Raw genomic sequence first — 47,785 nt, forward strand, 5'->3', positions numbered from 1 at the left:
CCATGAAGTACAGACAAAATAAAAATCCCCATAACTCATGGAGTTACAGGGATTTATTATCTTGATTAAGTATAGATTACTTATTCAAAGCAGTAGCAACGTCAACTGCACAAGCTACTGTACAACCTACCATCGGGTTGTTACCGATACCCAGGAATCCCATCATTTCTACGTGAGCAGGAACTGATGAAGAACCAGCAAACTGAGCATCTGAGTGCATACGGCCCATTGTATCTGTCATACCGTAAGAAGCAGGACCAGCAGCCATGTTATCCGGGTGAAGTGTACGACCTGTACCACCACCTGAAGCTACTGAGAAGTAAGGTTTACCTGCAAGAACACGTTCCTTCTTGTAAGTACCTGCAACCGGGTGCTGGAAACGAGTCGGGTTAGTAGAGTTACCTGTGATAGATACATCTACGCCTTCTTTCCACATGATAGCTACACCTTCGCGAACATCGTCAGCTCCGTAGCATTTTACTTTTGCACGAGGACCGTCTGAGTAAGCGATTTCCTGAACAACTTTCAATTCGCCAGTGTAGTAGTCGAACTGAGTCTGAACGTAAGTAAATCCGTTGATACGAGAGATAATCTGAGCAGCGTCTTTACCCAGACCGTTCAAGATACAACGCAGAGGTTCTTTACGTACTTTGTCTGCCTTAGCAGCGATTTTGATAGCACCTTCAGCAGCAGCGAATGATTCGTGACCTGCCAAGAATGCGAAACATTTAGTTTCTTCGCGCAGCAACATAGCAGCCAAGTTACCGTGACCGAGACCTACTTTACGATCGTCGGCTACAGAACCCGGAATACAGAATGACTGCAGACCGATACCGATAGCTTCAGCAGCTTCAGCAGCGTTCTTGCAACCTTTCTTCAGGGCGATGGCGCAACCTACTACGTATGCCCATTTAGCATTTTCGAAGCAGATAGGCTGAGTTTCTTCACAAGTCTTATAAGGATCAAGACCATATTGTTCGCAGATAGCGTTAGCTTCTTCGATGTCTTTGATACCGTTAGCGTTCAAAGCAGCAAGAATCTGTTTGATACGACGGTCCTGGCTTTCAAATTTCACTTCTCTAATCATATGTCTTTTCCTCCTTATATTATTCCTGACGTGGGTCAATATGTTTAACTGCGCCTTGTTCTGCTGTGAAGCGTCCGTAAGTACCTGTTACTTTCTTCAGTGCTTCGTTAGCATCTGTACCTTTCTTGATTTCATCCATGAACTTACCCAGGTGAACGAATTCGTAACCGCAGATCTGATCGTCTTTGTCAAGAGCGATAGTCTTGATGTAACCTTCAGCCATTTCCAGGTAACGAGGACCTTTAGCCAATGTACCGTACAAAGTACCTACCTGGCTGCGCAGACCTTTACCCAAGTCTTCCAGACCGGCACCGATCATCAGACCGCCTTCTGAGAAAGCTGACTGAGTACGTCCGTATACAATCTGCAAGAACAATTCACGCATTGCTGTGTTGATAGCGTCGCAAACCAAGTCAGTGTTCAATGCTTCCAAAACTGTCTTACCCGGCAGGATTTCAGATGCCATAGCAGCTGAGTGAGTCATACCAGAGCAACCGATTGTTTCAACCAATGCTTCCTGGATGATACCTTCCTTCACGTTCAGAGTCAGTTTACAAGCACCCTGCTGAGGAGCACACCAACCGATACCGTGAGTCAAACCTGAGATGTCTTTGATTTCTTTTGATTTAACCCATTTTCCTTCTTCAGGAATTGGAGCTGGACCATGATTAGGTCCTTTCTTTACAACACACATGTGTTCAACTTCGTGTGAATAAGTCATATTCTTTACGTTTTATAAGTAATAAAAAATAAGTATTTCGTAAACCACGAATTAATGAAGATTTTCCTTAATCCACTTGCAAAGTTAGGTGTTTTTATTCAGTTATCCAACGAACAAAGCCTAACTTTTTCGGCTGATTTTAATTTTTTTGCGGATTCAATTTATTTTATACCGGCTTATGATGAAATCTCTTTTCTCTCTCGCCGGAATCCGTTATCTTTGTCGGACTTTCTGACTTTCGGAAAGGATTACCTGTTCATCGCTAATAATAATTAGGTATATGGAAAAAACAAAGATTACGGTAAAGGATGCCGATTTGCGTAAGGGAGCGGAAGCTGGAATGGACGAATTCCTGCAGGTGTTTATCGACAAGTATCTGGAGCTGGCCGGAGAGGAATTGTCTGCGGAAATGATGTCGCTCTTCAATGGTTATCAGCATACGTTGCTGGGATATTATTATTTCCGCCGGGAAGTGCTGGAGGGTGGTTTCGTGCAGCTGATACAGAATGGATACGGACCATATATTTTCGACAATCCTTTTGCAAAGGCGATGCGTCTTTTCGGTGCGAAGGATTTCTCCAAATTGGTGTATGAGGCCAAGAAAATCTACGATGAGAACCGGGAGGATCTGGAGAAAGAGCGTGATGAAGAGGCTTTCATGGCTATGTATGAACAATATGAAGCCTTCGACGATTTGGAGGAACAGTTTATGGATATGGAAGAGCAGGTGACTGCCCAGGTTGCTTCGTATGTGGATGAACACATCGAACAGTTTGCAGCGGTGGAAAGTTAAAAAGTGTTTATTTCGAAAAAAATAGTGGATGAATGTGCAGTATTTGCCTTGATAGCACATTTTAGGAATAGTTTTATAAAATACTGGAAAAACAATTATTAAAAACGAAGAGATAGATATGAAGAAGACAAAGTTGGCAGTTCTTTTTGCTGCATTGGTGAGTGTGTTAGGGTTCACTTCTTGTTTGGATAGCGAAGGTACATCCAATTATCCGCAGTTTCAGGCTGCTGTGACGATTACCGGTGATGCTTTGACCGGGTATACCTTCTTGTGTGATGCCGGTGAAAACATTAAACTTCGTCCGACAACTGCCAGTGCTTCACAATTGAAGCTGGATGGCGTGAAGCGGGCTGTGATGGCTTTTGATTTGACGGAAGAACAGGCTAATGTTACTCAGTTGCAGCCGAACACGACTTATACAATCGTCGTAAATGCGGCTTATTCTTATGGTATTCCGACTTATACAATGGCTGTAGATACTTTGAGTAGCCAGTATCAATCAGCGGGAAATGACTCTATCGCTGTTAAGGGTAAGCAGATTGCATCGGCTGATGCCAATTCTTTCTATGTAAAGAACGGTTATATGACATTCTATCCGAGATTCAATTACGGTACTTCTCCCTTGTACTTCGGATTGTATTATGATGGAGAAAAGGATGTGGATGCAGCAAAAGGCAGTTTGAACATGAATCTGTATTTCAATAATTCTGTCGATGGCTCTTATGCAATGTCTTCTGCAGCTTCTGTCATCAGTATGAAAATGCCTGTGGAACTCTATAGTAAGTTTATGCAGTCAGGAAAAGATTCGATTGACGTAACATTGAATCTGAATGCGTCTACCAACCAGAGTCCGTTGAAATGCCGGATGGCTGTATCCGATTTCATGACTCCGATGGCTTATTGATGCGGATTGAGTTGTAAATAGAAGTCGACATAATTTTCGGGCGGAGGTACTTTGGGGAAGAGTATCTCCGCCTTTTTTGTTCGCCTTTCTTGCGTATGGAAACAGAATCCGGAAATTTGTATCATTATCTCATACTTTTTTTATACATTTGCAATTCTTTCGGAATATGATTAAAATTTTGGTACATTGAATTATAAGGATTTATATAGAAAGGCTATCGGGCTTGTTTCTTCTCCCGCCAAGACCTGGAAAGAAATCAGGGCAAGCGAGGACGGCAGACAAGTTTTGCCTGATTTTGTATACCCTATGATCGGACTGTGTGGATTGTCCGAATTCATCGGGACTTTTATTGGGAAGGATTTTACGGCGGAAGTCATACAGTTGGCGCTGACCCGATGTTGTGCGGTGGCGGTAGCCTTGTTCGGAGGTTTCTTTCTGGCTGCTTACCTGATTGGCAAGGTTGGTTCCCGTTGGTTCGGATGCCGGGCTTCCCGCGAGACGATTCAGCTGTTTGTCGGATATTCCATGGTGGTTACCTTTTTACTGAATATCATCAGCGGACTGTTTTCTGTTCTGATTCTGCATTGGATTCTGCAGGTGTATACGTTGTATGTGGCGTTCGAGGGAGTCCGTGCTTTGTTAGGAGTGGAGGAAAGAAGGCAGACGGGTTATGCAGTGATGGCAACGGTATTCTTGCTGTTCTGCCCTTTTGTGATTGAGTATCTTTTTAATGAATTATCTGTTATTTTGAACTGATGAAACCTGCTACTACAAATAATGCTATCAACATCAAGAACAAGCGTGCTTCGTTCGATTACGAGTTCATCGATACCTATACGGCAGGGATTGTACTGACAGGTACCGAAATCAAGTCCATCCGTCAGGGAAAAGCCAGTCTGGTGGATACGTATTGTTTCTTCTCGCGTGGCGAGTTGTGGGTGAAGAACATGCACATCGCCGAATATTTTTACGGGTCGTACAATAATCATGCAGCCCGTAGGGACCGCAAGTTGTTGCTGACCAAGAAGGAACTGCGGAAATTGGAACGGACTTCGGACGAACCGGGATTTACCATTGTGCCTGTCCGTCTGTATATCAATGAAAAGGGACTGGCAAAGGTGGTGATTGCTTTGGCCAAAGGTAAGAAACAGTTCGACAAGCGGCAGACGCTGAAGGAGAAGGAAGACAAACGGATGATGGACCGGATGTTCAAACATTGATGTCCTTCCATCCGATGAAGAAGTTCCGGGAAAACCGGAAATAACGATGAGTCCGCTCGGAAGAGGGGACTCTACTGGTTAATAGACAGTTAGTAAGCTTATATACATGCAATGAAAATACAAGAGCTGATAAACGAGCGTATTCTGGTGCTGGATGGTGCCATGGGTACGATGATTCAACGATATAATCTGACGGAAGCCGATTTCCGGGGCGAACGGTTCAAGGATGTACCGGGGCAGATGAAAGGGAATAACGACCTGCTATGCCTGACGCGTCCGGACGTTATCGAAGAGATTCACCGCAAATACCTGGAAGCGGGAGCTGATATCATCGAAACCAATTCGTTCAATGCCACTTCGGTTTCGATGGCCGATTATCATACACAGGCTTATTGCCGGGAGATAAATCTAGCTGCTGCCCGTCTGGCACGGAAGGTAGCCGATGAATATTCCGCACGTACCCCACAGAAGCCCCGTTTTGTTGCCGGTTCGGTAGGACCTACCAACAAGACTTGTTCGATGAGCCCTGATGTGAACGACCCGGCTTTCCGGGCGTTGACCTTCGATGCGCTTGAGGCGGCCTATGTGGAGCAGATGGAGGCTTTGTTGGAAGGTGGGGTGGATGCTATCCTGATAGAAACCATTTTCGATACTTTGAATGCGAAAGCTGCTATCCGGGCAGCCGAACTTTCCATGGAGAAGGTGGGCCGGAAAGTTCCTCTGATGCTTTCGGTCACCGTCTCGGATGTAGCGGGACGTACGTTATCGGGACAGACACTTGATGCGTTCCTGGCTTCGGTACAGCATGCCGATATTTTCTCTATCGGTCTGAATTGCTCGTTCGGAGCGAAACAATTGAAACCGTTCCTGGAACATCTGGCGCATCGTGCACCATATTATATCAGTGCTTATCCCAATGCCGGACTTCCTAACAGTTTGGGACAATACGACCAGACTCCCGATGAGATGGCTGCCGAAGTGAAGGAATATATTGATGAAGGGCTGGTGAATATCATCGGTGGATGTTGTGGTACGACGGAGGAATACATCGCCCGTTATCAGCAACTCATAGCCGGTAAGAAGCCGCATGTACCTGCACCGAAACCGGAATATATGTGGCTGTCTGGGCTGGAACTGCTGGAGGTAAGCCCTGCCATCAACTTCGTGAACGTAGGTGAACGCTGTAACGTGGCAGGTTCCCGCAAGTTTCTGCGGCTGATTAATGAAAAGAAATACGATGAGGCGCTGACCATTGCCCGCCAGCAGGTGGAGGACGGAGCGCAGATTATTGACGTAAATATGGATGACGGTCTGCTGGATGCGGCCGAAGAAATGACTACTTTCCTGAATCTGGTGGCTTCCGAGCCGGATATTGCCCGGGTCCCGCTAATGATTGACTCGTCAAAATGGGAGGTTATCCTCGCCGGACTGAAGTGTGTGCAGGGTAAATGTATTGTCAACTCCATCTCCTTGAAGGAAGGTGAAGAAAAGTTCATCGAACACGCCCGGCTCATTAAGCAATACGGTGCGGCGGTCATTGTGATGGCTTTCGATGAGAAAGGACAGGCCGAAACCTTTGCCCGGAAGATAGAGGTTTGCGAACGGGCGTACCGGATTCTGACTGAGGTGGTGAATTTCCGTCCGCAGGATATCATCTTCGACCCGAATGTACTGGCTGTAGCGACGGGTATCGAAGAGCATAACAATTATGCGGTGGATTTCATTGAAGCGGCCGGATGGATTCGCCGGAATCTGCCGGGAGCTCATGTGAGCGGGGGAGTCAGTAACCTGTCGTTCTCTTTCCGTGGGAACAACTATATCCGCGAGGCGATGCATGCAGTCTTTCTGTATCATGCCATCCGTCAGGGAATGGATATGGGAATTGTCAATCCGGCTTCTTCCGTACTGTATACCGATATTCCGACCGACATCCTGGAACGTATCGAAGATGTAGTACTCAACCGTCGTCCGGATGCGGCCGAACGGTTGATAGAAACGGCCGAACGGTTGAAGGCAGAAAAGGAAGGTACATCCGGACAGGCTGCGGTATCTCATCTGGCCTGGCGTGAAGGTACGACGGTGGAAGAACGTCTGCAACATGCGCTGGTGAAAGGTATCGGCGATTTTCTGGATGAAGATTTGCACGAGGCGCTGGAGCATTATCCCAATGCGGTAAGTATCATCGAAGGGCCGTTGATGGCCGGTATGAATCATGTGGGTGATTTGTTCGGTTCGGGAAAGATGTTCCTGCCGCAGGTAGTCAAGACAGCCCGTACCATGAAACGTGCGGTAGCGATTCTGCAGCCTTATATCGAAGCTGAAAAGCAGGAAGGGGCTCGCAGTGCCGGGAAAGTGCTGTTGGCTACAGTAAAAGGGGATGTGCACGACATCGGGAAGAACATTGTCGGGGTAGTGATGGCCTGCAACGGATATGAAATCATCGACCTGGGTGTGATGGTGCCTGCCGAGAAGATTATCGAAACGGCTGTCCGTGAAAAGGTGGACATCATCGGACTGAGTGGGCTGATTACGCCTTCGCTCGAAGAAATGGTACATGTGGTAAGTGAACTGGAACGTGCAGGGATTCATATTCCGGTGATGATTGGAGGAGCCACGACTTCCAAGCTGCATACGGCTCTGAAGATTGCTCCGGTCTATCATGCTCCGGTGGTCTATATGAAAGATGCTTCGCTCAATGCGCCGATAGCTGCCCGTCTGATGAATCCGGATTTGCGCAGCGCGTTTGCCGAAGAACTGGAGAATGAGTATCAGCAGCTCCGGGAGAAGAACGAGACCCGCCGGGTACAGACGGTATCGCTGGCAGAGGCTCAGAAGAATAAGCTGGACTTGTGGAGTTGATTCATTGAATTGAAATATAATTTGTGGGAGGAACCGTACAGACTGAGGAAGGGCTTGTACGGTTCCTTTTTTCTTTTGAGGCATCCATAAGTAAGGCTTTTCCGGTATTGGGAGTGATGAGATTATTGGGGTTGCTGTAGGGATGCCCGGTTCGTGCGTCCGAATTATATGGACTGTCTGGGAGTGCAAGGGGAATCTTTTTCACGCTCTAGAGTCCTGTTTACAAGGAATGTTCTGTCCGTTTGCTTATATTAACTATAAAAATTAGTTTATGAACTATATTTTCTAGTTATTTGCAGAAACAAAAGGAAACGCTATGAAAACATTGACAGCTAAAGAAGAGGAAATCATGGGATTCTTTTGGGAAAAGGGTCCAATGTTTGTCAAGCAGTTGTTGGAACTTTATCCGGAACCACGTCCGCATTTCAATACCCTATCTACCATTGTCCGTGGATTGGAAGAAAAGGGGTATCTGTCTCATACGGCTTTCGGTAACACCTATCAGTATTATGCTTTGGTATCGGAGGAGGATTTCAGCAGAAAGACGCTTCGTGGTGTCATCAGCAAGTATTTCAACAATTCTTTCCTGGGGGCTGTTTCTTCGCTGGTGAAGGAAGAGGATATTTCTGTGGAGGAACTGAAGGAACTTATCCGGCAGGTGGAAGAGGGAAAGAATGATACTCACCGGTAAATCATATCGCTTATGGGAACCTTTCTAGTCTATATCTTGAAATCATCGCTTTGTCTGGCTTTGTTCTACTTGTTCTATCGGTTGCTGCTCAGCAAGGAAACTTTTCATCGGTTCAACCGGATAGCGTTGTTGGGAGTCATGCTGATTTCCTGTCTGCTTCCTTTGGTGAGGGTAACGGTAGACCGGGCGACGGTGGTCAATACTTCTGTCATGCTGGTGGAAGAGGATATGTTGATGTACCCTTGGGAAATGCAGACCGTGGTACAGGAAGAAGCGGCATTCCCGTGGCGGGAATGGCTGGTAGCGGTTTATTTATTGGGAATATTCTTTTTTTTGTTGCGCAATCTTTGGTCGTTGGTGCGTATGCTTTACCTGATTCGCCACAGCCGTTGCCGGCAGATGGAGAACGGTATCTGCCTGGTTGTTCATCAGGCGGGATTCGCTCCTTTCAGTTGGATGAAATACATTGTCATTTCACAGACGGATTTGGATGAGAACGGTACCGATATTCTGACACACGAGGAAGCCCATATCCGGAACGGGCATTCATGGGATTTGTTGCTGGTGGAACTCTGTGTCTGGCTGCAATGGTTCAATCCGGCGGCCTGGCTGCTCAAGCAGGAACTGCAGAATGTACATGAATACGAGGCTGATGAGGCTGTTCTCCGACAGGGGATTGATGCTAAACGATATCAGATGCTATTAATAAAAAAAGCCGTTGGCGCAAGGCTCTACTCTATTGCCAACAGCTTTAATCACAGTTCACTTAAAAAACGTATCACTATGATGATTCGAAAAAAATCCAATCCGTGGGCACGTGCCAAGTACCTGTATGTACTTCCGCTGGCAGCTGTAACGGTTGCCGCTTTTGCCCGTCCCGAAATCTCTGAACCGCTGGATGAGATTTCAAGTGTCAAAGTTAATGATTTGTCGGCAATTACAGGCAAGAATTCGCCGGAAAATCTCTCTGTCGCTGCAACTTCTGCCGCTGATGTGACATTGAAGATGAAAGTGACCGACCAGTCCGGTAGTCCGATTGTCGGAGCAAGTGTCCTCATTGTCAATTCTACCTCGGGAACCCTTACTGATTCGGAAGGCAATTTTACGTTGAAGGTAGGCGATGACCAACGTATCAGCGTATCTTACATCGGTATGAAGTCCGTGGAACTCTCTGTCAAGGAATGTTTGGAAAAACAGATAAAGGAGGTGCGCCTGACTTCGGATGCCGATTCTGGGCCTCAATTGACGGTAGTTTCCCAATCTTCCGAGTCAGCCTCTCAGAAGGCGCCACAGCATAACACTACCTCTGAACCTCAGAATACGGAAGAAGTTTTCATGGTAGTGGAAAATATGCCGGAGTTTCCGGGAGGTATGAGTGCCTGTCTGAAGTTTCTGGCAGACCATGTGGCTTATCCGAAAGAAGCTGCCGAAAAGAAAATACAAGGACGTGTCATCGTACAGTTTGTGGTGATGAAGGACGGTTCTATCGCCAATGCGCGGGTTATACGTTCGGTAGACCCGTTGTTGGATGCTGAAGCTTTGCGTGTCATCGGTCTGATGCCGAAATGGAAACCGGGTACACAACGGGGACAGGCTGTGAATGTGAAGTTTACAATGCCGATTACCTTCCGGTTGGATAAGGACTCTACAGATATGCAACCTGCCTTGGTGGGTAAAGTTATTGAAATATCTGGAGCTACGAAAGAAAACAATCAGAAAGCATTTCATTTTCCGGACGGGAAAGAGACTCCTTTAGTTGTGGTGGATGGCGAGGAAATTTCAGTTTCATCGCTGGAGAAACTTTCTTCCGATACGTTTGAATCCATTAACGTATTCAAGGGAGAAACTGCTATAAACCGGTTTGGGGAGAAAGGTAAAAACGGTGTCCTGCTGATTACTACCAAGAAGAAGTAAGGGTTTGTTTTTCTGAAGCTATTAGCTTATTTTCAGAATGGATGTAACTTCATGAGGTTTAAAGTTTAATTTTACTATACATTATCTGACTATTCAAGAGTTCTACCGGTTTGCTTTGAAAGCAAAGGTACGGTAGAACTCTTTTTACTTTTTCTGTCTTGGCAACTCTTTTCATTCATTGATTGGTGACCGTTTTCCATTCTCCGATAGTGCCCGTTTCCGAGGAGAATACAGCGCCTATCCGGAACAGCTTCCGTGAATCGGTAGCATATTCTCGTGCATAACCTTTGTCCTCAATCTGTTGCAGGGCTTCATCGGCTGTACCGTCCAGCTTGAACTCGAAGATGTAGATATATTGGGGCGTTTCTACGATACAGTCCACCCGTCCCTGGCTCTGCACCTTTTCCACATATACCGTATAGACACTGATTAGCCGCATGATGAGGTAGAAGGTATACTGGAAATAACGTTCCTTCTCCGTCTCGTCCTCTTTGCGCCGCATGGTGTAGGGGATGCTGGCCAGAAAAGAGGTAAAGAGCGTGCATAAGGTGTCCGCTTCTCCAGCTTCCAACGCATCCACCACATCGTCAATCCAGTTGGAGAGCTGTTTTTGGGGTTGCAGGTATGCCGCAACCAGTGCGGTCAGGAATCCGTTCTTGACCTCGTTGTTCGGAAAATCCAGCAGGAACCTGTTCCGTCGCATGTCGTAGTCCTTGATGGTCAGGTAACCGCTCTGATAGATCATCGGCAATGGCCGTTCCACATCGGCCTTATAATCGATGAATTCTTCCGGTGGATAATATTTTCCTGTAAGTTCGTTCATGTTCTCCTTGAAGTGAGCAAGCAGGCGAATCAGATAGGTCGGTGTACCTGAACTGAACCAGTAATTTCTTATATCCATACTATCCAGCGCATTGAGTAGGCTGAACGGATTGTATACGTCGGTCATCTTTTTACTGAAATGGTAACCGTCGTATTGGAGTTTCAAGGTCTGTCGCATCTCTTCCGGCGTACATTGGTTGGTTGCGGCCATCTCGGCCATCTGTTCTGTAAAATACCGGTCCAGTTCTTCTTGTGTAATTCCGCAAAGTGTTTCGTAGCGGGCATCCATGCTGATGTCCTTGGGCTGGTTGAACCCGCTGAATACGCTCACCTGTGAAAATTTGGTGACTCCTGTCAGCAATACGAACTGCAGGTGCTTGTCGGCGGCTTTGAAGACAGAATAGAAAGCCTTGAGTACGTTGCGGTGACGGTCTTCGAGCGTTCCGTCTGTATCGAGTACATCCAGCATCGGTTTGTCGTATTCATCAATGAGTACTACGGCTCTGCGGCCTGTCTGTTCATGGGCGGCGCAAAGCACTTCCGTGAAACGGTCTCCCAACCCCAGTTCTTCCGCATGTCCGGTTAACCCATATTGTTTTTCCCATTCTGAGATGATAAAGTTGATTTTCTTTTCCAGTTCACCGGCGTTCTTGAAATTTCCTCCATTGAAATCCACGTGGAATACCGGATGTACATTCCATTCCTTCTCCAGCTTTTCCATGGCCAGTCCTTTGAACAGTTCCTTGCGTCCCAGGTAGTAATTTTCCAGCGTAGATACCAGCAGACTCTTTCCGAACCGGCGTGGGCGGCTCAAGAAATAGATACCTCCTGAATGGGTAAGGTCATAAACCAAGTGGGTCTTGTCGACGTAGACATATCCGTCTTCGATGATGCGTTCAAAACTCTGTATTCCGATGGGGTATTTCATGGCGCTTCAAATTGGATGATTCATAATCAGTATAGGGACTTTTCCTGTGAAATAAATCCCTGTATCTGCAAAGTTAAGAAATATGTCGGAAGATACATACCAAAATCTTGTGTATTCATTATTCGAAGAATTGAAAATGCATTTCCGGATTTTCAACCTGTTTATCTTTTCCTGTTTTGAATTTGTTTGATTCGGTTTTATATTTTCCGGTGATAATTCAATACCGGAGGCTAGGTAATAAGCAGTGTTTTGTGTATTTTTGTATTCAGGCAAGGTATCGTACTTGCATGTTGAACGCTAAAACTGCCGATTATGGATGCTGTGTTTCATGTGATAGATAAAACGACTTGGGAAAGGGCCATTTACTTCGATTACTATTATCATCAGATCAAGTGTAAGTATAACCTGACGGTAAATATCGATATCACCCGTCTGATGAAAAGAAAGAAGGAACGGAATCTGAAGTTCTTTCCGATGATGCTGTATGCCATCATGAAAGCGGTGAATCAGAATAAGGAATTCCGGATGAGTTTCAATGAACAGGGAGAGCTGGGGTATTGGGGCGAGGTAGTTCCCAGCTATACGCTTTTTCATGAGGAGAACAAGACCTTTACGGATGTGTGGAGCCCCTATCATGCCGATTTTGATACCTTTTATGAGACCGTCGTTCAGGATATGAAAATGTATGGAAGCATAACGGGGGTCATCAAGGCACGTCCCGACCAGCCTAAGAATTTCTGTCCGATATCCAGTCTGCCTTGGTTGAATTTTACAAGTTTCGCACAAGATACCTATACGGAAAGTTCCTTACTGTTTCCTCTCATCAAGTTCGGGAAATACGTTGAGAACGACGGTAAAGTCCTGATTCCGGTTGCAGTCTTTGTCAGCCATGCGGTGGCGGACGGTTATCATACCTGCAAGCTTTTCAACGATATTCAGGAGATTGTAGATACTATGTAGTGTCTTTTCGGAGATATCAAAAAGGTAGCCTTTGCTTTTCTTTGGAACATCGGAAAAGCAAAGGCTATTTTATCAGATTCGCTTCAGAAATTCTTCTGCCTGTATCAAGGTTTCGGGCTTGCCGATATCTATCAGCTGGAGGGTGTCGGTCAGGCAACCGCCGATACGGGCTTCCTGACAGTTCTGCAGGTAGAAGTCCATGATGGAGAATTTCCCGCTCCATCCCTGGAAATAAGGGAAGAGTGTAGGGGAGATGACATGGATGCCGCTGAAGGCATAGGCCCGGTAGCGTTCGGGATCGTAGACGAAGCCTTCCGGTTTGGTTTGTCGGGTATCTTTGTTGATCCATCCGCAGAGGCGATCGGTGTCGTCAAACAGCAGGTAGCGGGATGTTTTCCTTTGGCTTGCCAATAAAGTGGCGTCGTTTCCGCTCTGGACATGGTAATCGTAAAGGGTTTTCAGATCAGTATCCGAAAGAATATCTACGTTATGGACCAGAAATGGTTCATTCCCTTGGAAGAAAGTGGATGCTTTCTGGATGCCTCCTCCTGTATCGAGCAGTTGTTCCCGTTCGTCACTGATGTGGATGGTCAGCCCGAAATGCTGGTTGGCCTGCAGGAATCCGATTATCTGTTCTCCGAAGTGGTGGATGTTGATGACGATTTCGGTGAATCCCGCAGCTTTCAGTTTCAGGATGACGTGTTCCAGCATCGGCTTCCCAGCAACGGGAACCAGGGCTTTCGGCAGGTGGTCGGTGAGGGGTTTCAGCCGGGTACCGAGTCCGGCGGCGAAAATCATGGCTTTCATCTGGCTTCAAAGATTTGTTCGATATTCTGTTCCCGGTGGATGAGCTGTACTTTCACACCGAATTTCCGGCTGATGTGTTCCGCTACGTGTTGGGCGGAATAGACAGAACGGTGCTGTCCGCCGGTACAGCCGAAGCATACGGAAAGGTTGGTGAATCCCCGTTCGATGTAGCGTTGTACATGGGCATCTACCAGCGCATAGACGTGTTCCAGGAAGCGGGTGATTTCTCCGTCTTCTTCCAGGAAACGGATGACATTTTCATCCAGTCCCGTATATGGCTTGTATCGGTCATATTTGCCGGGATTATTTACGGCACGGCAATCGAATACATAACCACCTCCGTTTCCGGTTGGGTCTTCCGGTATTCCTTTCTTGTAGGCGAAACTCATGACCTTGACGGTGAGCTGGCGTTTCTTCCGTTCGTCGGTAAACTGTTTCAGTTCCGTTAGGTTATGAAGTACTTGGCACAGATACGGATATTCCGGGAAATCGTCCTTCAGCAGTTGGCGCAGGTTTTCTACTGCAAATGGAACGCTTTGGATAAAATGTGGCTTTTTCTCGAAATAGCCACGGAATCCGTAGGCTCCCAGTACCTGAAGGGTACGGAAAAGGACAAAATGGCGAAGCTGGCTCTTGAAATAGGTTTCGTCTACCGGCTTGTATTCACGCAGGGCGTCGATGTAATGCGATACCAGTTCCATCCGGAGAGAGTCTGGCAGGTTGGCTTTGGCCTGCCACAAGAAAGAAGCCACATCGTAATAGAACGGGCCTTTACGTCCGCCCTGGAAATCGATGAAATAAGGTTCCCCATCCTTTATCATCACGTTACGGCTCTGGAAGTCGCGGTACAGGAAGGTGGCCGAGGCACTGCGCATCAGAATTTCGGCCATGTGTTCGAATTCATCTTCCAGCTTGTCTTCCTGAAACTCCAGACCGGTAGCTTTCAGAAAACAGTATTTGAAATAATTCAGGTCCCACAAAATAGTACGTCGGTTGAATTCCGGCTGAGGGTAACAAACGCTGAAGTCAAGTCCGTCAGCTCCGGCAAACTGGATGCGTGGCAACATACGCAAGGTCTTGCGAAGCAGTTCTTTTTCTTCTTCACTGAAAACCCCGGTCAGCCGTCCCTTTTCGATAGCCTTGAAGAGCTGGAGATCTCCCAGGTCTTCCTGCAGGTAGCAGCTTTCGTCTTCGGTTGCGGCATAGACTTCCGGTACCGGGAGGTTCTTTTCCTTGAAATGGCGGTCTATGGTCAGGAAAGCATGATTTTCTTCGTTGGATGTACCGATGACACCAATCAGTGTCTGTGGACCTTTCATTCGGAAATAGCGCCGGTTGGAACCGGCTCCAGGCAGTTCTTCTACGTGTTCCGGCCGGCTTCCGGTAAACGATTCATATAAGGATATGAGTGTTTCTGTTTGCATGGTCAGGTTGATTTGTTTTGATGATTCAAAAGTACGATTCTTTTTTGGAACGAGCAAGCTGACAAGTCTCTACGGTTATTCTTTTTCTTTTCAAGCCTTTGTTTAATCGGTTGTTTTAGCTACTTTTGTTCGGGAATTAAAAGAAGAATCATTATGTTTTTACATGTAAAGAATCTGATGCTGGCTGGGGCTGTTGCGCTGGCAGCCGTAGCTTGTACTCAAGAGAAGAAAACCGGTTACACCATTCAGGGAGAAGTGAAGGACGTAACTACTGGAACTGTTTATTTGAAATGTTATCAGGACGGAGCATTTGTAGATGTCGATTCGGCTGCTGTCGAAAACGGTAAGTTTATGTTCGAAGGAACAGTGACAGAACCGATGGCTTACGGATTGACTACTGTAAAAGAAAACCGTCGTCCGTTGGTATTTTTCTTAGGCAATGAACAGATTCAGGCTAAGATGGATGAAATGAATAAGAAACTGGATTTGACAGGTGCCTCTGTCAATGAAGTTTATGCTCAGAACGAGAAACTGGTGGGTGAGGAAGGTTATGACATTGACAGTCTGGTTACCGCACATCCGGCTTCTCCGGTAAGCGCGTACCTGTTTATGCGTAACTTCGCTACCCGTATGGATTATGATGGAGTGAAGGCTATCCGCGATAAGTTCGATGCTTCATTGGATACAACAGTATATGTGAAACAGATTGATGACTTGTTAGGACGGTTGGTTAACCTGCGTGTAGGCGCTACGGCTCCGGACTTTACGCTGAATGATCCGGACGGAAAACCGGTCAGTTTATCTTCGTTGAGAGGAAAGTATGTACTGGTGGATTTCTGGGCTTCGTGGTGTCCGGACTGCCGTAAGGAGAATCCGAATATTGTAGCTGCCTACAAGAAATACAAGGATAAGAACTTTACTGTGTTGGGAGTTTCATTTGACCGGAAAAAGGAACCTTGGGTAGCTGCCATTGAGAAAGATGGACTGACATGGACACATGTCTCAGACCTGCAGGGTTGGAATACTCCTGTAGCCGACTTGTATGTCATTAAGTGGATTCCGAAGAATTATCTTATTAATCCGGAGGGTGTGATTCTGGCGTCTGGTCTGGAAGGTGAAGCCTTGGATGCCAAATTGGCGGAAGTATTGAAATAATGGGGAATATATTTCTCCTTTACATCTTATCACCCAAGTTCGAAAAGTTTTTCACTTGGGTGATAATCGTTTATTGTTGTATTGACGGAACGATTTGTACCGAATGGCAAAAATCAGAAAATGGATTGAATGATTATGAAGACTGTAATCGAACACATGAGGAGTTTGTGTCCTATATCCGATGAAACGGTAGAGGAGTTGATGAAGTGTGTCACTTTGTGTCATTTCCCGAAAAGGTATCAGTTGATTCAGGAAAACAGGTTCTGTAAATATGCTTATTTTATCGAGAAAGGAATGACACGTTCTTTTTGGTTGGTAGATGGAGAAGAAATTACCACTTCGTTCTCTTGCGAAGGAGGGATTGTTTTCAGTATGGATGAACTGTATTACCAGAAGAAAAGTGAAGAGTTTGTAGAGACCTTGGAAGAGGTGGAGGCCTACCGGATAGCGTTGACAGATTTGATCCGCTTGTTTGAAACCAATCTGGAATTCTGTAATTGGGGACGGATCATCCACCAGAACGAATACCGGCGTCTGCACCGTAGCCACAAGGAAAGGTTGACTCTTCCGGCCAAGGAGCGGTACGAAGAATTCCAGAAACAGTTCCCTTATGTTTGTCAACGGACCAATCTCGGATTTATTGCTTCGTACCTGGGAATAACGCTTTCTACCTTGAGTCGTATTCGTGCCGCTTCCGACAACAACAGTTGACGGATGCTATTCTCCCATTTTCTCTTTCAGGTACTGGCCGGTGTACGAGGCGGCACATTGTGCTACTTCTTCCGGTGTACCGGCTATGACCAGATTACCTCCTTTATCTCCTCCTTCCGGTCCTAAATCGATAACATAGTCTGCACATTTGATGACATCCAGATTGTGTTCGATGATGACAATGGTATGTCCGCGGCTGATAAGGGCATCGAAAGCTTCCAACAATTTCTTGATATCGTGGAAATGTAAACCGGTAGTAGGTTCGTCGAAGACAAAGATGGTGGGTTGCGACTTCTCGATGCTCAGGAAATAGGCCAGTTTTACACGCTGGTTCTCACCGCCGGACAGGGTGGAAGAGGATTGTCCCAATTTGATGTATCCCAAGCCGACATCCTGCAACGGTAACAGTTTCTTCACAATCTTCTTCTGTCCGTGTTCCGTAAAGAATTCGATGGCCTGGTTGACGGTCATCTCCAGAATGTCATAGATGTTCTTTCCTTCGAATTTTACTTCCAACGTATCGGTCTTGAAGCGTTTTCCGTGGCAGGATTCGCATTCCAGCACCAGGTCGGCCATGAACTGCATCTCTACCGTAACCGTTCCTTCTCCCTTACATTCTTCGCAGCGTCCGCCTTCGGTATTGAAGGAGAAATAACCGGCTGTGTAGCCCATCTGTTTGGCCAACGGTTGGTCGGCAAACAGTTTTCGGATTTCATCGTAAGCCTTGACATACGTTACCGGATTGCTTCGGGATGATTTGCCTATCGGATTCTGGTCGACAAATTCGATGTCCTTGACGGCCTTCAAATCGCCTTCCAGTGAAATGAATTCGCCGGGACGGTCGCTGGCTTCGCTGTATTCCCGTTTCAATGCCTTGTAGAAGACATCGCGTACAAGGGTACTCTTGCCCGAACCGCTTACACCGGTAACGACGGTCATTACGTTGAGCGGGAAGCGTACATCGATTCCTTTCAGGTTGTTTTCCCGAGCGCCTTTGATGCCGATGTAGTTGTTCCACGGGCGGTGGCTGACAGGCAGACTGATGGTTTCTTCGCCCAACAGGTATTTAACGGTGTAGCTGTTACTGCCCTTTTTCAAGTCCTTCAAATCGCCCTGGTAGACGATTTCGCCTCCCAGACGTCCGGCTTTCGGACCGATGTCGATGATGTAGTCGGCGGCACGGATGATTTCTTCATCGTGTTCCACTACGACTACCGTATTGCCCAACTGCTGGAGTTGACGCAATACCTTAATCAGCCGATGGGTATCTCGGCTATGCAGACCGATGCTCGGTTCATCGAGGATATACAGAGAACCTACCAGGCTGCTTCCCAACGATGTAGCCAGGTTGATGCGTTGACTTTCACCGCCGGAAAGGGTATTGCTGAGGCGGTTCAGGGTAAGATAGCCCAGTCCTACATCTTGCAGGAAGTTCAATCGGTTATTGATTTCGTTCAACAGGCGTTGGGCAATGGTAGTGTCATGCTCGTCCAGTTGCAGGTTCCGGAAGAATTCCTGCAGCTGATAGATGGGCATCTCCACCAGTTCGGAGATGTTGCATCCGCCTACTTTTACGTAATCGGCTTCCTTCTTCAGTCGGCTTCCGTGGCAGGTCGGACAGACGGTCTTTCCCCGGTAACGGGCCAGCATGACACGGTATTGTATCTTGTATTGATTTTCCTCCAACATCTTGAAGAAGGAGTCGATACATACCTTTTCGCGGGGACCGTGCCATAGATAATCTTTCTGTGCCTGTGTCAGTTCGTAATAAGGAGTAAATATCGGAAAGTCATGGGCAGGAGCTTCCCGAAGGAATTCGGTGAGCCATTCGCCCATCTTTTCTCCCCGCCAGCACAGTACGGCACCATCATATACGCTCAGGGCCCGGTTCGGAATTACCAGATGCTCGTCTATACCGATAATCTTTCCGAATCCTTCGCAAGTAGGGCAAGCCCCTACCGGAGAGTTGAACGAGAACATCTGGTCCGTAGGCTCTTCGAAGTGAATACCATCCGCCTCGAATTTGGTACTGAAAGAATGCAAGCGGGTGGTTCCTTCTGGCAGGTAGAAGCGGAGCAGGCAGACACCGTCGCCTTCGAACATGGCTGTTTCTGCCGAATCAGTCAGGCGGCTCATGGCATCTTTGGTATTGTCACAGCTCATACGGTCTACCAGCAGATAAATGGTATCTTGGGCATTGTAGGTGTATTCCTCAATACGGATTATTTCTCCATTCACCTCCAGCCGATTAAACCCTTGTTTCATGTCCATTTCTATCTGTTCGGCGGTTGTACGTCCTTCACGGGGTAAAATGGGGGTCAGTACTGTATATCGGGTACCTTTCGGGTAAGAAAGCATGCAGTTGACAATATCTTCCGGGCTGTCTTTCTTGACCAGTTGTCCGCTAACCGGCGAATAAGTCTTTCCCACACGGGCAAAAAGCAGACGCAAGTATTCATAGATTTCTGTAGAAGTTCCTACTGTAGAGCGTGGGTTACGGCTGATGACTTTCTGCTCGATGGCAATTGCCGGTGGAATTCCTTTGATGAAATCGCATTCGGGTTTACTCATTCTGCCCAAAAACTGACGGGCGTAAGCCGACAGACTTTCTACGTAGCGGCGTTGTCCTTCGGCATACAGGGTATCAAAGGCAAGAGAAGATTTGCCGGATCCGGACAGTCCGGTGATAACAACCAGTTTGTTGCGTGGTATGTCTACATCGATATTCTTCAGGTTATTGACTCTGGCTCCCTTGATGGATATATATTTACTTTCAGACATGCTTCTTCCGATATTATGTGAGTATGCAAAGGTAGTGAAAGGCGAGTGGAGAGGCAAGCGAAAAACAAAGTTTTTCAGATTGACTATTCCGAGCCGCATCCTGGCTTAGGCAAAGGTTGTGAAAGGTTATTTTTAAAATCTTTGTTTTATTGTGCCCAAAGCTGAGTTTACGGTCTTATTTTTAGTTATCTTTGCCCTCCGTTAAAAAACTTATCAAAAACTATTCAATACAGAATGATGAAATTAAAATTTTTCTTGCTCTTATTGTTCGCTTGGCTAGGAAGCAGTGCCATCTTTGCCCAGATACGTTATCCCAAGCGTGAGTTCCGTGGAGCATGGATACAATGTGTGAACGGACAGTTCCAGGGAATGCCGACAGCTCAGGTGCAGCAGACCTTGATTCAACAATTGGATAACCTGCAGAAGGCAGGTATCAATGCCATTATTTTTCAGGTGCGTGCCGAAGGAGATGCCCTCTACCGTTCTTCGTATGAACCTTGGAGCCGTTTCCTGACAGGTATACAGGGAAAGGCACCTTCACCGATGTGGGATCCGCTTCAGTTTATGATTGAAGAGTGTCACAAACGGGGGATGGAATTGCATGCTTGGATTAATCCTTACCGGGCCAAGACAAAAGGTACTGGTGCCTTGTCGCCATCACATCCTGTCAACCGTTATCCGAATCTGATTGTCAGCTATAACGGTCAGCTTTATTTTGACCCGGGATATCCGGAGTCACGGAAATATATCTGTAAGATTGTACGCGATATCGTAACCCGTTACGATGTGGATGCCATTCACATGGACGACTATTTCTATCCGTATCCGAATCCGGGGGAAAAGTTCCCAGATGATATAAGTTTCGCGGCATATGGACGTGGATTCCGTAATCGGGACGACTGGCGCCGTGACAATGTGAATGTGTTGATCAAGGAAATTCACGAAACAGTGCGTGCCTGCAAGCCGTGGGTGAAGTTCGGTGTGTCTCCGTTCGGTATTTATCGGAACAAGAAGAGTGACCCGAATGGAAGCGATACCAAGGGATTACAGAATTACGATGACCTGTATGCCGATGTGTTGTTGTGGGTGAACAACGGTTGGGTGGATTACAACATTCCGCAGATTTATTGGGAAATCGGTCATCCGGCTGCCGATTATGATACGCTGATACGCTGGTGGGCGAAAAATTCTGCAGCACGTCCCCTGTTTATCGGACAGGATGTGATGCGTACAGTCCAGAAAGCGGACGTGAAGAATCCTAATCAGCATCAGATGCCGGCAAAGTACCAGTTGCAACGTTCGTTGCCAACCGTTCAGGGAAGTTGTCAGTGGTACGCTGCTGCGGTAGTCAATAATCCGGGAAAATATCGGGACCTGTTGGTTCAGGAATATCATCGGTATCCGGCTTTGGTTCCTGTATTTCCTTTTATGGATGATAAGGCACCGGGAAAGGTACGTAAGTTGAAACCGGTATGGACTGCAGACGGTTACCTCCTGTTCTGGACACCTCCGAAGGCAAAGACAGAAATGGATGAGGCGGTACAGTATGTGGTCTATCGTTTCAAGAACGGTGAAAAGATCAATATCAGTGACCCTTCACACATTGTCAAAATTACCCGGGATACTTTCTATAAGTTGCCATACGAAGATGGAAAGACCAAATACCAGTATGTGGTAACGGCTCTGGACCGTTTGCATAATGAATCGAAAACAGTGAAGAAAAAGATTAAGCTGTAAAGTCGTTCTTTGGATTGTGTAGAGGGAGAAATCCGTTGGAAAACGAGAAATCGTAGATGATTCGACAAATATAGTGTTAAATCGGATTTTTATTCGATAAGAATGTTGCGATTTAGAAGTTAAAGTGCTATATTCGTTTTCAAAGTGAGTACGGAGCGTATCTTTCGTAACAGAAAGGACTCCTTCTACGCTTCTTTGACAACCGAATTGTCCAGTGAAGGAATGGGCAGGGATTAAACAGCTTATTACTATGAAAAAGATTTTATGTACACTGGTATTGGCCATGGTAGCCATGATAGGCTTCTCACAGGCCCGGATAGACGTAAGAGCCGGTATGTCTATTACCAATCTGACAAAATCTGAAATGGGTGCAAAGGTAGGCTATACCCTTGGTGTTGGAATTGACCTTCCGGTAGCTACCTCTTTCTCTGTACAGTCTGGATTGATGTTCACCGGTAAGGGAGCTAAAGAGGGGGACGTGAAGTATACCCCTTGTTATTTGGATATTCCTATTTTGGCTGCATACAAGATGCCTATTGCCGACGATGTGAACTTTGTAGTCAATGCTGGTCCTTATATCGGTATCGGATTAGGTGGTAAAGCTAAAATAGAGGATTTCAAATCTGATTATTTCGGAGATGACGGTGCCAAACGTTTCGATTTGGGACTTCAATATGGTATAGGCGCTGAATTTGCTGACCATATTCTGTTGAATCTGAGCGGACAGTATGGCTTTATTTCTCCGTTCGAAGATTCAGATGTCAAAAATTTAGGTTTCTTCTTGACGGTGGGTTACCGTTTCTAGGAAACATATCATGGGAAAATGGAGAGAGGGTGTGTCAAAACTAAAATGACTACTCCCCAAAATTACAGATTGTAACTATAATATTTAAAAGGGTCGTATCAAACTCTGTATAGAGTAATGATACGGCCCTTTCTTTAGTTTTTTAGGATCTCAAATTTCAAATTATAAGTTCACATTTTCAAAAAATGAGTTTTGACACACCCTCTTTTGCATGTATATGGGTGGATTATTTAATTTTTTCCCGGATTTTAGCGAGATAATTGTGCATTCCTTGTGCATCTTTTTTGCTGATGATGTCCAGCAGTTCATTCAGTTCGGTACGGATGCCTTCTACCTGTGCCGGTGTATGCGGGTTGAAGAGTATTTCCTGCAGCAGGTAATCGTCTTCGTTCAATACTCCTTTGGCGATAGCCATGTGGCGTTTGAAGGTTGTACCCGGAGCATCCTGGTGTTTCATGACAGCCGCAAAGACAAATGTAGAAACGAACGGGATGGACAGGGAGTAAGCCACTGTTTCATCGTGTTCCTCGAAGGTGTATTCGAAAATGTTCAGGCCCAGCCGTTGGTACAGGTCCTTGAAGAAAATCTTTCCCAGGTGATCACCTTCCTTGATGATGATGGCGTTTTCCGTACTCAGCTTGTCCAGGCTGGCGAAGGTCGGACCGAACATCGGGTGAGTGGATACGTAGCGGAAACCGGAATTCTCATAGAATGTTTTCAGTCCGGTCTTTACCGAAGCGATGTCGCTGATGATACAATCGGTCGGGAGTACCGGAAGTACCTGACGGAAAGCCTCCAGTGTGTATTTCACGGTAGCGGCATTGATGACCAGTTCCGGCTTGAATTCGGAAATCTCGTCGATCGAGGTGAAGCGGTAGCAGTTGTACATGAACCGTAGATGCTGGGGATTAATGTCGTATACGGCTACGGTGTGTTCGAAACTCAATACATCTGAAAAGAAAGAGCCCATTTTTCCGGCTCCTAAGATCAATATTCTCATAGATTCTTATGGCTTGGTTGGCAGGGAGAGGAGCGAAGGAGGGCGAATACTCTCCTTCGCTGCTGTCTTTCCTGTCTTTTTCTGTTATTTGTTGATGATTTCCATCTGCTGACGGACACTTTCTTCGTGGATGGCTTCGAATACTTGTTTGATGAATTCGGCATCCATGCCGCACAGAGAACCTTGTGCGCCTCGTTTGTCAAGGATTTCGTTGTAACGTCCGGTCTGGAGGATGGTCATGTTATGCTCCTTCTTGAATGTACCGATTTCTCGGCAGATACGCATACGCTTGGCCAGTACTTCCATCAGGTCGTTGTCGCATTCGTCAATCTGGCGGCGGAGTTCGTTCAGGTTTTCAGTGGTCTGGTGTTCACCACGGATGACCAGCAGGTTCAGGATGTAGTCGAGTACGTCCGGAGTAACCTGTTGGGAAGCGTCGCTCCAGGCAGCGTCGGGAGTGCAGTGTGATTCAACAATCAGTCCGTCGAAACCTAAGTCCATGGCCTGTTGGCACAGCGGGGCTACCAGTTCACGTTTACCGCCGATGTGGCTTGGGTCGCACAGGATCGGCAGGTTCGGGATGCGGCGGCGCAGTTCGATAGGAATGTGCCACTGCGGAAGGTTGCGGTAGATTTTCTTGTCGTAAGATGAGAAACCGCGGTGGATGGCTCCAATGCGTTTCAGTCCGGCATTGTTGATGCGTTCCAAGGCGCCGATCCACAGTTCCAGGTCAGGGTTGACCGGGTTCTTGACAAGCACCGGTATATCCACTCCTTTCAGGGCATCGGCAATTTCCTGTACCGCAAACGGGTTGGCGGTGGTACGTGCACCAATCCACAGCAGGTCGATACCGGCTTTCAGACATTCGTATACGTGTTTGGCAGTGGCCACTTCGGTGGTGACATACATGCCTGTTTCCTTTTTCACTTCTTTCAACCAGGCCAGTCCGTCTACACCGATACCTTCAAAACCTCCCGGTTTGGTACGGGGTTTCCAGATGCCTGCGCGGAAAATCTTTATTCCTTTGTTTGCCAACTGGCGGGCAGTGCTCATGACTTGTTCTTCTGTTTCGGCGCTGCAAGGACCGGCGATTACCAACGGACGTTCGCTAGGTACGCCATCCAATACGATAGGTTGTAAATCGAGTTCCATAATGAAAGGTATTTATAGTTTTACATGATATTTTTAATTCTTTCCAAGGCTTCGGCCAATCTGTCTTCCTTGGCACAAAGCGAGATACGGATGTAACGTTTGCCGTTACTGCCGAAGATGAATCCCGGTGTGATGAATACGCGGGCTTCCTGAAGTACCTTTTCGGTCAGTTCTTCCACATCGGCATAGCTGTCGGGGATTTTTCCCCAAAGGAACATACCTACCTGTTCGGGATCGAAGGTACATCCCAGGGTAGTCATGATGTCTTCAGCCAGTTTCCGCCGGCGGCTATACACCTGAATGTTGGCCTCTTCGTGCCATTCCGCACTGTTCTGATAGGCTTGGGCGGCCGCCAGCTGCATCGGACGGAACGTACCGGAGTCAATGTTACTCTTGATTTTCAGAATCCATTGTACAAAGGTGGCGTTGGTAGCCAGGAGGCCGACGCGCCATCCCGGCATGTTGTGGCTCTTGCTCATCGAGTTGAATTCGATACAGCATTCTTTGGCTCCCGGAATGTTCAGGATGCTGATGGGTTTCTTGTTCAGGATGAAACTGTACGGATTGTCGTTGACGATGACAATGTTGTGCCGGCGGGCGAAATCCACCAGGCGTTGGTACAGTTCCAGGGTAGCGTTGGCACCGGTCGGCATGTTCGGATAGTTAGTCCACATGATTTTCACCCTACTCAGGTCCATCTGTTCCAGTTGTTCGAAATCGGGTTGCCAATGATTGTTTTCCTGCAGGTCGTAAGTTACGATTTCACTGCCCAGAATCCGGTTCAGTGAGGTGTAGGTGGGATAACCGGGATTCGGAACCAGTACCTGGTCGCCCGGGTTTACCAGAGCCAGTGTCACGTGCAGGATACCTTCCTTCGAACCGATGAGCGGTTGGATTTCGGTTGCCGGGTCCAGGTCTACGTTGTACCAGCGTTTGTACCAGTCGGCCATGGCGCGGCGGAGTTCCGGAATACCTACGGTAGGCTGGTAGCCGTGTGCATCGGCTTTCCGGGCATTTTCACACAATACCTCGATGGTTTCGGGAGAAGGCGGCATGTCCGGACTTCCGATACCTAGACTGATGACATCTTTCCCTTCTGCATTCATGCGGGCCACTTCTTTCAGCTTGCGGCTGAAATAGTATTCGCTTACGCTTGCCAGACGGTCGGCAGGCTGTATGTTATAATGTTGATTCTCCTTCTGCATATTCTCCTAAAATTTTCAGTGCTTTGGTTAATGGGGTAACGGCGTCGATGGCCTGTTTGTATCTCAAATAGTCATTGAACATGATGTCCACGTAGAACAGGTATTCCCATTCACGGCCGATAATCGGCAATGACTGTATCTTGGTCAGGTTTATCTTATAGAATGAAAAGATAGACAAGACTTGCGAGAGGCTTCCTTCGTTATGGGGCAGCGAGAAAACCAGATTGACCTTGTTGATTTTGGAGCGGTCTTTCAGTTCGTCGGCCATCCACGGGTCGCAGACCACCAGGAAACGGGTGAAGTTGTGTTTGTTGGTTTCGATGCCTTCCTGCAGTATTTTCATGCCGTAAAGTTCGGCTGCGTATTTCGAGCAGATGGCTGCATGTCCTTTCAGTTGGTTTCGGCTGATGTTTTCGGCACTTCCTGCCGTATCTTCGGTTTCCACCACCTTCAGTCCCGGATGGTGCTGCAGAAATTCGCGGCATTGCGCCAGTGCTACCGGATGTGAATTGACTTCGGTCAGGTCGTCCCAGTCTTCATCGGGCAGACACATGATGCTGTGGCTGATACGGAGCTTGTGTTCTCCGATGATGGTGGCGCCGCTGGCACGCAGCAGTTCGTAGTTGTGTAGCAGACTGCCGGCGATGGTATTCTCGATGGCAATCATGCCGATTACATTACTGTCTTTACGCATGTTTTCGAAAACATCTTCGAATGTATTGCAGCAGATCAGTTCGATTTCTTCGTCCTTGAAGTACTTGTGGGCGGCAATGTCGTGGTATGAGCCCGGTACTCCTTGAATGGCTATCTTTTTCATTGGCTTTTAGCTAAAAAAAAATCCCGTCTTCACTCGGAAGCGGGATTCGTTTATATTCTATTCTATTATTTTATTCTCTTAATATACGCATGCGAACTCCCGCTTCACTTCATTGCTAAAGTAAAAGTAAAAGAAGTAAAAAAAGAAGTATGTCGCAAAAGTTTTCATTGTTTGTTATTTTGTTATCGTTTACGCTGCAAAAGTAATACTTTTCTTTAAAAAACAAGAGATTTATGAACTTTTTTTTCTCGGATTTTTTAAATCGGGCTTGCTGGTGTTTCGAAATTCTGGAAATTTCCATTGATGAGGTTTTCCTTTTCCGGGTCCAGGCTGATGGCTTTCTTCATGTCTTCTATCGAGCCTTCCTTGTCTCCTTTCAGCAGTCTGGCTCTTCCCCGTTCCTGATAGAGTCTGGCATTTTCCGGCATCAGTTCAATGGCTTCTGTATAGTTCTCGATGGCAGCATCCAACTCTTTCAGTTCGATGTCAAGCTCTCCTTTCAGCAGGTAGGCATTTTCGTTGAAGGGATTGTTTTCCAGTACTTGGTCGAAAGCCTTGAAGGCGGCATCCTTGTCTCCCAAAGCAGCCTGGATTTTACCTTTCAGCAGTAACGCGTCTTCATTTTCCGGATGGATGGACAGAACACGCTCGATGTCTTCCAGCGAGTCGTTGGCTTGTCGCATATCCCAAAGTACTTCTGCCCGAAGCAGGTATGCTTCCAGGTAGTTTTCGTTCAGGACTGTCGCTTTGGTCAGCATGACAATGGCCTGGATGGGATTCTGCAGTCCGCGGAATGCTTGTGCAGCCATGTAATAGGCCGTAGCATTGTTTTCATCCAGCTTGATGGCGTTCTGACAGGCTGTATCCATGCTTTTATAATCTGCTTGCAGGTAACAAACGCGGGCCAGTGCCAGTTGGTTTTCGCTGCGTTCGGGTTGTATTTCTACCAGGCGGTCCAAAATGGTGCGGGCGTTGTCTGTCGCGTCGGTCTGCAGGTAGGCATTGGCCAGCAGCATCATGGTTTCCGGTTCTTCTTTCAGCCGGATGGCGTTTTCAAAACATTTGATGGCATAGGGAAGCTGGTGGATGTTGCGGGCGCGGATGCCGTCGTATTTCAATGTGTCAAAGTTCTTGTCTTCTTGTGTGGCGGTTTGTTTCTCTTCGGATGATTTTCCGCCGAATAATGATGATAGTAGACCCATGATATGATGTAGTTATGTTGTTTTTCAGCCGACAAACTTACGGAAAATCTCTGGAATATCCGCCGAATTGCAGCAGATTAACGCAACAGGATTTGATAATTAGGGAGTTAGAAGAAAAACGCAGAAGTTGGGCAGACAGTTGAAAACCGTCTTAAAGCAGATTAAAGCAAAAGAACGGTTTCCTAATCATTACCCGATGAAAGTGCAGATTTAACAGTCCCTGTTTCATTTTGCGGCGTTCTGCGCAGCTTTGCTTATCAATAGGTAACTCGTTGATTTATAGTTTTGCAACCAAAAAGAAACGAGTATGGCAAGAAGCACATTCAAGGTGCTGTTCTACGTGAACGGCAGTAAGGAAAAGAACGGAATTGTCCCCATCATGGGACGAGTTACAATCAACGGAACGGTAGCACAGTTCAGCTGCAAACGGACTATCCCGAAAGAGCTTTGGGATGCCAAAGGGAACAAGGCAAAGGGCAAGAGTATGGAAGCGAGGGAAACCAATCTTGTGCTTGACAACATCAAGGCTCAAATCATCAAGCATTACCAGCGTATATCCGACCGTGAAGCGTATGTAACGGCAGAAATGGTACGCAATGCCTATCAGGGATTGGGCGGTGAGTATGAAACATTGCTCGGTGCTTTCGATAAGGAAAATGAAGTGTTCAAGAAGCGTGTCGGAAAAGACAGGGTCAGGGCTACCTATATGGCAAGGGTACGGGCAAGAAACCATGTGGCGGCATTCATCAGGTCACATTACAAGCGGAACGACATCTCCATGCCTGAACTTACGCCCGACTTCATCAAGGAGTTCGCCGTGTTCCTTTCCAACGAAGCCGGACTGCACAACGGTTCGATATGGGAAAACTGCATGTGGCTGAAAGGTGTGGTGATGCGAGCGCATTTCAACGGACATATACCGAGAAATCCGTTTGCCCAGTTCCATATAAGCCCGAACACAAAAGAGCGTGAATATCTGACGGAGAATGAGCTGAAAACATTAATGGAATTTCAGTTCAAAGACCCTAAGAACTCCTATCTCCGTGATATTTTTGTTTTCGCCAGTTTTACCGCCCTGTCATTCGTGGATATAAAGGAATTAAACAATGACCAGATTGTGGAAGTGAACGGTGAGAAATGGATTATTTCCAAACGACACAAGACGGGTGTACCGTTTCAGGTAAAGCTGCTGGATATTCCCTTGCAGATAATCGAGCGTTACAAGGCTTTTCAGGAAAACAATCTTGTATTCCCCAATCTCAACTATTGGTCAATATGCAAGCGTATGGGAAAGATGATAAAGGAATGCGGCATCACCAAGAAAATCAGCTTCCACGTCAGAAGACATATCATTTCTTCTTACTCATTGAAAACAAGAAACTTACAAAGGTTGTCAGCTTAACAGGTAACGACTTGGAAACCAGCGGGCTTCTATATTCTGCAATGTTCTGCACTAATCAAAAGAACGCTTTTCTCATTTGCAAAAGTAGTGTTTTTATCCCTTATTACCAAAGTTATTCCCCTGAAAAATAGAGAAAATCGAACTTCCCAATAAAATTTGAGCTATCTGTTTATTTCGAGGTGGATATTCCGGCTTATCACTGTCATTTGGATAATAGAATTACAGAATGTCTTTTCCAGCCTATGAACAACCGATGCAGAAATGATTGTACATTTCTCCAAACATAGGAATATACCAATCGCCATAAGTTTATTGTGACAGTCCTTTGTTGCTTCACTACTACATTGATAGGTGGGCGCATTGTGCCACCGATTTACATCATCCAAACTCCACCCCTCTAAATCCGCACTCCATTGCTGATACTTTTATTTGAAGTTTTGCTGTTGTAAACCAGTACGACTGTGCAACAGCAAAACAGTAAACCAGCGCATCATTGAAACTATGTTGCTGCAAACCCGTGTAGAATAAATTTTCTGAATATTCGCTTCTGCCCATCATCGTTTTTACAGACCATTGGTTCGATGCGTTTGCAAACAAGCGAAGATACATTTGCCTAAAATTGCATTTCCCTATTGGTATCTAAGGCGAATTTGGCTGTAATTGGCACATATTGGCATCGAATTGACGCTATGGTTGCATTTCGGGAAAGTGAAAATCCGGTTTACGTTTCCTGCATTCTCAAATATAGCTCAGACTTGCACATCAGCCTTATCCCGGTTCTTCTTTTGAACAATTTTGGGCATCGGAAAACGATGCTTTCGGACTGGAATAACAGCACAAATTCCAATCCGTTTGCTGGCGGATTTTTTGATTTCACGAGAAATCAGCAAGGTGTCCTTCGGGTTACCCGAAGGCTTTTCGGTTACTGCCGAAAATGGCAGCAGCAAGGTATGTTTTGAGTAACTCAAAACGTTTCGGGTTACTCCCGAAGACCTTGCCGCCGGGTTGCCTCTCCGAAGTCGGGCAACCTGTTCAAACCTTGCGGTGTTCTTAGTCTATTCCTTGTACTTTATGCCGTACAATCTTATCTTATTGTACAGTGTGGTACGTCCGATACCGAGCAACGCCGCAGCCAACTTACGGTTGCCTTTTGTCTGTTCCAGCGCATGGATGATTTGTTTCTTCTCCATGTCGTTTAGCGCCAATGAAGTGTCAGCCGCCAACGGCATTTCGTCAAACTCCAACACATCCGCCGTGACCGTATCGCCTTCGGTATGCAGCACCGCCATGCGCACAACCCGTTTCAGTTCCCTCACGTTGCCGCCCCATGTATAGGCGAGCAACCGTTTCCTTGCCTCCGCGTCAAAGCCTTTCACCTGCTTTTCAAATTCCTCGTTGGCAAGTTTCAGGAAGAAATCCGCCAATGGCATAATATCCTCCTTGCACTCGCGTAATGGAGGTATGTGCAGGGTGTATTCTTTCAACCGTTGGTAGAGGTCAGCCCAGAAACGCTTTTCGGCGATGGCAGTCTGCAAGTCCTCGTTGGTGGCGGCGATGATACGCACATCAGCTTTCTTGTCCTTGCTGCCGCCCGTGGGCCTGTACCGTTTGGCTTCCAACGCGCGGAGCAGCATCTGTTGCACTTCCGGTGGCAGGTTGCCTATCTCGTCAAGGAACAACGTGCCTCCGGAGGCTTCCTCCCAGAGGCCTTGCTTCTCGTGTATCTTCTCGGCGATTCCCTTGCCCCGCTCCCCGATTTTCCCTATCTTCGCCGAAAAACAATCAATTATGCCCACATCGACATTCAAAGCCCGATTGCCGCACGATGCAGCCACCATTTGGAACATCATAACTTCTTCCTATGATTATCACTGGCGCAGTGACATCGCACGAATTGAAAAATTGTCTGAACATCAGTTTATGGAATATACCCACTCCGGCTATGTCACATTATTTACTATTACAGCCTTCCAACCTTTTGAACGGTATGAGTTTGATTTAGAGAATGAGAATATTAAGGGACATTGGTGTGGTTTACTTTCCGAAAGGAATGGGCAAACCGAAATCATATTCACAGAAACCGTTTTCGCCAAGAAATGGTATCTGAAACCATTCGTCAAAATATATCTTCGGAGGCAGCAATCCGTTTATCTGAAAGATTTGCGTCAAAAACTTCTTGAATCAGTACGATAATTTGACAAAATCTTCCTATCTTGCGGTCAGTATTAACCTGTCTGTAGAACCACTCGGAAGTGAGGCAGGATAAGTCCGGGACTTATGCCACATCAGTTCCGGACTCATGTAGGATGAGTTCCGGACTTATCCCAACCCCTCTCCGGAGACCATCGGACACAAAATAAAACATGTATGGCGTATTACCGCAAGATTCAAAAGAAAATCAATGGCAAATGGTATCCGCAAAGCGTGACCATTGGCAAACCCGTTCAGACGAAAGAAGTGGCGAACCGGTTGGCGGACTTGTCCGCATTAAGCCCCGGCGATTGCTACTCGATGTTGGGAAACCTCGGCAAAGTATTGGGCGAGTTTATGAACTCCGGGCGCACGGTGAAGCTGGACGGCGTGGGGACATTCTACTACACGGCGAACACCAGCGGTCAGGGCGTGGATTCGGAAGAGGAAGTCAGCGCAAAGCAAATCGTCGGCACGCGCGTCCGTTTTATTCCCGAAGTGGCACGCTCAGTGGGCGGTCAGGTCAGCACCCGGTCTTTGGTGAGCGAAAACACGTTCTGGGAGGAGCTGAAACTGGATTCGTCCGCTTCGTCTTCGGGCGGGAATGACGATGAAGGGGTGACGGAGAACCCGCTGGGCTGACGACAAGCCTAAAATTTTTCCGTAAGCACTGTCGTTCCGGGCGACGATGCTAAAAAACTTTTTCAGGTCTTGTCCTCAGCGGGGACAGGGCTTGAATTTTTCTGCAACCGCTGTCCCCGCCGGGGACAACGCCAAAAATCTTCCGCAAGCTTCGTCCGAGGTCTCGGTCAGCACTTATAATTTTCCGCAAGCCTCATCCGAGCCTCCGACGACGCAAATCCGGACGGATTAGCCTTGTCCGAGGCATTTTTCGAGGCATACATTCCATATATAATTTCCATACATCAAAAATATTTATTCTTTCAATGCTTCCTGATTAAAATACCCAATGTTTCAACGCATGGTAAACTCCGTTCTCGTCTACCGGATCCGTCACATAGTCTGCAATGGCTTTCAGTGAATCGTTTGCATTCCCCATAGCCACACCGATGCCAGCCCGTTCAACAATGGGAATGTCGTTGCCTCCATCGCCCAATGCCATCGTTTCCTCAATCCTGATGCCTTGATGGGCTGCAATAGCCAAAAGTCCGTTCCCCTTGTTTACATTCCTTGCCGTGATGTCGGCAAAGTCGGGATACCAGCGGCTGGACTCACATCCCGACAGTAACGGCATTAATTGTTTTTCCTCTGTTTCCGGAATCACTGCCACTACCCAATATCGCTTAATGTCTACCATTTTGATAAGTAATCCGTTTGTAGTCCGCTAAAAGAATCTTACCTTTGTTGCCATAAACAAATAAAGATGAATCGCAAAGACACTTACGGCATATACAACAACACGGCGGAGCATATTTCTCTCCTGAAATACTCCAAAAGCTCGTGCGGCGTGGACTTCCTGCTGAACACGGCGGAAAGCACGGAGAAGCGGGGCTGGTTCGATACGGACAAGCGGTATCGGACTGACTTCTTCGAGTTCTATTTCTTCCGCAAGGCGGAGGGGCATCTCTTTTTGGCGGGCGAACGGATTGCACTGCATCCCGGTATGTGGCTCGTCATTTCGCCTTTCCAGTTGCAGGAATGGCACGTGGAGTTGGACAAACTGGACTATACGTTCCTTGTCTTTCAGGAGGAGTTTGTGAACAATTTCCTCTCGGACAAGTATTTCATGTACCGTCTGCTTTATTGCTACCAGCACGATTATCCCACTTGGTTCGATATGCCGGAGGAAGAAGCCTACCCGTTGCTCGACTTGTTACAGAAGATGAAGCAAGAATTGCGCAATCCGATAGCCGACAGTTACCACCTGATTGTCGCCTACCTCTATCAGTTCCTTCTGTTGCTAAACCGCATTTACGCTCATCGTTTCAACTTGCCGTTTGCCCTGCCGCTGAACAACTACGCCTACCAGTACAAACAGCTCTTGGAAAAGAACATTTGCGACAAGGCGCGTGTGGCGGACTATGCCGAAATGATGGGCATCAGCCGTGTGTCGCTCAACAAGGCGGTGATGCGCGAGTTCGGCCTCTCGGCAGTGCATCTGCTGAAGCAACGCCTCCTGCAAGAGGTGAAGAACGACCTGCTTTTCTCCAATCTCTCCGTCAAGGAAATCGCTTTCCGCCTGCACTTCTCCGAGCCGAACCACCTGATGCGCTTCTTCAAGCAGATGACGGAGCAGACCATCAGCGAGTTTCTTGCGGAGATGAACCGTGAGGATTAAAGACTGTATGCCTCTTATTTCTTGAGCCTTATTTTTTCGTGGTAGAAATAGTTCACGATGACAGGCTTTCCTTTTTCCGAGCGTCCGTAAGGCAAATCGTTCACCCGATAGGGAAAGCCTTGCGTTTGTGCATACCGGGATATGTCCTGTTCCAATGCTTGCCAGTAATCAAGCCTTTTCTTGTTGTATATTTCCTCATATAATGGGAAGAGTTCGGGATGCTTCTCACGGATATATGCCATTATCCCTCCTTTGAATTGCCCGCGCAGGTTCAGGTTTTCAAGCCATATCAAATCGGCATATCCTTTCACTTCCTCGATAATCGCCTTCACATCGGTTATTCCCGGAAATATGGGCGAGACGAAACACACGGTACGGATGCCTGCCTCATAGACTTGGCGCATCGCTTTCAGGCGGCGTTCTATGCTCACGGCGTTGTCCATATCAACACGGAACTGCTCGTCAAGCGTATTGACCGACCACGACACTGTTACCTTGGGAAAACGTTTCAACAAGTCGAGGTCACGCAGGACGAGGTCGGACTTCGTGCATACCATAATCTCGGCGTTGCTTCCACGCAGTTCTTCGAGCAGCCTGCGGGTACGGCGGAATTGTTCCTCATTGGGGTTGTAACCGTCCGTCACAGAACCTATTACAATGCGTTCACCGTCATATTTGTGCGGATTGGCTATCGGTTTCCAGTTCTTCACGTCCAAAAACTCGCCCCACGCCTCTGTATGTCCGGTGAAGCGTTTCATAAACGATGCGTAGCAATACTTGCAGGCGTGAGGACAGCCCACGTAAGGATTGACCGAATATCCGCCGACTGGCAGCGCAGATTTTGTCATAACGCTCTGTACGTCTATTTCCTTGATTGTTTCCATTGTTTACAACTCAAGGCTCTCCCCGTCTTCCGGTATAATCAGTCGGCTCATATCCGCCCCGTGGTGGCGGGCTTCGTTACGCAGGATTTCGCGCGTGGTCTGGCAATGGTCAATGGCATCCATATGCACGGCTATCAGTTTGATGTGTGCGGGGAGCGTGTCGAGCATCGCCATCACTTCCTGCTCGTCGGGGATGATGCAGCCGTCCGTCTTGGAAAATTCGGGGAACACCGCACCGCCGCTGTTTACTACAATATAGTCGGGACGGTATTTTTCCACGGTTTCAAGGATGCACGGTTCCCATTTGCAGTCGCCCATTATATAAATGGTCGGAAGTCCCTCCGCCATCAACACATAGCCTGACACGGGTCCCATCATCTGACCTATCTGACCGAAACCGTGATGGCCCGTGGTGCGGTGGATGGTCAGTTCGCCTATTGTCTTGCTCTTTTCAATTGCTTCCACATTCGTAAAACCGTCCTGCACGAGGGTATCCTTGTCTTGCGGCTGGGTGTAGAAAGGAATGTCTTTCGGCAGATGTTGTTTCACGCTCGGTTCATAATGGTCAATGTGGTTGTGTGTGAGCAGTACCATATCCACGCCCTCGGTGATTTCGCTGATGGGCATTACCAGATGCACTCTCGGACTCTTGTACACGCCGAGAGCGGATTGCAGGGTTCCTTTGTCGGCAAATACGGGATCAACAAGAATGGTGTGTCCTGCATAATTGATTTTCAAGGTGGCGCTGCGCACCAACCGGATAATAGCTTTCTCGTTCATAATGTTACGCTTTTATGATTTGTCGGGTGCAAAGTTCGGAAGATTCCCCTGATGCCTCTATGCCTTAAAAAGAGGAATATATGCCATTTTGATAAAAGAATGATGTATATTTGCAGAAAGCAAAGAAACAAGAGCGATGAAAACGATAACCAACCCCGAAAGACTGGTCAGCGTCCCGTTCAGCAAGACACGTTGCGGCGTGGACTTCTACATCAACACAGGCGAGAGCAAGGACATCTGTGGTGTCTTGACCGAGCACCGGACGTTCAAGACGGATTTTTTCAGTTTCTATTTCTTTCGCCGCGCCAATGGCTATGTGCTGTTAAACTTCCGCAAAATAGAATTACGGGACGATATGGTGCTCCTCCTGTCGCCGCACCAGCAACAGGAATGGCACGTGGACGAAGCGGAACTGGACTACACTTTCCTTATCTTCCGCGAGGACTTTATGCGCACGTTCATCGCCGACAAGTTCTTCGTCTATCGCCTGCTGTATTATTATCAGACCGACACGCCACCGTACCTGTTTGCCGCGCCGGAAGAACTGGCGGAATATATGCGCCTCTTGGGGAAGATAAAACAGGAGCTGCTGCATCCTGTGGCAGACACTTACAACCTTATCGTATCTGTGCTTTACTATCTGTTGGTGGTTATCAACCGGGCATACGCCAAAACTTACCGTCTGCCGGTCGAAGTGCCGAAGAACAATTATGCATTCCAGTTCAAGGACTTGCTCGAAAAGCATATCCACACCGTGCAGCGTGTTCAGGAATATGCCGATATACTCCGCGTGAGCCGTATTACTCTGAACAATTCTGTAATGGCGCAGTTCGGCGTGTCCGCCACCCATCTGCTCAAACAACGCTTGTTGGAGGAATTGAAAAACGAGCTGTTGTTCTCCGACCGCAACGTGAGCCAGTTGGCGGACGAGTTCCACTTTTCCGACCCCAGCCATCTGATGCGTTTCTTCAAGCAACAGACGGGAAAGACGTTTACGCAATATATCACGGACTACCAAAAGGGGATTTACGAGTAATCCGTCCCAATAAGCGTTGGAAACTGCATCGACAATATCAATCCGTCAAGATAAGCACCGTCGACGGGTGACGAAACCATTAATCGGCACGGATAAGCACTAAATACGGCGACGACAGTCCTCGCGAACTTGGAGAACCACTGTCGTCGCTGACGACAACGCCAATCGGTGTGGATTATCATTTTCGTAGGCTTACATCACATCCGGGATGAGCCTACCAAAGGTCGGACCTTTGATACCCTAAGTCCGGAACTTAGGCCACCTCTGTTCCGTACTTAGGTAGGCTCGCTTCCGGAGGGCGTGCGGGACGGGTTAAACGTTGCCGTAAGATAGGAAGATTTTTTGACGTGGGCAAGCTATTTATCGGTCTTGCTCAAATTGTCTAACATCTTTTTCAGATTGGCGGCGTTTTCCTCATCAGAGATAGTCGGGTCTTTCAAGAAACGGGAGCAAGGAAGCTCCGTACACTTGCCGCAATTATGCTGATGCTTCTTGTTCACGCAGCAATCATACACACGGCAGCAGTCATCGCCCGTATATTGCAGCCAAAAGACTTTCCCTTTAATCTTCCGACATCCGGCGCATTGCAAGGGAAACAGACCGCACTCCACGCAGATAGCCCCGCAAGGCGACACCTCGACATATTCGTCTTTCCAATGCCACCAATGGCATTTCATCGGGTCGGGATTTTCTGTATTCACAAAATACTCGACGGCACGATACAGGTAAAGTTGGCAACGGTCGAGGGTGCATCCGCGCAAGGCGCATTCTTCGGCATACAGTTCGTCTGCGCTCTTGCCTTTCAGGGATTCGATGGTTGTATAGCCCATCGCTATCAAGTCTTGTTCGGTCGTTTCGCCGACGTTGGGGATTTTTCGGAGTTCGCTCATATTGCAATGTTTTCTGTTGATGTTTGCGAAGATAAAGAAAATCGGGGAGCGGGGGGCAAGGATCATTCTCTTGCTACTTGAATAAGGTAATGATTTCCCCGTCTGCCGCTCGGCTATGATAATCGGGGTCGCGTCATATCTAACCTTCAACAGTTGTTTTGCAATAATGCGCCAACAGCGGTAATAAACGCTTCGGCTTTGGGCATCAGTTCATCAATCTCTTCTTCGCTTGAATAAGCGAAATCATCGTAATCACTGCTATGCCTACGTTCGAAAAGCAAAGAAAAAGTGCGCCCTATTTCCCGGGATAAACGTCCGGTAGCTACAAAGTGCATCCCTAACATCTGTTTGACTCCGGCGTGAGTGCCGGGATTATAACACAATTCCTTCATTCATTACATTGACGTGGAACGGCGTGCGGAAAGGCAGGCTGTCCCACATTTTCTTCAGCAAGACACGTGCGTTAATCTGTACGCCGGTCTCAATCTCTATGTCATAAAGGGGGGCGATAATGCGGTCTTCCTCTTGGATGCTGAGTTTGTTGCCATCCACCAAGACCAACAAGTCAATGTCACTGTCGGGACGGGCATCCCCTCGCGCTTCGCTTCCATACAAGATGGTTTGGGCGTTGGGCGCCACTTGTGCCAATGCCTCCTGTATCCGTTTTACAATTTGTGGACGTTTCATCTTCTTCTTTTCTTATGTTTATTGCAAAGATAAGGAAAATCGGGGAGCGGGGCAAGGTTTCTATCTCTTCTTTTATCAAAATGGTAGCATACGGCTATGGATTGGTAGCGGCTGTTTCTTGCGATGCCTGTACTTTTGCACCGGACTAATCAAAGGAGATTTTCAATATGGTTTCAAAAGAAAAGATTGAGTTGTTGAGGCAGAAGATAGACGAGGCGGATGCCATCGTGGTGGGCGGAGCGTCGGGAATGTCTGCCGCATCGGGCTTCGTGTTCTACTATCAGGAGGACGATGTGTTCCGCCGTATGGCAGGAGGTCTGGCCGAGAAATACGACCGGCACAATATGTTCGACCTGTTCTATGACCGCCGCCCCTCGCGTGGCGAACAATGGGCGTTGATGCTGCGCGTCATACACTACATATATGAATGCTATACAGGCGAGACTTATACAGACTTGGCGGAACTGCTCAAAGGGAAGGATTACTATATTGCTACGACCAATCAGGACGCGCAATTCTATCGTGTGTTCCCTGCCGGGCGCATCACGCGCATACAAGGCGATTGGCGGTACTGGCAGTGCAGCCGTCCGTGCCACGACGAGATATATGACAATAAGGAAAAGGTTTATCGGCTTGTCCGGGAAATCATGGATGATGCCTTGCCCGATGAACTCATACCCCGCTGCCCGCATTGCGGCAAGGAGTTGGCTCCGTGGGTGCGTGGTTACACCTTCCTTGAAGGCGAATATTACCAACGGGAGATGAAACGGTATCTCGATTTCCTCCGCGCCAACTCGCGGCGCAAGGTGCTTTTCCTTGAACTCGGTGTGGGGATGATGACCCCGATGTTCATCAAGGAGCCGTTTATGAATATGACCTACCAGTTCCCGAATGCTTTCTATGCCACCGTCAACCCCCAACACGCCATTATCCCGAAAGAGATTGCAAGGAAAAGCCTTGCCATTAGCGATGATATTGCCGTTACGCTGAAACAACTGTTGGGCAAATCCACGGCTGGAATGAAAGCATTTGATGCAAAAGAAGCGTTTAACCCGTCAAGAGTATATTGATATGACAGAGATACAGAGAGCCGCCCAAGCCATCAAGGATGCCGATGCCTTGCTCATCGGCGCAAGCAACGGATTGTCCATCGCCGAGGGTTATCACATTTTCGCCAATAACGAGATGTTCCGCCGCCAGTTCGGCGACATCCAACAGAAATACGGCATACGCAGTGTCATTGAAGGATGTTTTTATCCCTACCCGAACGAGAAAGACCGTCAGGAGTTCCTGAACCGTTTGGTACAGCATTGGGTAACAAATTACCGTCCCTCGCAAGTAATGAAAGACCTGCTTGCCGTAGCCGGCGATAAGGACTACTTCATTCTTACATCCAATGCCGATACACATCTGGAACTGTCAGGTTTCGTGGCAGAAAAGGTGTTCGAGGTGGAAGGCACTTTCGAGGATATGCTGCATAACCGCCCGATGCAAAACAAGAGTCAAGAAGCCAATGCTTTCCTCAATCGTTATCACGGCAAGCGGCTCGCCATTCTCGAACTGGGCATAGGCAGCCGAAACCGTCTGATAAAGCTGCCGCTGATGCAACTGGCGGCACGTGAACCGCAAGCCACATATATCACGCTGAATCTCGCACAGGAATTGTATATTCCCGATGAGATAGCACATCAATCCATTGGGCTGGCTGGGGATATTGCCCTCACGCTTAGGGAATTGAAGGAGAAATTGGTATGAGGAGTTATCGTAAACATTTGTCGGGAGAAGCGGCTTTCAAGTCGTTTGTCCCGATGCCCCTTTCAGAAATACAGGTTATCCATACGGAGGAATTGGATAAGCTGATAATGGAAACGGAAAGCGCAATGCAGCAATTCAATGATGACGCTTCACAACTTTCCGAGGAACAGATTGAGCAATTGATGCGGCAGGAAGCGGAAAATTCCTGCAAACTGGCTTTGGGTGAACAGCCTTTGTCTTTTGGTTTTATGCCGGATGCGGATAGTGCGCTGGAAGAAGATACGGACAATCTGCTGAAAGCCACTTCCTACGCCATTGAAGCGATGGATGAATTGCCGTTGAGCACCCGTCTGTTGAAAAACGCCCATTATCTGATGTGCTATAGTGAAAGGTATGCAAAGAAATATCCGGGAGAGTTCCGCACATCTCCTGTTTGGATTGGTTGGAAAGGGAACGGACTGAAAGACGCTATGTTTGTTCCGCCCGTGTATGATGATATGATTGAAGCCTTTTCCGACCTTGAACGTTACATCAATTATGAAGATTTAGAGAATGTATTTGTACGAGCCGCTTTGATACACTATCAGTTTGAAATGATACATCCCTTCATTGACGGGAATGGCAGAGTTGGACGGCTGCTCAACACATTGTACCTGATGGAGCAGCATGTTCTCAAATGCCCGGTTCTGCAACTATCCAATGTATTGAAGAAAAGTATTCTTGGATATTATATGGGAATACAGCATGTCAATGAGACGGGAACGTACAATGATTGGCTGCGCTTTTATTTGAATGCGATTAAATCAGCGACTTCAATCACCTGCTAAAAACGCCAATTGCTGCCAAATGCTTCCACGAAACTGCCAACCCATTGTTTGATGCGCAATACCCCTTTACTTTGCAGGCAAAACCGAGTATCAACATTAAAAAGTATCGACAATGGAAGTTTTAATTATTCAGAAAGAGGCGTTCGAGGAAATGGCGGCGAAGTTCTGCCGTTTCACGGAACGGGTGGATGCCATCCTCGCCAAGCAGGGAGGCAAGTCATTGAATGCGTGGATGGACAACCAAGAAGTCTGCCGACAGCTTAACATCAGTCCGCGAACCTTACAGACGTTGTGCGACAACGGCACGTTGGCTTATTCGCAAATCAACCACAAGGTGTTTTACAAGCCGGAGGACGTGATGCGCATCGTCAAGCCCGTAGAAAACAGACGAAAAAATCCGGCTACCTAATAGAAATATCCACTAAATCCAATGTAGCTATGAGCGAAATGATTACCAAGAGCCATGCGCTGGTCGCCCAATTCGGCGACACGCTTGACCGTCTGCTGGACGGCATTGAGAACTTTGTGGCAAACAGCCGTCCGACTTTGGGCGGTGAACGCTTCCTGACGGACAGGGAGGTTTCGGCACGACTGAAAGTGAGCCGCCGCACCTTGCAGGACTACCGCAACACCGGAATGATAGCCTACTACCAGTTGGGTGGCAAGATTCTCTACAAGGAATCGGACATCGAGCGGATGCTTGCCGCCAATTACCGGGAAGCGTTCAGATAGCATCATAAAAAGGAATACGACCAGAGGACATCAGGTCGTATTCCTTACCGTGTCTGGTCGTATATCCTTTGTATCAACAGCTATACTCCTTCCTAGAATATGCCACTGGCGAAAAGGACAAACATAGAGGTTCTTTCCGACTGGCGGCATACAGTTTCCCCATGACAAACCGCCTGAATGCCATGCACTCCTTAGTCCGCAGCCGAAAGGCAACGGCAATCACCATTTCAAGACTGTACACATCATAGCTTATCCCGTTGTCCTGCCTGACGTAGCGCATGGTGTCGCTTTCCAACAACTCCATGTTCTTGTAAATGGTATGGATAGCCCTGCGGATGTCGCAACCGAACACATTGAACGCATCGGACATTTCCTGCTGCGTCATCCATACGGGAACGGTCGGAATAGTGACCGCACCGTTTTCGTTGATTGTGATAATTCCACGTTCCATAGTCATTTCCCAATTTGCTCATTATTTAAGTCTGTTTCTTTTGGCAATCCTTGCCTTTTGTACCATTTGCCTGTTCCGTACATCATTCTGACCGCCATCAGGTTGTCCATGTCCTTGGATATCTTCTTGTCCGTCACTTCCGCGTACCGTTGGGTAGTTCTTATGCCTGAATGCCCCATCATTTTGGCGATGCTCTCGATGGGTATGCCCTCTGAAATTAAGAACGTTCCGAAGGAGTGCCGACTTTGGTGGTAGGACAAGTTTTCTTTACGTCCTATCGCAACGCCCAGCTCGTGTATCTCGAACCACATTTCGTCACGACTCGGAAGCGGGAACACGGGCTTGGTGTCGTCCGTGGTGTTGTAGAGGTCGAGTATCTGTTCGGCTATCGGGTGCAGGGGGATGAACGCCTCCACGTTGGTCTTCTTGCGGTTGATGCGGATGTAACGCCTGCCGTCGGCAGTCCTGCCGATGTGGTGCGGATGAAGCAGCATGGTGTCCACATACGCCAATCCCGTGAACGTTGAAAACAAGAACGCCCTGCGCCCCAGCTCCTGCAACGGGTCGAGCATCGGGGTTTCAAGGATGGCTTTCAGTTCGGCACGGCTGATGTGCCTGTGCTTCGGCGTGGGCTTCTTCTCGTATTCCATGTCCTCCAACGGGTTGGCTCGGAGTATCTCGTAGTCCACTGCGAGGTACACCAGCTTGCTCAGCCAACAGAGGCACTTGTTGATTTGCTGTGCGCTGAAATTCTTGTTGCGCTTCATGAATGCCTTGTAGGAACTGCCGAAGTCCTCCGTGATGTCGGTGAACTCGATGTCCTCCTTGCCCAATGAAGTGAGGTATTCTTTCAGGTATTTCTGGTAATACCCCGAATGGCGGTAGGTGGACGTGGAGTTTATCTCCTTTGAACGGGCAAGCAGCCGCTCGCGTTCCCTTTCACCCATCTGCAACAGCTTGGTGGGGATGACCGCCCTTTTCGCCAACGTGTTCTTGAGCAGTTCGGCGCTCACCACGTTCTGTTTCTTCAAAATTTCATCGTAGGCAAGCCCTACGGACTTGCGGAACTCCTGCAGGCGGTTGTTCTCTCTGACGGTACGGATGGTTCCTGTCTTGCTGTTCCAATCCTCCGGACGGCAATAAATGCCCGTCGCCATCGTGGAACTCTTGCCGTCAACAGTGATACGGCAAAGGACGGCGGTCGTACCGTCCGCTTTCACCTTGTTTCTGTTAATATACGGTAATATGGAAAATGTACTGCGCATAGCTATGATATTTTGGGGGCTATTGAATTGAATTTAATTTGATTACAAAACAAGTTTCAAGTCTTTGGTCGCCTCGATGTACTTGTCCATGTCCTCAAAGAGCTTCTTCGTGGTGACACGTAGGCTCGGCTGTCGGAAACCTACCACCGTAAGGTGGCATGGCGCCGACAGCCGAGCCTACAGATAACCGTGCAGAAATTGGATAATGACCTCACGATGCTGGGCGACAAACTGAGCAAATCATTCGGAAACGTGAAAATAGCTGGGATATGAAACGGGAAATAATCACAACGGATAGCTATGGTAGAATTACCATACCATCCGATACAGGTAATATATGGATGAATGAAATGGAGCTGGTGGAGCTGTTCGGGGCAATCGCCCCGACGCTCCGTGCCGCCATTCGTGCCGTGTACAAGTGTGGAAATTTTAATCCTCTTGAAGCTGAAAAACGTATCAAGCTGCTCAACGGCTATTACGCGGACATGTATGCCTTGCCGATGGTGGTGGCACTCGCTTTTCGCATTGACACGTCAGGTGCCGCAACGGTTCGCAATGCACTGCTGGAAAGATTGTGCCGACGAAAAGAAAAACAAGTCCTGCTAGTGTCAATGAATAACAGAATGCCGTATGAATGTTAGGGTGAACTTTTTATGTTCAGCCACTACAATACCTATGCGGACATCAAGCGGCGGAAGAACGAGAGCCGGACGTATTTCTTTGACAGGGCGGCGGAACGGCTGAACCGCAGGATGATGCGGGACGAGGAGGCGGAACGGAAGAGGCGGTGAAGCAAGAAAATAAGCGATAAGTCCGCCTTGATTTATTACGAAAAAAATAAAAAAAGTTTCTACTATATTTGTATTATCAAATATAAATTGTACTTTTGCAATACAATGTCGCCCTTAGGTGGAAAATACTAAGGCTCGCCACCCCTAAAAAGGTGGCTTATTTTTTATATATACAATTGGAATATGGAGCAAAAACAACGCGTTATAGTCTATATTGATGGATTCAATTTCTATTTCGGACTGAAGAGCAATGCTAAATGGAAGAAATATTATTGGCTTGATATAGTCAAGTTGTTCGAGATGTTCATGCGCCCGAATCAGGAGCTTGTTGCCGTCAAGTATTTTTCGGCAAAGCCTGATGATATAGACCAAAGTCTTCGCCAGAATGCCTTTTTTCAAGCCAATAGAGAAAATCCAAAATTCAAGTTGATATTGGGTAAGTATCTGAAAAAATCTATAACCTGTTTCAAATGCGGAAATGTTATTCATACCCATGAGGAAAAGGAAACTGATGTACGAATAGCCACACAGATTGTAGCAGATGCCTATCAGAAGAATTGTGATATATCCATTGTAGTATCAGCTGATAGTGACATGATACCTGCTATCGAACTTGCAACAGAAGCTTGTCAAAAGGTTTTTGTATATTTCCCTCCTTACCAGTACTCCAGTAATCTTGCTACTATGGGTATGGGTAAGCCTATCCATATGAAACAATATGAAACTCGTTTCAGGCAATGTCTTTTACCTGATGTGGTACATCTTGGAAAGGCAAACTTTGATTTACAGATACCTAAGAAATGGAAGGCTTTTCAGTCAATCTGAATCAGAAATACGCGTTATAAAAAAGGAAAATCCGTAATACAGTCTGGAATATCCAGTCGTATTACGGATTTTTCTTTTCGTCTATGATATTTCTATTTGTTCTGCAAGAGGTATTGCAGTTCGGGGTCGGACTGTATGCGCTGCAACTCGTCAGCGACAATCTGCCGGACCTCGGCACGGATACGGTTGTAGTTATCCTAGTTCATCTCCTTCATGCGGTCGTTGCCGCCGGCATCTGTAAAGTCCGTGATGACGGGTATAGACCGGTAAGCCTGTTCCTCACGCTTCACTTTCTCGGCATCGACCACAATTGGATGATTAACGGTTTAATCTGACGTAGTGACGACATGAAGTCATTAAATCCGTAAATCAGTGCGTCAGTCAATCTGTAATTATCTGCAACATCCAGTCCCCGAAGACGTGCATATTCCCCGACTTCGGGCTTTTTTATCTCCTTTTATCTGAAAGAGCCACCCGTTTATACTGCATTTTCTTTTGGCATGACCTATTTTGCGCCGTTCCGCATAGATTTGCGTATCAAGATTTTACCGACACTTCCGTAGCTTTGCAACCATGTTTAACCCGTTGCCGACAGAATGTAGGCAGCACTAAAACCTGTATCAAGAACATGAAGAAAAAAAGGAATCATTTGCGTAGGTACAATTCTCTACAAGATTGTGAACCAGTCCCGCATTGACGGAGGCTATATGAAGAAGGTACTCTCACAGGCTTTTGGAAACAGAAAAGCCATAGCTCATTAGGGCATTTTCTTTACGCAGTGCAGGTACCGCTAAAAATGCCCCAATGATCCAACGGGGTTACACCCCTCTGGACACCCCCGTTTGCCATGAGGCATGACCGCAGCTGACGGAAACCAACAAACCAAATTGTCAAACTTGAAAACGAAAAACAAGCATGGGATATATAAGCATTCAAATCAACAAAGCGAAAGGCTCGGCTGACACGGGCGCATCCGACCACATAGAACGTAAGACCATACCCAAGAACGCAGACCCTACACGTACACATCTCAACCGTGAACTGGTGGAGTTCCCTGATGGAGTGTCCGACCGTACCGAAGCGATAAGCCACCGTATCCGTACGGCAGGCATCAAACGTAAGATAACCCCTGACCAAGTGCGGGCAATTAGAATCGTGCTTTCGGGTACGCACGAGGATATGATGAAAATACAGGACGAGGGCAGACTTGATGAATGGTGTGATGACAACCTGCAATGGCTGCACCATACCTTCGGCAAGGAAAATACAGTTTCGGCAGTCCTGCACATGGATGAGCACACACCGCACATTCATGCCACGGTCGTACCGATAGTAACAGGAGAGCGCAGGAAAGCCAATAAGAAGCAGGCGGATGGTAAACGCTCGTACCGCAAGAAAGCCAATACCGTGCGCCTGTGTGCTGATGATGTATTGACACGTGAGAAACTGGTAACGTATCACGACAGTTATGCAAAAGCAATGGAGAAATATGGCTTGCAACGTGGTGTGCGTGGCTCGGAAGCACGCCATACAACAACCGCCCAATACTACCGTGATTTGAAACGGCAGACGGGTGAACTTGAAGCCAACATGCGGCAGTTACAGACAGAGCGGCAACAGGCAGAGCAACAACTTGACGAGGTAAGGCAGGAGGTCAAATCGGAGAAACTGGAAGCAACCAAGACGGAAGTGAAAGTCGCATTCGTGGCAAAGGTCGGTTCTCTTTTGGGCGGTGGTAAATTGAAAGAGCTGGAAGCCAACAACCGCACCCTGCAAGGCGAGGTCGCCGCCCGTGATGAGAGCATCAAGTTGTTGCAACAGCAGATGCAGCGGCAGCAAGAGGAACATAACCGCCAACTTATGGAATTGCAAGTCAAGCACCGCAGGGAGATGGCAGATAAAGAAACGGCACACCAAGAAGAAGTGTCATTCCTGAAATCCATCATCCAAAAAGCCAAGAAATGGTTTCCGCTATTCCAAGAATTGGTGTACATGGAGAAGTTCTGCCTTAAAGTCGGCTTCAACGAACGGCAGACCGCCACGCTCATCAGCGGCAAGCCGTTGTTCTATGAAGGCGAACTCTATTCGGAGGAACACAAGCGGAAGTTCACGACCGAAAGGGCTGGTTTCCAAGTGGTGAAAGACCCGAAAGACAAGTCTAAACTTGCACTTTCCATCAACGGGCAACTGATTGGCGAATGGTTCAAAGAGCAGTTTGGCAGGCTGTTTTCATCCGTTAAAAGGACGGTTGAGCCGCTCAGGAAAGGCAAGGGCATGGGATTATAAACAATGCCAACGGGAGGATAGCAAGTTTGTGTTTTGGGCAGACCAAAACCGCTTGCTGCCCTCCCGTTAATCATTCATATAGAATCTTTATCTTAAAATATTTAAATTCCTCAAAGCCTTTTCTATTCCATTATCATCCACTGCTCCGGTAACATACTTTGCAACAGATTTTACTGCCATTGAAGCGTTTCCCATGGCAATACCTATTCCGGCCCTACGAAGCATAGGAATATCATTCCCTCCATCCCCAAACGCTAAAGATTGGGACAAATCCAAGTCGAAATATGCGGCAAAATCTTCCATGCCTGTTGCTTTATTCACCCCTTTAACATTTATGTCAGCAAAATAAGGATGCCACCTTGAAGCGGAAAGATTGGGTAATTGGGACATAACAACTTTTTCGGTATCTGCATCCAGATAAAAGCAGAACTGGCAACATGTATGCTTTTCAAAATATCCTTTTAAATCAACGATACTAGGAACAGGATGTTCTACTATTTTTGCCGCATCTATTACGGTCGAATTCAAGCGGTTCACGAAAACTCCTTCATTCAATTCCAAAGCCATTGGAAAATGAAACTTCTCGGAAAGAGCCAATGCTTTTAAGAAGTCTGCACTGGAAATTTGCTTTTGTGAAACAATTGTTCCGTCTCTTAATACACATTCTGACCCATTCAGGGTGATGACAGCATCGTAAGGGACTTCTGCTATTTCTTGAATATTCTTTGAAGCACGTCCAGTAGCTATTATAATTTTATTCAAGTTTCGCAAGTACTCAAATAATGTAATAAAAAAGGCTAAAGAGTTTGATAATTCGATGATTATCACTATATTAATGTCGCCAAACAAACGATATAGCACCCTTTAGCCATGAACAAAAATAGATATATTATCGGTGAACTCCAAGAGTTTTTTGCAAAGAATGACTCTAGCAAGGCAATAAACAGCATATCAACCATTATGAACAGCATAAGGATACAAAGCAAAGTC

Annotated in this window: 45 protein-coding genes and 3 pseudogenes; 25 read left to right on the forward strand and 23 right to left on the reverse strand. The window is 47.2% G+C overall.

What is annotated here, in order from left to right; translation table 11 throughout:
* Positions 1-76: 76 nt before the first annotated feature.
* Together C510_RS0114835 and C510_RS0114840 are read right to left on the reverse strand one after the other, a co-directional pair.
* Positions 77-1,087, reverse strand: a complete 1,011-nt coding sequence (locus C510_RS0114835; RefSeq protein ID WP_018712060.1) for a GGGtGRT protein — start codon at positions 1,085-1,087, stop codon at positions 77-79.
* A 19-nt stretch (positions 1,088-1,106) separates the two neighbouring features.
* Positions 1,107-1,808: an iron-sulfur cluster assembly scaffold protein gene (locus C510_RS0114840; protein ID WP_018712061.1), complete on the reverse strand. Its 702-nt coding sequence runs from the start codon at positions 1,806-1,808 to the stop codon at positions 1,107-1,109.
* Between the two features lie 280 nt (positions 1,809-2,088).
* Between C510_RS0114840 and C510_RS0114850 the strand changes: the two genes are divergently transcribed.
* From C510_RS0114850 to C510_RS0114880, 7 genes are all read left to right on the forward strand, one after another.
* Complete coding sequence (locus C510_RS0114850) at positions 2,089-2,601, forward strand: DMP19 family protein (protein ID WP_018712063.1); 513 nt, start codon at positions 2,089-2,091, stop codon at positions 2,599-2,601.
* Positions 2,602-2,719: 118 nt separating this feature from the next.
* Positions 2,720-3,505 (forward strand): hypothetical protein, encoded by a 786-nt coding sequence (locus C510_RS0114855; protein ID WP_018712064.1) that lies wholly within the window; start codon positions 2,720-2,722, stop codon positions 3,503-3,505.
* A gap of 186 nt (positions 3,506-3,691) precedes the next feature.
* The gene (locus tag C510_RS0114860) at positions 3,692-4,261 is read left to right on the forward strand and encodes a Yip1 family protein (RefSeq protein ID WP_022339534.1); all 570 of its coding nucleotides are present in this window, start codon (positions 3,692-3,694) and stop codon (positions 4,259-4,261) included.
* Positions 4,261-4,725, forward strand: coding sequence for an SsrA-binding protein SmpB (smpB, locus tag C510_RS0114865; RefSeq protein WP_018712066.1), 465 nt, complete (start codon positions 4,261-4,263; stop codon positions 4,723-4,725). Before C510_RS0114860 ends, smpB begins: the two co-directional genes overlap by 1 nt.
* A gap of 111 nt (positions 4,726-4,836) precedes the next feature.
* Positions 4,837-7,584, forward strand: a complete 2,748-nt coding sequence (gene metH, locus C510_RS16700; RefSeq protein ID WP_018712067.1) for a methionine synthase — start codon at positions 4,837-4,839, stop codon at positions 7,582-7,584.
* 316 nt (positions 7,585-7,900) lie between these two features.
* A complete protein-coding gene (locus tag C510_RS0114875; protein WP_018712068.1) occupies positions 7,901-8,275 on the forward strand; it encodes a BlaI/MecI/CopY family transcriptional regulator in 375 nt (124 codons plus the stop codon).
* Between the two features lie 12 nt (positions 8,276-8,287).
* Complete coding sequence (locus C510_RS0114880; RefSeq protein WP_018712069.1) at positions 8,288-10,189, forward strand: M56 family metallopeptidase; 1,902 nt, start codon at positions 8,288-8,290, stop codon at positions 10,187-10,189.
* Between the two features lie 175 nt (positions 10,190-10,364).
* Here C510_RS0114880 and C510_RS0114890 read toward each other — a convergent pair whose 3' ends face one another.
* The gene (locus C510_RS0114890; RefSeq protein WP_018712071.1) at positions 10,365-11,939 is read right to left on the reverse strand and encodes an ATP-binding protein; all 1,575 of its coding nucleotides are present in this window, start codon (positions 11,937-11,939) and stop codon (positions 10,365-10,367) included.
* A gap of 312 nt (positions 11,940-12,251) precedes the next feature.
* Here C510_RS0114890 and C510_RS0114900 point away from each other — a divergent pair, with 312 nt between their 5' ends.
* Positions 12,252-12,899 (forward strand): CatA-like O-acetyltransferase, encoded by a 648-nt coding sequence (locus C510_RS0114900; protein ID WP_018712073.1) that lies wholly within the window; start codon positions 12,252-12,254, stop codon positions 12,897-12,899.
* Positions 12,900-12,971: 72 nt separating this feature from the next.
* On the opposite strand, the gene C510_RS0114905 is transcribed toward C510_RS0114900, so the two are convergent.
* On the reverse strand, positions 12,972-13,706 hold the full coding sequence (locus C510_RS0114905) for a nucleotidyltransferase family protein (RefSeq protein ID WP_018712074.1): 735 nt from the start codon (positions 13,704-13,706) through the stop codon (positions 12,972-12,974).
* Positions 13,703-15,130, reverse strand: a complete 1,428-nt coding sequence (locus C510_RS0114910) for a RapZ C-terminal domain-containing protein (RefSeq protein WP_025892685.1) — start codon at positions 15,128-15,130, stop codon at positions 13,703-13,705. Before C510_RS0114910 ends, C510_RS0114905 begins: the two co-directional genes overlap by 4 nt.
* 153 nt (positions 15,131-15,283) lie before the next feature.
* On the opposite strand from C510_RS0114910, the gene C510_RS0114915 reads away from it, so the two are divergent.
* A complete protein-coding gene (locus tag C510_RS0114915; RefSeq protein WP_018712076.1) occupies positions 15,284-16,285 on the forward strand; it encodes a TlpA disulfide reductase family protein in 1,002 nt (333 codons plus the stop codon).
* A 135-nt stretch (positions 16,286-16,420) separates the two neighbouring features.
* Entirely contained in the window at positions 16,421-16,996 is a 576-nt protein-coding gene (locus C510_RS0114920; protein WP_025892683.1) for a Crp/Fnr family transcriptional regulator, read from the forward strand.
* A gap of 6 nt (positions 16,997-17,002) precedes the next feature.
* Here C510_RS0114920 and uvrA read toward each other — a convergent pair whose 3' ends face one another.
* A complete protein-coding gene (gene uvrA / locus C510_RS0114925) occupies positions 17,003-19,777 on the reverse strand; it encodes an excinuclease ABC subunit UvrA (protein WP_018712078.1) in 2,775 nt (924 codons plus the stop codon).
* A gap of 237 nt (positions 19,778-20,014) precedes the next feature.
* Between uvrA and C510_RS0114930 the strand changes: the two genes are divergently transcribed.
* Entirely contained in the window at positions 20,015-21,514 is a 1,500-nt protein-coding gene (locus C510_RS0114930) for a glycoside hydrolase family 10-like protein (protein ID WP_025892682.1), read from the forward strand.
* Positions 21,515-21,764: 250 nt separating this feature from the next.
* Entirely contained in the window at positions 21,765-22,319 is a 555-nt protein-coding gene (locus C510_RS0114935; protein ID WP_018712080.1) for a porin family protein, read from the forward strand.
* A gap of 226 nt (positions 22,320-22,545) precedes the next feature.
* Here the strand turns inward: C510_RS0114935 and C510_RS0114940 are convergent, their stop codons facing one another.
* The 5 genes from C510_RS0114940 to C510_RS0114960 all read right to left on the reverse strand — a co-directional run bounded on the left by C510_RS0114940 (position 22,546) and on the right by C510_RS0114960 (position 27,695).
* The gene (locus tag C510_RS0114940) at positions 22,546-23,319 is read right to left on the reverse strand and encodes a prephenate dehydrogenase (protein ID WP_018712081.1); all 774 of its coding nucleotides are present in this window, start codon (positions 23,317-23,319) and stop codon (positions 22,546-22,548) included.
* 84 nt (positions 23,320-23,403) lie between these two features.
* Positions 23,404-24,471, reverse strand: coding sequence for a bifunctional 3-deoxy-7-phosphoheptulonate synthase/chorismate mutase type II (locus C510_RS0114945; RefSeq protein ID WP_018712082.1), 1,068 nt, complete (start codon positions 24,469-24,471; stop codon positions 23,404-23,406).
* 20 nt (positions 24,472-24,491) lie between these two features.
* A complete protein-coding gene (locus tag C510_RS0114950) occupies positions 24,492-25,676 on the reverse strand; it encodes a pyridoxal phosphate-dependent aminotransferase (RefSeq protein ID WP_018712083.1) in 1,185 nt (394 codons plus the stop codon).
* Positions 25,651-26,493, reverse strand: a complete 843-nt coding sequence (locus C510_RS0114955) for a prephenate dehydratase (RefSeq protein WP_018712084.1) — start codon at positions 26,491-26,493, stop codon at positions 25,651-25,653. The genes C510_RS0114950 and C510_RS0114955 overlap by 26 nt, the downstream gene beginning before the upstream one ends.
* Before the next feature lie 257 nt (positions 26,494-26,750).
* Entirely contained in the window at positions 26,751-27,695 is a 945-nt protein-coding gene (locus C510_RS0114960; protein WP_018712085.1) for a tetratricopeptide repeat protein, read from the reverse strand.
* Positions 27,696-28,002: 307 nt separating this feature from the next.
* Here C510_RS0114960 and C510_RS0114965 point away from each other — a divergent pair.
* Positions 28,003-29,064: pseudogene (locus C510_RS0114965) on the forward strand (site-specific integrase); the annotation flags it as partial.
* 782 nt (positions 29,065-29,846) lie between these two features.
* Here the strand turns inward: C510_RS0114965 and C510_RS0114975 are convergent.
* Both C510_RS0114975 and C510_RS16705 read right to left on the reverse strand, forming a co-directional pair.
* Positions 29,847-30,065 (reverse strand): hypothetical protein, encoded by a 219-nt coding sequence (locus C510_RS0114975; protein WP_154651996.1) that lies wholly within the window; start codon positions 30,063-30,065, stop codon positions 29,847-29,849.
* Between the two features lie 87 nt (positions 30,066-30,152).
* Positions 30,153-30,947, reverse strand: coding sequence for a sigma 54-interacting transcriptional regulator (locus C510_RS16705; protein ID WP_018712088.1), 795 nt, complete (start codon positions 30,945-30,947; stop codon positions 30,153-30,155).
* Between the two features lie 517 nt (positions 30,948-31,464).
* On the opposite strand from C510_RS16705, the gene C510_RS0114990 reads away from it, so the two are divergent.
* The gene (locus tag C510_RS0114990; protein WP_018712090.1) at positions 31,465-31,929 is read left to right on the forward strand and encodes an HU family DNA-binding protein; all 465 of its coding nucleotides are present in this window, start codon (positions 31,465-31,467) and stop codon (positions 31,927-31,929) included.
* Positions 31,930-32,245: 316 nt separating this feature from the next.
* Here the strand turns inward: C510_RS0114990 and C510_RS16710 are convergent, their stop codons facing one another.
* Positions 32,246-32,605, reverse strand: coding sequence for an HAD hydrolase family protein (locus C510_RS16710; protein WP_025892675.1), 360 nt, complete (start codon positions 32,603-32,605; stop codon positions 32,246-32,248).
* A 66-nt stretch (positions 32,606-32,671) separates the two neighbouring features.
* Between C510_RS16710 and C510_RS17635 the strand changes: the two genes are divergently transcribed.
* Positions 32,672-33,586, forward strand: coding sequence for a helix-turn-helix domain-containing protein (locus tag C510_RS17635; protein ID WP_018712092.1), 915 nt, complete (start codon positions 32,672-32,674; stop codon positions 33,584-33,586).
* Positions 33,587-33,600: 14 nt separating this feature from the next.
* Here the strand turns inward: C510_RS17635 and C510_RS0115005 are convergent, their stop codons facing one another.
* Positions 33,601-34,470, reverse strand: a complete 870-nt coding sequence (locus C510_RS0115005) for a radical SAM mobile pair protein B (RefSeq protein WP_018712093.1) — start codon at positions 34,468-34,470, stop codon at positions 33,601-33,603.
* A 3-nt stretch (positions 34,471-34,473) separates the two neighbouring features.
* Complete coding sequence (locus C510_RS0115010) at positions 34,474-35,250, reverse strand: MBL fold metallo-hydrolase (RefSeq protein ID WP_018712094.1); 777 nt, start codon at positions 35,248-35,250, stop codon at positions 34,474-34,476.
* 136 nt (positions 35,251-35,386) lie between these two features.
* Between C510_RS0115010 and C510_RS0115015 the strand changes: the two genes are divergently transcribed.
* Positions 35,387-36,286, forward strand: coding sequence for a helix-turn-helix domain-containing protein (locus C510_RS0115015; RefSeq protein ID WP_018712095.1), 900 nt, complete (start codon positions 35,387-35,389; stop codon positions 36,284-36,286).
* 356 nt (positions 36,287-36,642) lie between these two features.
* On the opposite strand, the gene C510_RS0115020 is transcribed toward C510_RS0115015, so the two are convergent.
* From C510_RS0115020 to C510_RS0115030, 3 genes are all read right to left on the reverse strand, one after another.
* Positions 36,643-37,176, reverse strand: a complete 534-nt coding sequence (locus C510_RS0115020) for a helix-hairpin-helix domain-containing protein (protein ID WP_018712096.1) — start codon at positions 37,174-37,176, stop codon at positions 36,643-36,645.
* A gap of 146 nt (positions 37,177-37,322) precedes the next feature.
* Positions 37,323-37,568 carry a HEPN domain-containing protein gene (locus C510_RS0115025; protein ID WP_081621857.1) on the reverse strand — a complete coding sequence of 82 codons (246 nt, stop codon included), beginning with the start codon at positions 37,566-37,568 and terminating at the stop codon, positions 37,323-37,325.
* On the reverse strand, positions 37,549-37,863 hold the full coding sequence (locus C510_RS0115030) for a nucleotidyltransferase domain-containing protein (RefSeq protein ID WP_018712098.1): 315 nt from the start codon (positions 37,861-37,863) through the stop codon (positions 37,549-37,551). The genes C510_RS0115025 and C510_RS0115030 overlap by 20 nt, the downstream gene beginning before the upstream one ends.
* Positions 37,864-38,030: 167 nt before the next feature.
* Between C510_RS0115030 and C510_RS16715 the strand changes: the two genes are divergently transcribed.
* The 5 genes from C510_RS16715 to C510_RS0115055 all read left to right on the forward strand — a co-directional run bounded on the left by C510_RS16715 (position 38,031) and on the right by C510_RS0115055 (position 41,177).
* Positions 38,031-38,933, forward strand: a complete 903-nt coding sequence (locus C510_RS16715) for an SIR2 family NAD-dependent protein deacylase (RefSeq protein ID WP_018712099.1) — start codon at positions 38,031-38,033, stop codon at positions 38,931-38,933.
* Between the two features lies 1 nt (position 38,934).
* Positions 38,935-39,618 carry a hypothetical protein gene (locus tag C510_RS0115040; RefSeq protein ID WP_018712100.1) on the forward strand — a complete coding sequence of 228 codons (684 nt, stop codon included), beginning with the start codon at positions 38,935-38,937 and terminating at the stop codon, positions 39,616-39,618.
* Entirely contained in the window at positions 39,615-40,445 is an 831-nt protein-coding gene (locus C510_RS0115045) for a Fic family protein (protein ID WP_018712101.1), read from the forward strand. The genes C510_RS0115040 and C510_RS0115045 overlap by 4 nt, the downstream gene beginning before the upstream one ends.
* Before the next feature lie 112 nt (positions 40,446-40,557).
* Positions 40,558-40,854, forward strand: coding sequence for a helix-turn-helix domain-containing protein (locus C510_RS0115050; RefSeq protein ID WP_018712102.1), 297 nt, complete (start codon positions 40,558-40,560; stop codon positions 40,852-40,854).
* 29 nt (positions 40,855-40,883) lie between these two features.
* Positions 40,884-41,177, forward strand: coding sequence for a helix-turn-helix domain-containing protein (locus tag C510_RS0115055; RefSeq protein WP_018712103.1), 294 nt, complete (start codon positions 40,884-40,886; stop codon positions 41,175-41,177).
* A 73-nt stretch (positions 41,178-41,250) separates the two neighbouring features.
* Here C510_RS0115055 and C510_RS0115060 read toward each other — a convergent pair whose 3' ends face one another.
* Positions 41,251-41,628, reverse strand: coding sequence for a virulence RhuM family protein (locus C510_RS0115060; protein WP_025892670.1), 378 nt, complete (start codon positions 41,626-41,628; stop codon positions 41,251-41,253).
* A gap of 2 nt (positions 41,629-41,630) precedes the next feature.
* A complete protein-coding gene (locus C510_RS0115065; RefSeq protein ID WP_026320250.1) occupies positions 41,631-42,893 on the reverse strand; it encodes a site-specific integrase in 1,263 nt (420 codons plus the stop codon).
* A 269-nt stretch (positions 42,894-43,162) separates the two neighbouring features.
* Between C510_RS0115065 and C510_RS0115070 the strand changes: the two genes are divergently transcribed.
* The 3 genes and pseudogenes from C510_RS0115070 to C510_RS0115080 all read left to right on the forward strand — a co-directional run bounded on the left by C510_RS0115070 (position 43,163) and on the right by C510_RS0115080 (position 44,509).
* Positions 43,163-43,534 carry a hypothetical protein gene (locus C510_RS0115070; RefSeq protein WP_018712106.1) on the forward strand — a complete coding sequence of 124 codons (372 nt, stop codon included), beginning with the start codon at positions 43,163-43,165 and terminating at the stop codon, positions 43,532-43,534.
* A 24-nt stretch (positions 43,535-43,558) separates the two neighbouring features.
* A pseudogene (locus C510_RS17255) lies at positions 43,559-43,684 on the forward strand (RteC domain-containing protein); the annotation flags it as partial.
* 183 nt (positions 43,685-43,867) lie between these two features.
* Positions 43,868-44,509, forward strand: a complete 642-nt coding sequence (locus C510_RS0115080) for an NYN domain-containing protein (RefSeq protein WP_018712107.1) — start codon at positions 43,868-43,870, stop codon at positions 44,507-44,509.
* Between the two features lie 92 nt (positions 44,510-44,601).
* On the opposite strand, the pseudogene C510_RS17555 reads toward C510_RS0115080, so the two are convergent.
* Positions 44,602-44,820, reverse strand: a pseudogene (locus tag C510_RS17555) (conjugal transfer protein TraG); the annotation flags it as partial.
* A gap of 604 nt (positions 44,821-45,424) precedes the next feature.
* Between C510_RS17555 and mobV the strand changes: the two are divergent.
* Entirely contained in the window at positions 45,425-46,795 is a 1,371-nt protein-coding gene (gene mobV / locus C510_RS0115090; protein WP_018712109.1) for a MobV family relaxase, read from the forward strand.
* A gap of 87 nt (positions 46,796-46,882) precedes the next feature.
* Here the strand turns inward: mobV and C510_RS0115095 are convergent, their stop codons facing one another.
* Positions 46,883-47,644, reverse strand: a complete 762-nt coding sequence (locus tag C510_RS0115095; protein ID WP_018712110.1) for an HAD-IIB family hydrolase — start codon at positions 47,642-47,644, stop codon at positions 46,883-46,885.
* Positions 47,645-47,785 lie beyond the last annotated feature (141 nt).

This window comes from Phocaeicola barnesiae DSM 18169 = JCM 13652 (assembly GCF_000374585.1).
In the GTDB taxonomy this organism is placed as follows: Bacteria; Bacteroidota; Bacteroidia; order Bacteroidales; family Bacteroidaceae; genus Phocaeicola; species Phocaeicola barnesiae.

What these genes read in the sequence shown, in the direction of transcription:
- C510_RS0114945 (WP_018712082.1), bottom strand. Translation starts at nt 24,471, where the DNA reads ATGGAACTCGATTTACAACCTATCGTATTGGATGGCGTACCTAGCGAA.
- C510_RS0114905 (WP_018712074.1), bottom strand. Translation starts at nt 13,706, where the DNA reads ATGAAAGCCATGATTTTCGCCGCCGGACTCGGTACCCGGCTGAAACCC.
- C510_RS0114850 (WP_018712063.1), top strand. Translation starts at nt 2,089, where the DNA reads ATGGAAAAAACAAAGATTACGGTAAAGGATGCCGATTTGCGTAAGGGA.
- C510_RS0115045 (WP_018712101.1), top strand. Translation starts at nt 39,615, where the DNA reads ATGAGGAGTTATCGTAAACATTTGTCGGGAGAAGCGGCTTTCAAGTCG.
- C510_RS0115005 (WP_018712093.1), bottom strand. Translation starts at nt 34,470, where the DNA reads ATGGAAACAATCAAGGAAATAGACGTACAGAGCGTTATGACAAAATCT.
- C510_RS0115065 (WP_026320250.1), bottom strand. Translation starts at nt 42,893, where the DNA reads ATGCGCAGTACATTTTCCATATTACCGTATATTAACAGAAACAAGGTG.
- C510_RS0114955 (WP_018712084.1), bottom strand. Translation starts at nt 26,493, where the DNA reads ATGAAAAAGATAGCCATTCAAGGAGTACCGGGCTCATACCACGACATT.
- smpB (WP_018712066.1), top strand. Translation starts at nt 4,261, where the DNA reads ATGAAACCTGCTACTACAAATAATGCTATCAACATCAAGAACAAGCGT.
- C510_RS0114935 (WP_018712080.1), top strand. Translation starts at nt 21,765, where the DNA reads ATGAAAAAGATTTTATGTACACTGGTATTGGCCATGGTAGCCATGATA.
- uvrA (WP_018712078.1), bottom strand. Translation starts at nt 19,777, where the DNA reads ATGTCTGAAAGTAAATATATATCCATCAAGGGAGCCAGAGTCAATAAC.
- C510_RS0115050 (WP_018712102.1), top strand. Translation starts at nt 40,558, where the DNA reads ATGGAAGTTTTAATTATTCAGAAAGAGGCGTTCGAGGAAATGGCGGCG.
- C510_RS17635 (WP_018712092.1), top strand. Translation starts at nt 32,672, where the DNA reads ATGAATCGCAAAGACACTTACGGCATATACAACAACACGGCGGAGCAT.
- C510_RS0115055 (WP_018712103.1), top strand. Translation starts at nt 40,884, where the DNA reads ATGAGCGAAATGATTACCAAGAGCCATGCGCTGGTCGCCCAATTCGGC.
- mobV (WP_018712109.1), top strand. Translation starts at nt 45,425, where the DNA reads ATGGGATATATAAGCATTCAAATCAACAAAGCGAAAGGCTCGGCTGAC.
- C510_RS0115025 (WP_081621857.1), bottom strand. Translation starts at nt 37,568, where the DNA reads ATGAAGGAATTGTGTTATAATCCCGGCACTCACGCCGGAGTCAAACAG.
- C510_RS0114930 (WP_025892682.1), top strand. Translation starts at nt 20,015, where the DNA reads ATGAAATTAAAATTTTTCTTGCTCTTATTGTTCGCTTGGCTAGGAAGC.
- C510_RS0114875 (WP_018712068.1), top strand. Translation starts at nt 7,901, where the DNA reads ATGAAAACATTGACAGCTAAAGAAGAGGAAATCATGGGATTCTTTTGG.
- C510_RS0115070 (WP_018712106.1), top strand. Translation starts at nt 43,163, where the DNA reads ATGAAACGGGAAATAATCACAACGGATAGCTATGGTAGAATTACCATA.
- C510_RS0114990 (WP_018712090.1), top strand. Translation starts at nt 31,465, where the DNA reads ATGGCGTATTACCGCAAGATTCAAAAGAAAATCAATGGCAAATGGTAT.
- C510_RS0114940 (WP_018712081.1), bottom strand. Translation starts at nt 23,319, where the DNA reads ATGAGAATATTGATCTTAGGAGCCGGAAAAATGGGCTCTTTCTTTTCA.
- C510_RS0114835 (WP_018712060.1), bottom strand. Translation starts at nt 1,087, where the DNA reads ATGATTAGAGAAGTGAAATTTGAAAGCCAGGACCGTCGTATCAAACAG.
- C510_RS0115040 (WP_018712100.1), top strand. Translation starts at nt 38,935, where the DNA reads ATGACAGAGATACAGAGAGCCGCCCAAGCCATCAAGGATGCCGATGCC.
- C510_RS16715 (WP_018712099.1), top strand. Translation starts at nt 38,031, where the DNA reads ATGGTTTCAAAAGAAAAGATTGAGTTGTTGAGGCAGAAGATAGACGAG.
- C510_RS0114920 (WP_025892683.1), top strand. Translation starts at nt 16,421, where the DNA reads ATGAAGACTGTAATCGAACACATGAGGAGTTTGTGTCCTATATCCGAT.
- C510_RS0114910 (WP_025892685.1), bottom strand. Translation starts at nt 15,130, where the DNA reads ATGCAAACAGAAACACTCATATCCTTATATGAATCGTTTACCGGAAGC.
- C510_RS16705 (WP_018712088.1), bottom strand. Translation starts at nt 30,947, where the DNA reads ATGATGTTCCAAATGGTGGCTGCATCGTGCGGCAATCGGGCTTTGAAT.
- C510_RS0114960 (WP_018712085.1), bottom strand. Translation starts at nt 27,695, where the DNA reads ATGGGTCTACTATCATCATTATTCGGCGGAAAATCATCCGAAGAGAAA.
- C510_RS0114840 (WP_018712061.1), bottom strand. Translation starts at nt 1,808, where the DNA reads ATGACTTATTCACACGAAGTTGAACACATGTGTGTTGTAAAGAAAGGA.
- C510_RS0115020 (WP_018712096.1), bottom strand. Translation starts at nt 37,176, where the DNA reads ATGAGCGAACTCCGAAAAATCCCCAACGTCGGCGAAACGACCGAACAA.
- C510_RS16710 (WP_025892675.1), bottom strand. Translation starts at nt 32,605, where the DNA reads ATGGTAGACATTAAGCGATATTGGGTAGTGGCAGTGATTCCGGAAACA.
- C510_RS0115060 (WP_025892670.1), bottom strand. Translation starts at nt 41,628, where the DNA reads ATGGAACGTGGAATTATCACAATCAACGAAAACGGTGCGGTCACTATT.
- C510_RS0114880 (WP_018712069.1), top strand. Translation starts at nt 8,288, where the DNA reads ATGGGAACCTTTCTAGTCTATATCTTGAAATCATCGCTTTGTCTGGCT.
- C510_RS0114950 (WP_018712083.1), bottom strand. Translation starts at nt 25,676, where the DNA reads ATGCAGAAGGAGAATCAACATTATAACATACAGCCTGCCGACCGTCTG.
- metH (WP_018712067.1), top strand. Translation starts at nt 4,837, where the DNA reads ATGAAAATACAAGAGCTGATAAACGAGCGTATTCTGGTGCTGGATGGT.
- C510_RS0114890 (WP_018712071.1), bottom strand. Translation starts at nt 11,939, where the DNA reads ATGAAATACCCCATCGGAATACAGAGTTTTGAACGCATCATCGAAGAC.
- C510_RS0115030 (WP_018712098.1), bottom strand. Translation starts at nt 37,863, where the DNA reads ATGAAACGTCCACAAATTGTAAAACGGATACAGGAGGCATTGGCACAA.
- C510_RS0114915 (WP_018712076.1), top strand. Translation starts at nt 15,284, where the DNA reads ATGTTTTTACATGTAAAGAATCTGATGCTGGCTGGGGCTGTTGCGCTG.
- C510_RS0114900 (WP_018712073.1), top strand. Translation starts at nt 12,252, where the DNA reads ATGGATGCTGTGTTTCATGTGATAGATAAAACGACTTGGGAAAGGGCC.
- C510_RS0115015 (WP_018712095.1), top strand. Translation starts at nt 35,387, where the DNA reads ATGAAAACGATAACCAACCCCGAAAGACTGGTCAGCGTCCCGTTCAGC.
- C510_RS0115010 (WP_018712094.1), bottom strand. Translation starts at nt 35,250, where the DNA reads ATGAACGAGAAAGCTATTATCCGGTTGGTGCGCAGCGCCACCTTGAAA.
- C510_RS0115080 (WP_018712107.1), top strand. Translation starts at nt 43,868, where the DNA reads ATGGAGCAAAAACAACGCGTTATAGTCTATATTGATGGATTCAATTTC.
- C510_RS0114855 (WP_018712064.1), top strand. Translation starts at nt 2,720, where the DNA reads ATGAAGAAGACAAAGTTGGCAGTTCTTTTTGCTGCATTGGTGAGTGTG.